This is a genomic window from Herbaspirillum sp. 3R11 (assembly GCF_004563925.1).
Classification (GTDB): Bacteria; Pseudomonadota; Gammaproteobacteria; order Burkholderiales; family Burkholderiaceae_D; genus Herbaspirillum.
Genome location: NZ_SPNJ01000006.1, coordinates 170,469 through 228,139, shown reverse-complemented (window position 1 = coordinate 228,139; position 57,671 = coordinate 170,469). Strand labels below are relative to the sequence as shown.

Genomic DNA, 57,671 nt, shown 5'->3' with positions numbered 1-57,671 from the left:
TAACAACCAAACAATGAACCAGGCAATGAACCCGGCAACGCCCCGCGTAATCTCCTTGCGAGATTACGCGCTCACGCCTCCCACACTGCCCATGATTGCCAGCGCCACCGCTTCGGCCACCTTGATGCCGTCGATGGACGCCGACATGATCCCGCCCGCATAACCGGCGCCTTCGCCGGCCGGATACAGACCCTTGGTATTGAGACTTTGCAGCGTGTCGTCGTTGCGGCGGATGCGCACCGGCGACGAGGTGCGCGTCTCGACGCCGGTCAGCATCGCATCGTGCATCGCGTAGCCGCGGATCTGCTTGTCGAAGAACGGCAGCGCTTCACGGATGGCGTCGATGGCGTAGTCGGGCAGCGATTGATCGAGCTCGCCCAGCAGCACGCCGGGCTTGTACGACGGCGTCACGCTGCCGAGCTGGGTGGATGGCTTCTTCGCCAGGAAGTCGCCGACCAGCTGGCCCGGCGCGTCGTAGTTGCGGCCGCCCAGTTCATAGGCGCGCGACTCCCACTTGCGCTGGAATTCGATGCCGGCCAGCGGATGGCCGGGATAGTCGGCCGGTGAAATGCCGACCACGATGCCGCTGTTGGCGTTGCGCTCATTGCGTGAGTATTGGCTCATGCCGTTGGTGACCACGCGCTCCGGCTCCGAGCTCGCCGCCACCACGGTGCCGCCCGGGCACATGCAGAAGCTGTAGACCGACCGGCCGTTGGAGGCGTGATGCACGAGCTTGTAGTCGGCCGCGCCGAGAATCGGATGACCGGCGCTGGGGCCGAAGCGGCACTTGTCGATCAGCGACTGCGGATGTTCGGCGCGGAAGCCGATCGAGAACGGCTTGGCTTCCATGTAGACGCCGCGGTCGTACAGCATCTGGAAAGTGTCGCGCGCGCTGTGGCCGATCGCCAGAACGACGTGATCGGCTGCGATATGTTCGCCGCCGGCCAGCGTCACGCCACGCACCTGGCCGTCTTCGATGACGAGGTCGTCGACGCGTTGCTCGAAGCGGAACTCACCGCCCAGCGCGACGATTTTTTCGCGCATCAGCTGCACCATCTTCACCAGGCGGAAAGTGCCGATGTGCGGCTTGCTGACGTACATGATTTCCGGCGGCGCATCGGCGGCGACGAACTCGGTCAGCACCTTGCGGCCGTAGTGCTTGGGGTCCTTGACCTGGCTGTAGAGCTTGCCGTCGGAGAAAGTACCGGCGCCACCTTCGCCGTATTGCACGTTCGATTCCGGCTTCAGTTCGCGCTGGCGCCACAGACCCCAGGTGTCCTTGGTGCGTTCGCGCACGGTCTTGCCGCGTTCCAGGATCAGCGGATTGAAGCCCATCTCGGCCAGGATCAGGCCGGCGAAAATCCCGCACGGGCCGGTGCCAATGACGATGGGACGCTTGCTCAGTCCGGCCGGGGCTTTGGCGACGAAATGGTAATTGGTGTCGGGCGTCGGCACGATCGGCGACTTGTCCTTGAGGCTTTGCTTTTGCAACACGGCCGCTTCGTCGCGCACTTCGACGTCGACGGTGTAATTCAGGGTGACGGCGGATTTTTTGCGGGCATCGTAGCTGCGGCGAAACAGGCTCACGCTCAACAGGTCCGCATCGGCAACGCCGAGGCGCGCGAGGATGGCGGCGCGCAGGTCGGCTTCGGGATGGTCGAGGGGGAGTTGTATTTCGCTTATTCGCAGCATATGCAGTCTTTCAGTTGAGAAACGCTGCATGGCCGTTTCGGGTGTTTTTTTGCAGCAGCCGGCATTTTACTCCAAGGGGCCTTGCCAAACCCTGCCCACCCTTGCCTGCCGGCGTCGCGCGACGCCATGGTATCGCCGCAAACTGACATTTTTGTCATGTAAATGTCATCAGAATGGCAGATCGCTTGCCTACTATGACAATACCTCAACCCACCGGTCCCACTCCACTCTATGAATGCCTCCCTCCAGCAGCGCCTTCGCGGCGCGGTAGCATCCGTCATTTTGCCAGTCCTTGCAGCCGGCCTCATCGCCCCCGCTGCCTTCGCGCAGACACCGGCGCCTGCGCCGACCGGCGTGCGCGGCGCGATCACCTCGGTCAGCGGCGACAACCTGGTCGTCAAGACCAACCGCGGCGCCGAACAGGCCATCAAGCTCGACAAGGACACCCGCGTCGCGGCGATTTCCCTGGCCAACATCAATGACATCAAACCCGGCAGCTACATCGGCGCGGCCGCCATTCCGCAGCCGGACGGTTCGCAAAAGGCGCTGGAAGTACACGTGTTCCCGCCTGCCCTGGCCGGTACCGGCGACGGCCACCGCCCGTTCGACCTGGCGCCCAACAGCACCATGACCAACGGCACCGTCGGCGATGTGGTCGCCAGCAACGGCCGCACGCTTACGCTCAAGTACAAGGGCGGCGAAAAGAAAATCATCGTTCCTGAAGACGTGCCTATCGTCAACATCGAAGCCGGCGACCGCTCCCTGCTGGTGGTGGGCGCCAAGGTGGTCGTGCGCGCGCGCAAGAATCCGGACGGCAGCCTGACCGCCGCGTCGATCAGCGCCGGCAAGAACGGCGTCGCGCCGCCAATGTAAGAAGGCCTCCGATGCGCAAGAACGTGCTGCTTCACCCGCTGGCCGTGCGCATCGCGCACTGGCTCAACGCCTTTGCCATCGGCTGCATGCTGATGAGCGGCTGGGCCATCTACAACGCCTCGCCGCTCTTCGGCTTCAAGTTTCCACTGTGGGCCACCCTGGGCGGCTGGCTGGGCGGCGCGATTGCCTGGCATTTCTCGGCGATGTGGCTACTGTTCGCCAACGGCGTGTTCTATGTCGTGTATGGCGTGGCCAGCGGGCACTTCCGCCGGCATTTGCTGCCGCTACATGCGCGCGACGTGGTCGGCGATGCCAGCCAGGCGCTTCGCTTCAAATTGCCGCACCGGCCGGGCGTCTATAACGCCGTCCAGAAGTTGCTGTATTGGGGCGTGATCGCGCTGGGCCTGCTGGCCGTGCTGTCGGGGCTGTCCATCTGGAAGCCGGTGCAACTGGATGCCTTGTGTGACCTGCTTGGTGGCTTCGACTTCGCACGCAAGGTGCATTTTGCCGCCATGGCGGGCATCGCGGCGTTCGTCGTGATCCACTTGCTGCTGGTGGCGCTGGTCCCCAAGACCCTGCTGCCCATGATCACGGGTCGGGGACGTGTCAACGAGCACGCGGAGAATATGCCATGAGCCAACAGGATGACAAACCGCCGCGCAAGCCCGCCGGCATTCGCCTGGCGGACCACCGCACGGCGCTGGTGAAACTGGAACGGCGTCTGTTTTTACGATCATCCCTGCGGACGACCTTGCGGGCGTCCTTGTCCGTGGGCGCGCTGTCGATGCTGTCCGGCTGCGATCTGCAGGACAACGATCAGGTGGACAAGGTTTTGTGGGCCATGTCGCGCTGGAACGACCGGGTGCAGGCTGCGCTCTTCCGCGGCGACAAGCTGGCGCCGACGTATGCCGCGAGCCAGATCACCAATCCCTTCCCCTTCAACGCTTTCTATGACGAGGTCAACGCTCCCGACATCGACGTCGCCGACTGGCGCCTCGAAGTCTCGGGCATGGTGAGCGACAAGCAGCCGTGGACGATAGAACGTCTGCGCACGCTGCCGCAGGCGGCCCAGATCACCCGGCACATCTGCATCGAAGGCTGGAGCGCCATCGGCCAGTGGTCGGGCATTCCGCTGCGGACCTTCCTGCAAGCCATCGGCGCCGACATGACCGCGAAATACGTCGGCTTCAAATGTGCCGACCGCTATTACTCCAGCCTGGACATGCCGACGGCCCTGCATCCGCAGACGATCCTGGCGCTCGACTTCGGCAACGAAGCCCTGCCCACGTCGTACGGATTTCCACTCAAGGTGCGGGTGCCGACCAAGCTCGGCTTCAAGAACCCGAAGCATGTCGTCGCCCTCTACGTGACCAACCAGAACCCGGGCGGCTACTGGGAAGACCAGGGCTACAACTGGTTCAGCGGCGTCTGACGCCGGTACATCAGCAGATCACCACTGCGAGGCGTGCTCGTCCTGATACGCCGGCGCCGTCTTGCGACGCGAGCAACTTTCCCAGGCGGCGGTCAGGATCAGGATCGCCGCCGCGAGACCGCCTACCATCAGCAGGTCGGTGACGTAGCCGAACGCCGCCAGCAAGGCCAGCAGCACCAGCCCGGCCAGATGCGACAGCGGCAGGCGGCGGTACACCACCTTCTTGTAGACCGCGTTGCCCAACAGGTACAAGGCCGGTCCGGCGACCAGCACCAGCAGTGAGGTCGGTGCGATGCGCTGGTCGGGATGGGCGATCACCAGTTCGGCGCCGACCGCCGAGACGATCACGCCGGCCACGATGATCACGTGGACATAATGGAAGTACGCGCCGATGCGGCCCGGATCGCTGGAATGCACGATGGCGTCGCTGCCGTCCTTGCTGCTGGTGTCGAAGTACAGCCACCACATCGCCAGCGCACTGGCGAAGGTCACCGCGAACGCCACCATCACCGGCGCTTCCCATTGCGTCGCGTGGGCCACGGTGGCGCCGGTCACCAGCAGCGCTTCGCCCAGCGCGACGATGACGAACAGCTGGCAGCGCTCGGCCAGGTGGCCGCCTTCGATGGTCCATTCACGCGTGTCCGAACGTCCCAGCCCGGGCAGCGCAAAGCCGATCATCGGCGAGAAATATTCACAGGCGACGGCGACGATCCACAGCGCCAGCCGGTGTTCCTGCGACAGGCCGCCGGCGATCCAGAACACCGCCGAGATGAACAGCCAGCCGAACATGCGGCGGAAGTTGGGCGTCAGCGCGTGGTCCTTACCGAGGCAGCACAGCACGAACAGCGTGCGCCCGACCTGGATCGCGGCATAGGCGATGGCGAACACCAGGCCGCGCCCGGCGAAGGCTTCGGGAATCGCCGCCGCCATCAGCAGGCCGACCAGCATGATGGCGAACAAGAGCACGCGGATCTGCAGCGTCTCCGGATCGAACCAGTTGGTGACCCAGGAGGTGTATTGCCACGCCAGCCAGACCGCGAACCACAGCACCAGCGTTTCGACGGCGCCGGCGACGGTGAGGTTTTCCAGCAGCCGGTGCGACAGCTGGGTCACCGCGAAGACGTAGATCAGGTCGAAGAACAACTCCACGAAGGAGACGCGCGCCTCATGTCCGTCGCGTACGCGCAGCAGGCCGGTGAGCGGCTTTTTTGCCGATGACTTGTTCATGTTCCCTCCCTGGATCAGATGCATCTATCGTCGCACACGCACTCGGCTATGGACAAGGCGCACGGCCTCCGAAACGCCGTAACGACCTCCGACAGTTGCTTATATCTGACAGACCACTGACGATGAATTTGTTTCGAGGCGTTTCCATTTCGTGGTTTCGCGCCTGCGGCGAAACACAAAATTACAGTTGTCGCGTGCCGCCTGATCTACATTGAAGTCACCGCGACATGCGTTCATACCGTCGCCTCACAAGGGAGCACATCATGCGTTACAAGAACATCATCCTCGCCGTCGTCATCGCCGCCGGCGCAGCCTCATCGGTCCTGGTGGCGCCGGTCGCACAAGCACAATCGCGTACCTCGGTCGACATCCGCATCGGCACGCCGCCACCGCCGCCGCGTTATGAACGCATGCCGCCCCCACGCGGCGGCTACGTCTGGGCGCCGGGCTACTGGGCCTGGAACGGTCATCGCCACGTCTGGGTCGGCGGTCATTGGGAACGCGTACGTCGCGGTCGCCATTACGCACCGCCCGGCTGGCATCAGGAACCGGACGGCTGGCGCTTCAACCGCGGCGGCTGGGGCCGTTAAGTCGGCATCGCCCATGAAGAAAGAAGAAGGCCTGCTTCTACAGCAGGCCTTTTTTTATTTTGCAGGACGTATTCAGAAGATCAATTTCAGACGATTAATACAAGGTCGTGCGCACCCGCTCCGGAAGCGCACTGTCATAAGCGGCGCCGTCGATGGCGGTCTTGCTGGCCTGTTCGAGAATTTGCCCCGGCGTCGGCAGGCTGCCCTTTTCGACGTGACGCGATGCATCCCACAAACCGGCGCGCGCCACCGCCCGCGAGCATTGGAAGAACACGGTTTCCACCGTCACCACCAGCGCCACGCGCGGCGATTTACCGTCCACCGCATAGCGCGCCAGCAGGGCCGGATCGCTGCTGATGCGGGCGCGGCCGTTGATGCGCAGCGTCTCGCCCTGGCCCGGGATCAGGAACAGCAGCGCCACGCGCGGATCGGCCACCAGGTTGCGCAGGCTGTCGATACGGTTGTTGCCGCGCCGGTCCGGAATCACCACGGTATGCGCATCGACGACGTCGACGAAACCGCGCGGATCACCGCGCGGCGAACAATCGAGACCGGCCTCGCCCACCGTCGCCAGCGCCAGGAACGGCGAAGCTGCGATCCAGCGGCGGTAGTGCTCGTCGATGTGATCCAGCTCCTTGGCCAGCGAAGCCTGGGCCGGCTGGCCGAACAGCGCTTCCAGCGCGGCCACGGAAGTGATGTCGAATTGCGCGTCTGCCAACATGATGCGGTTCTCCCTGAGTTTGGTTCTTCCCGTACTTAATTCTTCCTGTGCGCCCTGAGCGCAAATCGCGCCGGATCCAGCAAGGCCAGCAAGTCCTTGCCGAGCGGCGCCGGTTCGTCCTCCAGCGCGCATGCCACGATCTCCGCCGCCAGCGGCGCCCAGATCAGTCCGCGCGAGGCGTAGGCCAGCAAGCCGTACAGCTGCGGCCAGCGCGGTGCATCGCGCAGCTGGACTTCTCCGCCCGCGGCTAGCGCCGCCTGATCGGGCAAGGCGCCGACCAGCGGCAGCCGGTCGGCCGAGACGCAGCGGAAACCGACGCGTCCCGGCAACGTATCGGAATCGATAGCGGGCGACACGCCCGGCAGCAATTGCAGCAGCTTGTCGAGATTGCCGGCGTGGCTGTCGGCGCGCAAGGCCGTGTCGCGGTCATCGCGATCGTAACTTGCACCGACGCTGATCAACCCATTGACTGCGCCGGTCAGGTAACCGTCGCCGCACAGCACGAACGGCAGATCCGGCAACGACCCTGCCGGCAAGTGACTGACCTGTCCGCGTATCGTCTGCAGCGGCAACGCAGCCGCCTGCGCCAGTCCAGTCGACTGCATGCCGTTGGCGAGGATGACGACCGGTGCTGCGGCAATGATTTCGCCGGCGGCGTCGAGTGCCTGCCAGAGTCCATCGACGCGGAGCAAGGTGTTAACTTCGCTGGCGAAGCGACGTTGCAGGCGCTCGCCGCAAGCACGCAGCATGGCTTCGCACACCGCCACCGGACGCAGCCAGCCGCCGCGCGGAAAGAACCAGCCGCTGCCGGTCGGCATGCCCAATCGCGCGCTCGCCTCTTGCACCGACCACCACTGCGCATAGTCATGCGGATAATTCCAATGCTGTGCGGCCTGCTCGAATGCGTCGGCCTGCTCGGCGTCGCGCGCCACTTGCAGCACGCCGCAGGCGTTGCCGTTGTTTTGCTCACCATCAAAAACACCGGCGCGCGCCCATGCTTGCTGCGCAAACAGGAAGGCTGCTCGCGTCAGGCGCGCGGTCGGATTGTCGTCACGTGAAATCGCCGGCATGACAACACCGGCCAGATTGCCGGAGGCCTCCTGCGCAGCGTGCGCATGCCGCTCGATCAGCGTCACCTGCCAGCCGCGTGCGGCGAGCGCTTCGCAGGCGGCGCTGCCGGCCAGGCCGGCGCCGATCACGAGCGCGCGGCGGTCTTGCGGAACGGCGCGTTCGGTGACCGTCCAGCGCGGCGTGAAATGCGCGGTCAGCTTGTCGTCTTCATCTGCCGTGAAACCTGCGGCTGCCAACTCGATGGACGTCGCATGCCATGCACCCACGCGCAATTGCGCGCGCGGCGCCGCCAGCCGCGCCAGTCGTTTCAACTGCTGCGCATTCCAAATGGCATCGTCATGCAACAGGAACAGATCGACCCGCGCATCGACCTGCGCCAGGCTCGCGGCGATGTCACCGATAATCAGCGTCAGCACGACGCGGCCCTGCTCCAGCAACAAACGATGATAGCCGGGCGTCAACGGCGGCCAGGCGTTGGCAAGCTCACTGGCAAGCGCATCGGTCGGCGCCATCGCACGCAATTGCTGCGCCGTCGGCGGTGCAGTATCGATCAGCAAGTAATGCAGGTGCTGCGGCGTATCGATATCGCCGGCCTGCTCGCGCAATGCCGCCCAGGCTTGCAGGAAAGCATTGCTGTAACCGGTCTGCAAAATTGTATAAATCGCATGCTCGCGCCAATGCCCACGCAAAGCGTCATCGGTAAAACCGGCGGAAGGAAAAGCGACTGGAGTCATGCAGGCATTCACGGTTCGGGAGCGGCCATCGGCCGCAGCAGCAATATGATACGCTGTCCCTCCATCACGTTGCGGCAGGCGCCGGCCGGGTCTATCACCTTCGCCTCCGCCAGACCGCCGTTGGGGACACCTGTCATGCCGCTTCGCCTGCCACCGCTTTCTTCCCTGCGCTTCTTTGAAGCCGCCGGCCGCCACCAGAGTTTCAAGCTCGCCGCTGCCGAACTCAACGTCACTCCCAGCGCCGTCAGCCACGGCATCGTCAGCCTCGAACAAACCCTGGGCGTGGAATTATTCATCCGTGCGCCGCGCCGCCTGACGCTGACCCCGGCCGGCGCCGACTATCTGCGCTACATCTCCAAGGCCTTCGAGCTGATCGCCACCGGCACCCAACGCCTGCCCGACCGCCACGGCCGCAGCATCTCGGTGAGCTGTGCGCCGACGCTGGCGTCGCGCTGGCTGCTGCCGCGCCTGCAGGATTTCCGCACGCTGTGGCCGGACACCAACGTCACCGTCGACACCTCGCCGCGCCAGGTCAATCTGCCGACCGACGGCTTCGATTTCGCCATCCGCATGAGCCGCGCGCCGGTCGCCGATCCGTCCTGGCGCAAACTGTTCGGCGAGCAACTGGCGCCGGTCTGCAGTCCGGCTTGTCGCGACAGCCTGCGCGGACGCGACGGCAAGGTCGACCTGCGCCGCGCCACCCTGATCCATGTCACCCAGGCCAGCGAAGACTGGCAGACCTGGCTCGCACGGACCGACACACCTACCGGCACCGGCGGCGTCGATGCGCGTCGCGGCTTGCATCTCGACACCATCCAGTTGGCCTTCGAAGCGGCCATCGGCGGTCTCGGCGTGGCGCTAGGGCGACGTCCGCTGGTCGATCGCGATCTCGCCAGCGGCGTGCTGGTCGAACTGAGCGAAGAGCTGCACACCGAGTTGGTCGACGCCGAAACCGCCTACTGGCTGGTCAGCACCGAAGACGCCGGCGAGCGCGCCGACGTCGCCGGATTCAGGAGCTGGCTGCTGGCCGAAGCGCAGGAGTCGGTGCACGCGGATTCGCCTCACTGAGCGATGGCGCAGGACATGAGTGAGCCAGCCTCACTCATCGTCAAAATCCTTTCCTTTGTCGCCGGATTGCGCCGCTGCTACTGTGCGGTTCTGTGATCGCAACGGAGACATCCATCATGTCCGCAACCATCGAGCCAATCGAGCCAACCTCGGCTCACCTTTCCCGCGCCGGCAATCCCGCGCTGTGGGTCGTCATCGCCGCCGCACTGGTGCTCAGCGTCGTCATGGGCACGCGCCAGACCTTCGGCCTGTACATCAATCCGTTTTCCTATGACCGCGGCTTGCCGGTGACGGTGATCGCCTTCGCCATCGCTTTGCACAATCTGGTGTGGGGCTTTGCCCAGCCCTTCGCTGGCGCCGCTGCCGACCGTTACGGCGCCACGCCGGTGGTGGCGTTCGGCGCCGTCACTTTCGCCGCCGGTCTGGCGCTGGCGGCAGTAGCGCCGTCCGGCCTGCTGCTGATCATCGGGCTGGGACTGCTGGTCGGCATCGGCATCAGCTGCACCAGCTTCGGTGTGGTGCTGGCCTCGGTCGGCCGCGTCGCCACGCCGCAGCAGCGCAGCATGGCAATGGGCATCGCCAGCGCCGGCGGTTCGCTCGGCCAGGTGTTGCTGGTGCCGCTGGCGCAGACGGTGCGGGAAAGCGCAAGCGTCTCGGTTTCGCTGTTCGTGCTGGCCGCCATCGCGCTGGCGATCGCGCCGGCCGGACTGATCCTGGACCGGGGGCGCAAGAAATCCTCTGCATCTGCACCTGCGTCTGCAGCGCACACCGCCGCCGAGCCGGCCACGTCGTCGCTGAAAGAAGTGCTGGCCCTGGCCGGTCGCCACCGCGGCTATCGCCTGCTGACCATCGGCTTCTTCACCTGCGGTTTCCAGCTGGCCTTCATCGGCACCCACCTGCCCGGCTACCTGACCTTGTGCCACATGCCGCTCGGTCTGGGCGCAACCGCGCTGGCGCTGATCGGCCTGTTCAACATGGCCGGCAGCTGGGGTTGCGGCTGGCTGGGCGGACACTTCCGCCAGCAGTATGTATTGGGCTGGCTGTACCTGATCCGCAGCGGCGCCATCGCCACGTTCCTGGCGTTGCCCAAGACCAGCGCCTCGGTCATGGTGTTCGCGGCAGTGATGGGCCTGACCTGGCTCGGCACGGTGCCGCTGACCAGCGGACTGGTGGCGAAAGTGTTCGGCACGCGCCATCTCGGCACGCTCTTCGGCGTGTGCTTCCTGAGCCACCAGATCGGTTCTTTCCTGGGCGCCTGGCTGGGCGGCTACATGTTCGACCTGACCGGTTCGTACACCATGGTGTGGGGCGCGACGGTGGCGGCCGGTGTGCTGGCGGCGCTGCTGCATTTCGCCATCACAGACAAACCGGCTGACAGCAGCCCGGGCATGCTGACGGCGGCGCTGAGCTGAAAACAGACATGTAGAACGCAGCGCATGCAACGCTTGCGCGGCCGTGGAAAAACCGGGGGCGGCAAAACCCTTTAAAATCGTCCGCACCCGTCATCCATGCAGCCAGCCGCCCTGCGTTCACTTCATGCTCGCCATCTTCAATGTCGTCTTCCCGATCTTTGCGCTGATCTTCCTCGGCTTCCTGTGCCGCAAGCGCAATATCCTCAGCGTCAACGCCGCCAGCGAGCTGAACCGTTTCGTCATCTACCTGGGCTTGCCGGCGCTGCTGTTCGATTCGATTGCGCGACTCACCCCGGCCGACTTCAGCAATCTGCGCTTTATCGCGGTGTTCGCCATCGGCATCGCGGTGGTGTTCCTGCTGACGGCATGGATCAAGTATCGCCAGGGCGCGGCGGCCGGCGACATCATCATCGACAGCCTCGGCACCTCGTACGCCAACGTCGGCTTCATCGGCATCCCGCTGTGCCTGCTGGCCTTCGGCCGCGACGGCATGCCGCCGGCCGTGATCGCCATGGTGATGACCGCCTGCCTGCTGTTCGCCATCGCCATCGTGTTGCTGGAAATCTGCCTGCACGCGGAAAAGCACATCGGCCGCAGCCTGCTGAAGACCGGCAACTCGCTGATCCGCAATCCCATCCTGATCGCACCGATCCTCGGCAGCCTGGTGGCCGCCAGCGGTTATGTGTTGCCGACCGGCGTACAGCAATTGTTCAAGCTGCTCGGCGCCGCCGCCAGTCCCTGCGCGCTGGTCTCGCTGGGCCTGTTCCTGGCGCAGCCGATCGAAAACAAACAGAGCGGTTCGGTGGGCCTGCTGGTCGGCTTCAAGTTGCTGCTGCATCCGGCCATCACGGCGCTGTTCGCCTACTGGATCCTGCCGCTGCCGAAGATGTGGGCCGACACCGCACTGCTGTTGTCGGCCATGCCGATCGGCACCGGCCCGTTCATGCTGGCTGAACTGTATCGGCGCGAAGCGGCATTGATGTCGCGCGCCATCCTGATTTCCACCACGACGTCGCTGGTCACGATCTCGCTGATCCTGGCGTGGATCGCGCACTAAGGAAACCATCCGCATGAAAATCCAGATCGCCTCCGACCTGCATCTTGAACGCATGACGCGGTCCTTCCCCGGCTACCGCGCGATCGAGCCGACCGATGCCGACCTGCTCATTATCGCCGGCGACATCCACAACGGTGACGCAGCGATCGCCGCCTTTGCCGACTGGCCGGTGCCGGTGCTGTACGTGCATGGCAACCACGAGGCCTATGACGCACAGTATCCGCAAGTGGTCGATGACATCGGCCGCAGCGCCCAGGCCTCGGGCGAGCGCGTGCGGCATCTGGAGAATTCGATTGTGATCGAAAGCGGCGTACGCTTCCTCGGCTGCTGCCTGTGGACCGACTACGCGCTGCAACAAGAAGGAACGCCATCGCTGACGCTGGACGCGGCGATGGAACAGGCCGGCAACATCCTGTTCGACCATCGCGTGATCACCATGCCGGGCGGCGCACTGTTCACGCCGCAGGATGCGCTGCAATTGCATCGAGCTTCGCGCGCCTGGCTGGAGCAGCAACTGGCGCAGCCCTTCGACGGCAAGACCGTGGTGATCACGCACCACGGTCCGCATCCGCAATCCATCCATGAACGCTTCGCCGGCTCGCCGCTGAACCCCGGCTTCATCAGCGACCTCACGCCCTTGCTGGCGCAGGCGGACCTGTGGGTGCACGGCCATGTGCATGACAGTTTCGATTACACGGTGGCGGGCTGCCGCGTCGTGACCAATCCACGCGGCTATGCGCTCAACCTGAAGCAGGCGGCAACGCTGGAAGATATTGAGTGGGAGAATCCCGCCTTCAATCCGCGACTGGTGGTCGAGATCTAGGCGAGGAAAAAGCGGATGGCCGGACTCAGCGCGCGCTGAACTCCAGCGTAGTGACGAGCGTGTCGTTTTTTTCCTGCAGCAGTTCGGCGAAACGCTCGGCCGGCACCGGCGGGCTGAAAAGATAACCCTGCATTTCATCGCAGCCGTGCTGGCGCAGGTAGGACAACTGCTCCTCGGTCTCCACGCCTTCGGCGATCACGTGCAGCTTGAGGCTGTGCGCCAGCGAAATGATGGACACCGTGATTGCCGCATCGTCGGCGTCGAGCGTGATGTCGCGCACGAAGGACTTGTCGATCTTGAGCACGTCGATCGGGAATTTCTTCAGGTAAGACAGGCTTGAATAGCCGGTGCCGAAGTCGTCGATCGACAGATGCACGCCGAGGTCCTTGAGTTCGCGCAGGATGCCGATGGCGTGCTCGACGTCGGTCATCACCAGGCTTTCGGTTAACTCCAGTTCGAGGAAGTCGGCGGCCAGCCCGGTCTCCTGCAGCACCTTGGCGATCGACGAGACCAGGTCTTTCTGCACGAACTGGCGCACCGACAAATTGACCGAGACGCGCAGATTTCCCAGCCCGGCTTCCTGCCAGGCGCGCGCCTGTGCGCACGCGGTGCGGATCACCCATGAACCGATCGGCAGGATCAGGCCGGTCTCTTCGGCCAGGCTGATGAAGCGCGCCGGCGACACCATGCCCAGCTCCGGATGATTCCAGCGAATCAGCGCTTCCATGCCGACGATGCGGCCGCTGCGCAGATTGATCTTGGGCTGGTAATGCAACAGGAATTCATTGCGCTCCAGCGCGATGCGCAGATCGCCTTCGATGCGCAAGCGTTCCAGCGCCTGCGCGTTCATGGCCGGCGTGTAGAACTGATAGTTGTCGCGGCCGCTTTGCTTGGCGCGGTACATGGCGATGTCGGCGTGCTTGACCAGCACTTCGGCTTCGCGGCCGTCATCGGGATAGGCCGCCACGCCGATGCTGCAGGTCGGGAAGAAGGTATGGCCCTCGATCGTCATCGGCGCCGCCACGGCCTCCTGGATGCGATGCAGGTGGCGCGTGTCGAGGCCGATGCCGGTGTATTCGGACATGACGATGACGAACTCGTCGCTGCCCAGCCGTGCAATCGTGTCGGTGTCGCGCACCGCGGCACGCAGGCGGCCGGCGATGGTTTTCAGCAGCAGGTCGCCGGCCTTGTGGCCGAGTGTGTCGTTGACGAACTTGAAGCGGTCGAGGTCGACGAACACCACCCATAGCGAACGCTGGTAGCGCTCGGCGTAGGCCATCGCTTCTTCCAGCACCTTGCGCAGCATGTTGCGATTGACCAGCCCGGTCAGCACGTCACGATTGGCCTGGAATTCCAGTTCCGCTTCATAGCGCTTCATCGAGGTGATGTCGTACAGCGCCGCGACAAAATGCGTGACCGTGCCCTGCTCGCTCTTCACCGGCGCGATGTACAGATCGTTCCACACCTCGGCGCCGCTCTTGTTGTGGTTGCGCAGCACGACGTTGCCTTCGCGCTGCTCGCGCATGGCGCTCCAGATTTCCTCGAAACCGTGGGCATGTCCATCGGCGTTGTCGCTTTCCAGCATGCGGATGCTGTGCCCGATCACTTCGCCGGCGCTGTAGCCGGTGATGCGCTCGAACGCCGGATTGACGTATTCGATCGGGTAATCCGGCGCCGTCGCCTGCATGATGATGATGGCGTTGGCGCTCGCTTCGATGGCGCGCTGGCGCAGCTGCAGGGCTTGCTCGGCCTGCTGACGCGCCTGGATGTCTTCTTTGAGCAGCACGTTGGTCAGGCGCAGCTCGGCAGTGCGTTCGTCGACGGTGCGCTGGATGCGCCGCGAGCGCATCGACAGCGTGTACAGATAGGCCGCCGCCAGCAGCGTGAGCAAGGTGCCGGCGCCGAGGATCAGCAGCGAGTTGGAATGATTGGCGGTCAGCGGAATCGGCGCCGACTTGGCTTCCAGATGCCAGGGCTGGCCGGCGATGTTGAAGGTACGGCGGATGCGCACCGGCTTGCGATAACCGAGCCACGACGGCAGCAGTGTTTTGGCGGCGCTGCTGTCGCTGCGATAGACCAGGTCGACCGGATCGGCATGCTCGCCGATGAACACGCTGACGTCGACGTCTTCGCGCCGCAGCGGGCCGACCGCGCTGAAGATCCGTTGCAGCAACACGCGTGCATGGAACACCGCCGTGGTGTCGCCGATCACCGCCGCCTGGCGCTGCGCCAGGGTGTCGAGCGGCATGCCGGCGCGGTACACCGGCATCAGCACCAGCAGGCCACGTTCATTGGTGGACGCCTGGGCCAGGCGAAACGCGCCGGTCGACACCGGCTTGCCGCTGTCGATGGCTTGCTGCAGCGCCTGCATGACGGTGGCGTTGGCCGACATGTCAAGGCCGAGCGCGGGACGGTTGCCTTGCAGCGGTTCAAGATAGTCGACCACCAGGTAGCGCTCGCGGATCGGCGAAGGCACAGTCTTGCCTTCCACCAGCGCGCTGATGCCGAACCCGGGATAGCGCGCCTGCATGGCGTTCTCGAAACCGGCGCGTTCGCCGCGTGTGACGAAGCGCTGGAAACTGAAGGCCTGCACGTGCGAGTACTTCTCGATCAACGGCGCGGTGAAAGTCTGGAATTGCTCGCGGGTGGGATTGTCGACGGTAGCGAACAGGCGGTTGATGACGGTCAGCACCTGCACCGCTTCTTCCAGTCCGCGCTGCAGCGTGGTCACGCGCAGCAGCGCGCGCCGTTCGAAGTCGAGATTGAAGGCGTCATCTTCCAGCTTGCACGTCGCGAGGAACAGCAAAGCGGTCGCGCCAAAGCCGATGATCAGCGTCAGCGACACCGAGATCGAGGCTCCTACGCGTTTGATCGCTTTGTACATGCGGGGGTGACATTTTCGTGACCGGTATGAGGCCATCATAAACGCGCCACCCTGCGCGCAGACGCATTATTGATTAATTTTTTTCCAACTTTATTGGGGGAAAGTGTTGCTGGTCGCGAGCGCCGGCAGGCTTCACTAAAACTGCGCAGGGCTGTCCTACAGAGAAAACTGTGGCCCGGCGCAGCACCTCACCAGAACAGGGCGCGCCGCAATGCAAAACGCGCCACAAAATGCGGCGCGTCGTTGTGTCCTGCAGGAAAGTTTACTGACAGGCGCGATGCTGCAACTGCGGCATTTTTACCACGCAGCGTCCTTGCCCGGCGCCTGACGTTGCTCTTGCTCAATCGCCTGGGCCTGCATGAATGCCGTGAAGGAACGTTCGATGGTGGCGCGCTCGATGTCCTTGGTGATGAACACGATGCGCGTGCGGCGATCTTCCGACGGCCAGGCCGGCAGCGTCACGGTCGGGTGGAAGATGTGCTGCACGCCGTGGATCACGGTCGGCTTGTCTTCACCGGCAAGATTGATGATGCCCTTGATACGCAGGATGTTCTGGCCCTTGAAACCGACCAGCAGGCTCAGCCATTCATCGAAGAGATGCGGCTCGATCGGCTGGTCGAAGCTGAAGCAGAAAGCACGGATGTGATCGTCGTGGCGGTTGATGTCGTGGCCGTGGTCTTCATGGCCATGCTTGTGACCATGATCGTGACCATGGTGATGATGGCCGTGCGCATGATCGTGGTCGTGCGCATGCGGCGGTTCATATGCTTCTTCGCTGAGCCAGCGTTCGACGTCGGGCGTCTTGTCGGCTGCGCGGAACAGGCCGGCGTCGAGCAATTGTTGCGGCGCCACCCGGCCTTGCTGCGACAGGATTTGTTGCGCGCCCGGATTGATCTGCTTCAGGCGCGCCTGCAGATCTTGCAACGTGGCTGCATTGGCCAAATCGCTCTTGGTCAGCAGCAAGCGGTCGGCGACGGCAGCCTGTTGCACCGCTTCGATGTGGTTGTCCAGCGTGGCGTTGCCGTTGACTGCATCGACGGTAGTGATGACGCCATCGAGCCGGTATTTCGACGCAATGAAATTGTCGGTCATCAACGTGTGCAGGATCGGGATCGGCGAGGCCAGTCCGGTGGTCTCGATGATGACGCGGTTGAACTTGCGCTTGCCGCCTTCGGCAAAACGCCAGGTGATGTCCTTGAGGGTTTTCTTGAGGTCGCCGCGGATGGTGCAGCACAGGCAGCCGCTGCTCATCTCGACCACGACTTCATCCTGGCTGTGCGCGACCAGCAAATGGTCGAGGCCGATTTCGCCGAACTCGTTGATGATGACCAGCGTGTCCTTCAACTCGGGCTGGGCCACGAGGTAGTTCAGCAGCGTGGTCTTGCCGCTGCCGAGGAAACCGGTCAGCAGCGAGATCGGGATCAGTGCGGGGATGTCTTGTGTGGCGTGTGTGGCGTGTGTGTCTTGTATGTCTTGTGTCATGGCTGGCCCGCTTCAATCATTATCGTGCGACGGCAGCAGATGGCCGAGCTTGGTGGCCTTGGTGCGCAGGTAGCGGATGTTGAACGGATTGCGGTTTTCCACCAGCGGCACGCGCTCCAGCACTTCGATGCCGTTTTCCACCAGGGCGTTGACCTTGCGCGGATTGTTGGTCATCAGGCGCAGGCCTTTGACGCCGAGATGTTCGGCCATCGGCACCACCATGGTGTAGCGCCGCATGTCGGCCGGGAAGCCCAGTTGCAGGTTGGCCTCGACCGTGTCGGCGCCGCCGTCCTGCAGATGGTAGGCGCGCACCTTGTTGAGCAGGCCGATACCGCGGCCTTCCTGGCGCAGGTAAAACACCACGCCGCGTTTTTCCCTGGCGATGCGGCGCAGGGCGGCTTCGAGTTGCGCGCCGCAATCGCAGCGTTGGCTGAACAAGGCGTCGCCGGTCAGGCATTCGGAATGCACACGCGCCAGCACCGGCTCGCCGTTGCCGACGTCGCCCAGCACCAGGGCCAGGTGTTCCTTGCCGGAAACGTGATCGACGAAGGCGTGCAGTTGGAAAGTGGCCCACGGCATCGGTAATGCGCAGGAGCTGACGAATTCCAGGTTTTCTTCCGGAATGACGACGTCTGTTTCGATGTTTTCTGGTGACGACATGATGAACCTATGTAATTGCCTGGCGCCGTAACTTGGCGCAACCGCCTATCTTACAACGGGGCTCCGATTATTTCAGGCTGGGCCCGCGGTTCTTCAAGCCCGGACGGGCGTTTTTTGTTGTAAACACAAGCGCGGCCCGAAGGCCGCGCTTGCTTCACCACTGTATCGAATCGCTCAACGATCGCGATTCTTGCCCGGCAGCAAGCGCACCAGCAAGGCGCCCAGCGATGCCACCGTTGCCAGACCGACCACGCCGATCCAGCCCCATTGCGCCAGCAGCAGGCTGCCCAGCGCCGCACCGGCGGCCATGCCGACGAACATGCCGACGAACAACACGGCATTGAGACGGCTGCGGGCGCCCGGTTCGATGCTGTAGACGATGGTCTGGTGCGCCACCAGTGTGGCCTGCACGCCAAGGTCAAAGCCGATCGCCGCCAACGCCAGCAACCACAGCTGACCGCTGGTCGAGAAGGCCGGTCCGAACGCCATCGCCACGAAGGACAGGATCGCCAGGCCGATGCCAAGGCGGGTCACCAGCTCCGGACCTTTCTTGTCCGAGATGCGGCCAGCCAGCGGCGCGGCCAGCGCACCGGCCGCCCCTGCCAGGCCGAAGGCGCCGGCGGCGGCGCTGCCCAGATGGAATGGCGCGGCATGCAGCATCACTGCCAGCGTCGACCAGAACGCGCTGAAACCGACCGACAGCAAACCCTGGGCCAATGCAGCGCGGCGCAGCGCCGGATGCTTTTGCACCAGCTTGCCCAGCGAACCCAGCAAGGCACCGTAGGACAGATGCGTGGTTGCCTTGAAGCGCGGCAGGCCGCGCCATGCGGCGACGCCGATCAGGGCGATGCTGACCGAGGCGGCCACGAACATGCTGCGCCAGCCGAAATGCTCGGCGACAAAGCCGCTCAGCACGCGTGACAGCAAGATGCCCAGCAGCAAACCCGTCATCACGGTGCCGACCACCTTGCCGCGGTTCTGCTCGGAAGCCAGCGTGGCGGCGGCCGGGACGATGTCCTGCGCCAGCGTCGCCGATAAGCCGATTGCCAGACTGGCGACCAGCAGCACCGCGATGCCCGACGAGGCGCCTGCCAGCAGCAAGGCGCCGGTCAGCACGGCGGCCTTGATCAGGATGATGCGGCGGCGATCGTAGCGGTCGCCCAGCGGCGCCAGCAGCAGGATGCCGAGCGCGTACCCGAGCTGGGTCAGCATCGGCACCATGCCGATGGCGCGGTCGGAGGCGCCGATGTCGGCGCCGAGGATGCCCAGCATCGGCTGCGAGTAATACAGCGAGGCCACCGCCAGGCCGGCGCCGGACGACAGCAGCAGCATCAGCGAGGCCGGCAATTGATTGGCCGGTGGAACTGCAGGTGTTACAGCCGCGCCGTGACTTGTATGCGTATTCTGAATGGAAGACATGATGGCTACCCCTTTTAATGTTTGACGGGGTGGAGTTTGCGCGCCGTTGCTGCGCTGCGGTAGTGGCACGCCACGCAGAATTGTTATACGCTGCACGTATGAGCAAAGCGACCATTTCGGCTCCCGCCGCCCTTCCTCCCTCTTCCAGCGCCGCCGACCGCATCGAGCTGATCCAGACCTTCGTGCGCATCGTCCAGGCCGGCAGCCTGTCGGCCGCTGCCAGCCAGCTCGGCACCACGCAACCGACCATCAGCCGCCGCCTGCAGTTGCTGGAGCGCTCGCTGGGCGTACGGCTGTTGCAACGCTCCACCCACGCCATGAAGCTGACCGAAGACGGCGAGCGTTGCTATGAGCGCGCGCTCGACCTGCTGGCCGGCTGGGAATCCTTCCAGTTCGATGTGCGTGGTGCCGGCGTCGAGGCCGAGGGTTCGCTGCGCGTGGTCGTGCCGAACGCCTTCGGGCAACGGCAGTTGATCGCGCCGCTGGCCGAATTCATGCGGCGCCACCCCGGTATCACGGTGGAATGGCTACTGTACGACCGCATCGCCGATTTCATCGCGCACGGCATCGACTGCGCGATCCAGGTCGGCGAAGTCAGCGATCCTTCGGTGGTGGCGATCAGATTGGCCGAGGTGCCGCGCATGATGGCGATCGCACCGGCCTTGCTGGCGCAGTATCCGGCGCCGGCCCATCCGCGTGACCTGGCGGCGATGCCGTGGCTGGCGATCCCGCAGTTTTACCGGCGCGACGTCACGCTGAAAAATACCGTCACCGGCGAAGTCGCCGAGGTGGCGTTCCAGCCGCGCCTCAGTTCCGACAGTCTGTACGCGCTGACCAACGCGGCGGTGGAAGGCGTCGGCCTGATCCTCGGTTCGGCCTGGCTGCTGGAGGACCACATGCAGCACGGCCGGCTGGTGCCGCTGTTGCCCGAGTGGGAAGCCGCACCGCTGCCGGTGTCGATCATCTATCCGTATGCGCGCTTTTATCCGGCGCGGCTGCGCTACTTCGTCGACACCATGCGCGAGGCCATGCCGGCGGCAGTGGGTAGCGCGGCGCGCTGGCCGGCACGCTGATTATTTTGCTGCCGGCGCAGTATCAGGAATGCCGGGAATGCCCGGAATGCCGACGCGAATCAATTCCGAAAACCGCGCATCGTTCCCCGCCGCCAGCGCACGTTCGGTAATGCGGCCGCGCGCCTGCAGCGTGGCGTAGTCGAATCCCGGTGTCAGGCCGCCGACGTCATGGGCGTATTCCGCCAGATAACCCGAAGCCAGCAGGCGATAGTCGAACGGCAATTGCGGATTGATCGCGCGCGCCAGATCGAACACGATGGTCGTGCAATTGCTGGTCAGGGTGTTGTAGAAGGCCGGTTCGCGTTCGAGTTTGGCGGCTTCGCCGGCATAGCCGACGAACAGCTTGCGCAAGGTGGCCGGTTCCACCTGCAAGCGATAGAAATACACGTCTTCCCCGCGCACATTGCTGCGCACGCGCACGATGTCACGCTCGTCGCTGGCCACCAGCACGGTTTCGAACTTGCGGAAGAAACCGCCCAGCGCCGAAAAACTCTCGCCCTTTTCCTTGCGGATCTCCACCGAAAACGTCAGATAGCGGCCGTCGTCGAAACCGAATGACACCAGCATGTGCGCAATCGCCGGTCCCATCCAGTACGACAGCACCAGGTCGGCCGTGACCAGGTGATCGAGATCGTAATCGCGGGTTTCCCAGCGCACGGTGTAATCGGTCTCGCTGCGCCAGTCGAAGTTGCGCACGTTGGTCAGGCGCGCGTGGTTGCCGTCGATGTCGATATGCAAAAGGCGCGCGACATCATCGGCCCAGACGCGGTCATGCGAGGGCTTGAGGGTGCTCCACCAGCCCAGCATGCCCGCGAACAGCACGGCAAACCCGAGCAGCGGCCGCCAGCGGCGTCGCCACAAGCCGTTGAGCGCAGCCAGCACGGCAAACGCCAGCACCACAACCGCCACCGTGCGGATCTGCGCCGGCGCCTGCAACTGGTACCACAGGGCGAAGCCGGCCCACACGCCGGCCAATGTGGTCAGCACGCTGAGCAAGACACACAGCGCGATAAAGAAAAATGTGCGGACGCGGCCGCCCTGCCCGTTCATGCGATTCACTGCCGCCGCATCACCATCTGCACCGAGCCCTGGCCGTGGCATTCGAAAGCCAGCGACACGTCGGTCAGCAGCTTGGCCGAGCACGTGGTCTGCTGATCGAGCCAGCTCAGCGTACTGCCGCTGACGGTGCCGCTGGCGCTGATCGGCACCGTCGGGAAGTTGCCTTCCATGGTGCCGGTGATGGCGGCCTTGCCGGCTGCGGTGGTGGCGAAGCTCAAGGTCCAGCGCTGCGCCGAGCCGAAGGAATTGTTGCCGGCGCCGGCCCACTGGCCGTCAAACAAGGTCGGCTTGAGTTCGGTGTTCTCGGGTTTCTTTTCCACCGGCACCGGTGTCATCGCGACTTGCTTGCAGACCTGGCACGTGATCTCGGTGATGTTGGTACGGCTGATCTGCTTCTGTCCCCAGATCGTATCGGCGCCGGTATTGCCGTTGACCAGCACGTTGAAATAGGGCGTGCCGTCGACGTAATAGTTGACCTTCGAACAAGCCGGTGCGGAAGAGGTGAAGCGCAACTCGGATGCATACGAACCGAGGGTGGTCGCCTCCACCGGCTTGACCGCAATTGAGGCCGAGCACGTGCCCACGCTCTGCTGGCAATCGCAGCTGGGTTCGGCGGCGCGTGCGGCGTGCGGCGCCGAGGACATGGCGATGACTGCCGCCAGCATCAGGGCTGTTCGACAAGCACTATGAGATCGCTTGATCCGATAAAACAATTCCATCATCATTGACTCCCCCTTTTTGGATGCCGGCCCTCCGAGGCTGACACTTTTGCTTGCGACACCATCGAGCCATGGTACACCGCCGTGTCGCGGATACCGTACGCCGCGTGGGCGGCTGCGGCGGATCGCATGATTCCGGACGGCATCCCCAAGCTGAACACATGCTGAGAAAAACCTGACGCCCGCATGACCGGATTGTCATATGTTCGTCATGCTTCTGTCCGACAGCGCGGCGCAGAATGTGTTCCACGATGACCGCAGCCCCCCTTCAGCTTTACTCCCTAGCCATGCAGTCTGCATGGCTGACTGCGGTCGTCGTCTGACTTTTTTGGAGAACACACCATGCGTAAATTATCCCTCGCCTTCGCCGCCCTGGCCCTCACTACCGCTGCCGGCGCCTACGCCGAAGCCCCTTATCCGGTCGACCAGCCATTCGTGTCCAGCGTCAGCCGCGCCGAAGTCAAACAGGAACTGATCCAGGCCGAGCAGCAAGGCCAGATCGCGGACGGCGACAACTATCCTGCCGCCATGCCGGCAGCGTCGCGCCTGAGCCGCCAGGACGTGCGCCAGGATTTGCAGCACGCCCACAACATGCATGACGACGCCACGTACGCCGGCGCCTGATGCCGCTCGGTAATCCGTAGTGGAAATACCGGTTTCGCTGCTCTCGCTGCGAAACCGGCAAAGGCAACACCAGCGGCTGCGGCGCGCGTGACGGATCCACATCCGCGCGCGCCGGCCGCATCGCCCCTCCTTCCCGGCACTACAAAAACGCCTCCCGATCGACCCGGATTCCACCAACCTATACTTTGGTTTAGGCCGCCTATCGCGGGCGAATTGCTTGCTTTATACTGGCCCGCAATCATGACCGCCTGCAGACTCCGGATGCGTTTTCCCCGGTGACAGCGGCGCATCCGCAAGCATGCGGACAACAATAAATCCAAGAGAGTCTTCTCCATGTCGGAACCGGAACGTATGTCGCTGCTGCAGCTGATGGCCGGTGTGCTCGCGCTGGCGATCTTCCTGGTCGACGCGCTGACGCCGCTCGACATCGCTATCGCCGTACTGTACGTCGCCGTCATGCTGATCGCCGTGACCGCCTGGCCGCGCCGCGGCACGCTGGTGGTGATGGCCGGATGCATGTTGCTGACGGTGGCGGCCTATGTCATTTCCTACGGCTTCGCCGTTGTCGGCGGTTCCTTCGCGCGCATGCTGGTGAGCATCATCGCCATCGCCGTCACGACTTTCCTCGCGCTCAAGGGCCAGGCCGCCACCAGCCGCCTGTTGCTGCGCGAAGAAGCACTCAGCCGCGCGCAAGCGCAATTGACCCACGTCACGCGCGTGACCATGCTGGGCGAACTGGCGGCTTCGATCGCCCATGAAGTCAATCAACCACTGGCCGCCATCAACGCCAACGGCGAAGCCTGCCTGCGCTGGATCGACCGGCCGCAGCCGGAACTCCAGGAAGTGCGCGCCTCGGTGGTCGGCATGCTGGAAGACGCCACCCGCGCCAGCGAAGTGATCCGCCGCGTGCGGCTGCTGTCGCGCAAGAGCGAGCCGAGTTACGCGCCGCTGGCGATCAACGCCATCGTCGCCGAAAGCGCGACGCTGGTGCAGCGCGAACTTGCACGCCACGACGTGCGCCTGACGCAGCGCCTGACCCATGGTCTGCCGCTGGTACATGCTGATCGTGTGCAATTGCAGCAAGTCATCATCAATCTCATGATGAACGGCATGCAGGCCATGGAAGACATCCCCGCGCCTCAGCGCGAACTGGTGCTGGAAACCTCGCTGATCGGCGACGACCGCGTCGCCGTGACGGTGCTCGACTGCGGCCACGGCATCGCGCCGGCGCACCGCGACAAGCTGTTCGATCCGTTCTTCTCGACCAAGGCCGAAGGCATGGGCATGGGCCTGCCGATCTGCCGCTCGATCATCGAATCGCACGGCGGCCGCATCAAGGTGATCGACGGCGTCGACCACGGCGCAGCGCTGCAGTTTTCGCTGCCGTCCATCTGATTTCATTGTTAACCTGACCGCCATGACCGCCGTGACTACCTCCGACAAGCTTGCCGACAGCGCCATGGTGTTCGTGGTCGATGACGATGCATCGATGTGCAAGGCGGTCAGCAACTTGCTGCGCTCTTCCGGCCTGCAAGCCGAAACCTTTTCTTCCGCGGCAGATTTCCTGCAACGCCAGCCCCACTCTTACCCCGGCCCGGCCTGCCTGGTGCTCGACGTGCGCCTGCAAGGCGTCAGCGGGCTCGACTTCCAGGTGGAATTGCAGCGCAGCGGCAACGCCCTGCCGATCATCTTCATGACCGGCCACGGCGACATCCCGATGAGCGTCAAGGCGATGAAGGCCGGCGCCGTCGACTTTCTGTCCAAGCCCTTCCGCGACCAGGACCTGCTCGACGCGGTGAACCATGCGCTTGAACGCAACCGCGCCAGCCTGGCTGAAGACAAGAGCAGCGCCGAGCTGCGTGCGCGCTTCGCCACGCTCACCGCGCGCGAACGTGAAATCATGGGCCTGGCCGCCTCCGGCCTGATGAACAAGCAGATCGCCGGCCAGCTCGGCACCAGCGAAATCACGGTCAAGATCCATCGCGGCAATGCGATGAAGAAGATGCAGGCCAAGAGCTTCGCCGAGCTGGTCAGGATGGCGCAGGCGCTGGGGTTGTCGGCCTGACCCGCCGCTCCGGCCGCAAAGCCTTTCAGCACAAGGCATTGCGGCCCTAATACCATCGTATGATTTCGCCGTTCCGGCAAACCCCCTATTCTGGCTGCAAGCGATGGACTTCTTCCGTTCCGTCCATGCAACCGGATGCTTCAATTGACGACACCAAACCTACGTACTATCGGCATAGTGGATGACGATCCCTTTGTGCGCACCGCCGTTTCGCGCCTGGTGCGCTCGCTCGGCATGCAGCCCCAGGCGTTCGCCTCCGCCGAAGAATTCCTGCAGCAGCGCGGCTTCGAGATCGTCGACTGCGCCATCACCGATGTCCAGATGGGCGGCATGAGCGGGCTCGACATGCAGGACCAGCTGCTGGCCGACGGCTGCCGGCTGCCGCTGATTTTCATTACCGCCTTTCCCGAAGAGAGCATTCGCCGGCGCGCGATGGCGGCCGGCGCCAGCGGATTTTTCAGCAAACCCTTCAACGCCGGCGAACTGGTCAGTTGCATAGAACGTGCACTGGCCGCCGCTACCGTTGCAGAAACAGTTGCAGATGCCGTTGCAGATACCGTTGCGCCGGACCGGCAACATGACAAGGATCCATCATGACTTTCGACGTCCAGGCGCGCAGTTTCCTGTCCACCTCTCTGGCGCCGCGACGCCTGCCCGGCCGCCGCTTGCAGGCGGCCACCGCCGGACTGTCGTGGCAATTCCTGCGACGCCATTCACGCTGGTCGATTTACGCGTTGCTGTTGCTGGTGATCGGCGCCAGCATCGCCTTGTCGGTGGTGATGGAAAGCACCGTCGGCGACATCCGCCACCGCACCGAGCAGTTCGCCGCAAACAATGCGCCGGACGGCGCCAGCCTGGAAGACAACAGCGTCGGCGCCCAGATGATGGATGCCGCCAATGACGTCGTGCGCATCACGCGCCTGGTGCATCTGTTCGACCTGCTGGCGGTGCTGACCGCCGGCTTCATGATTTATCACATCCGCGCGCGCCTGCGCACCGAGTCGCAGCTGGCGCACCAGGCCGATCACGATCCGCTCACCGGCCTCGCCCACCGGCGCTCGTTCGAACGCCGCCTGCGCCAGTTGCCGGCGCATGCGCACACCGTGGTGCTGGGCACCATCGACCGTTTCGAACGCGTGGTCGGCGGCTTCGGCCATGCCTTCGGCGACCGCATGATGCAGGACGTGGCAGAACGCATCCGCGTGTGCGCCGAAAGCTTCGGCGCCGAAGTCTATCGGCTCGACGGCGCCAATATCGCGATCCTGTTCCGCACCGCGCAGAGTCATCCTTCTTTCGAAGAAGCGCTGAACGCCTTGCAGATGCAGATGCGCACACCCTTCATCAGCGAGCGCCATGAGGTGGTGTCGAGCCTGAGCTTGGGCTACGCCGAATATCCGCGCCACGGCGCCGAAGCCGCACGCCTGCTGAAGAATGCCGACGCTGCATTACAGGCGGCGCGCCAATCCGGCGGCGATGCGCTGGTCGGCTATTCGGAAGACCTCAACGCCCAGGCTGACCTGCGCCTTGACCTCGAAGCGCACCTGCGCCACGCGGTGGAACGCGGCGAACTGGAACTGCATTACCAGCCGCAGCAATCGCTGAGCAGCAACCGCCTGGTCGGCTTCGAGGCGCTGGTCCGCTGGCGCCGCAACGGCGAGCTGATCCCGCCGGACAAGTTCATCCCGCTGGCCGAAGAGACCGGCCTGATCATCGGCATCGGCGAATGGATTCTTTACGAAGCCTGCCTGCAGGGGCAGTTGTGGAAGCGCATCACCGGCAACGACCTGACCATGGCGGTGAACATTTCGCCACGCCAGTTCAATCATCCCGGCTTCTTCGACATGGTGCAGCGCGCGCTGTCCGACACCGGCATCGCGCCGCACAACCTGGAACTGGAAATCACCGAAGGCGTCATGATGGACAACGTCCAGCGCTCCATCGAACTGCTGTGCAAGCTGCGCGGACTCGGCCTGAAACTGTCGATCGACGATTTCGGCACCGGCTATTCCAGCCTGGCGTATCTGAAGCGATTCCCCATCACCAAGCTCAAGATCGACCAGTCCTTCATCCGCGAGCTGCGCCCGCAGTCGGAAGACGCCGCCATCGTCCAGGCCGTGATCGGCCTCGGCCACAACCTCGGCGTCGAAGTGATCGCCGAAGGCGTGGAAACGCCCGAGCAACGTGAATGGCTGCGCCAGTGGTCATGCGATGAAGTGCAGGGTTATTTGTACGGGCGCCCGCGGCCTGCCAATGCGACGCCGCAGGAGTTGTTCGCCCTCGCGGCATGAGCAAGCCGGCGCAGCGAATAACGCAGAGAGAATAAAAAAGCGGACCTGCCGTACTGCGCAGATCCGCTTTTTTCGCCTTGCATCAGCCCGGCTTCGGGCTGATGTCAGACTTGCTTCAAACGTGTTTACTTCACCGAAGCCAGTGCCGCGTTGAGCGTGGCGCTCGGACGCATGACTTCGCTGACCTTCTTCGGATCGGCCAGGAAATAACCGCCGATGTCGACCGGATTGCCTTGCACCGCCTTGAGTTCAGCCGTGATCTTGGCTTCGTTCTCGGTCAGTGTCTTGGCCAGCGGCGCAAACTTCGCCGCCAGTTCGGCGTCGTCCTTTTGCGCTGCCAGTTCCTGCGCCCAGTACATGGCCAGGTAGAAATGGCTGCCGCGGTTGTCCAGCTCGCCGGTCTTCGGCGATGGCGACTTGTTGTTGTCCAGCAGCTTGCCGGTCGCATCGTCGAGCGCCTTGCCCAGCACTTGCGCCTTCTTGTTGCCGGTCTTGATGCCCATGTCTTCCAGCGACACCGCCAGGGCCAGGAACTCGCCCAGCGAATCCCAGCGCAGATGGTTTTCTTCCACCAGCTGCTTGACGTGCTTCGGCGCCGAACCGCCTGCGCCGGTTTCGTACATGCCGCCACCGGCCATCAGAGGCACGATCGACAGCATCTTGGCGCTGGTGCCCAGTTCCATGATCGGGAACAGGTCGGTCAGGTAGTCGCGCAGGATGTTGCCGGTCACCGAGATGGTGTCCAGACCGCGGATGACGCGTTCCAGGGTGTAACGCATGGCGCGCACTTGCGACATGATCTGGATGTCCAGGCCCTTGGTGTCGTGATCCTTCAGGTAAGTCTCGACCTTCTTGATCAGTTCAGCTTCGTGCGGACGGTACGGGTCGAGCCAGAACACGGCAGGCATGCCGGAGTTGCGGGCGCGGGTGACGGCCAGCTTGACCCAGTCGCGGATCGGGTCGTCCTTGACCTGGCACATGCGCCAGATGTCGCCTTGCTCGACGTTTTGCGTCAGCAGCACTTCGCCTGTTGCCAGGTCGACGATGTTGGCGACGCCGTCTTCGGCGATTTCAAATGTCTTGTCGTGCGAACCGTATTCTTCCGCCTTTTGCGCCATCAAGCCGACGTTAGGCACGGTGCCCATGGTGGTCGGATCGAAGTTGCCGTTGGTTTTGCAGAAGTTGATGACTTCCTGATAGATACGGGCAAAGGTGCTTTCCGGGATCACTGCCTTGGTGTCTTGCGGCTTGCCGTTGGCGTCCCACATCTTGCCGCCGATACGGATCATGGCCGGCATCGATGCATCGACGATCACGTCGTTCGGTGCGTGCAGGTTGGAGATGCCCTTGGCCGAGTCGACCATCGCCAGCGACGGACGGTGTTCGTGACAGGCGTGCAGGTCACGGATGATTTCTTCCTTCTTCGACGAAGGCAGTGTTTCGATTTTTTCGTACAGGTTGACCAGGCCGTTGTTGACGTTCACGCCCAGTTCGTCGAACAGCTTGCCGTGCTTGGCAAACGCTTCCTTGTAGAAGATCTTGACAGCATGGCCGAACACGATCGGGTGCGAGACCTTCATCATGGTCGCCTTGACGTGCAGCGACAGCATCACGCCGGTCTTGCGCGCATCTTCGAACTGCTCTTCGTAGAACTCGCACAGCGCCTTCTTGCTCATGAACATGCTGTCGATGATTTCGCCGGCTTTCAGGGCAACCTTGGCCTTCAGGACCGTGGTCTTGCCGCTCTTGCCGATCAGTTCCATCTTGACGTCGCGCGCGGCGCCGATGGTCAGGGACTTTTCACCGTGATAGAAGTCGCCGTGGGTCATGTGCGCCACGTGCGAACGCGATGCCATGCTCCATTCGCCCATGCTGTGCGGGTGCTTGCGGGCGAAGCGCTTGATCGATGCCGGTGCGCGGCGATCGGAATTGCCTTCGCGCAGGACCGGGTTGACGGCGCTGCCGAGCACTTTGGAGTAGCTCTTCAGGATTTCTTTTTCTTCGTCGGTCTTCGGATCTTCCGGCACATCAGGGATGGCGTAACCGCGCGATTGCAGTTCGCGCACGGCGGCTTGCAGCTGCGGCACCGAGGCGCTGATGTTCGGCAGCTTGATGATGTTGGCGCTTGGATCCTGGGTCAGCTTGCCCAGTGCGGCGAGGTTGTCGGGAACGCGTTGTTCAGGTGTCAGACGGTCCGGGAATTCGGCCAGAATCCGCGTGGCCACCGAGATATCGCTTTCAACAACGTTGACGCCGGCCGGCGCGGTGAACGTCCTGATGATGGGCAGCAGAGAGTAGGTCGCCAGCAGTGGCGCCTCATCAGTCAGCGTATAGATGATGGTGGAATTATCAGTAGTCACGGTGATGTCCTTGCGGGGTTGGTGTTTGATGAGCCGTCTCGGAGGCTGCCGCACCATCAAGGGGGCCGGACAAGGCGAAGCGGACGATACTGGTGGTACCTGGCTTGCCTGCCCGACGGCGCAATGCGTCGGATTGATGTTGCAACAACTTCGTATTGTATTGGCACTTCCTTTCATGAACCTGTAAGGAAGCAGAGGCCGTTTCTTGCTGCCACCGCCTGAGCACCAACACAAAAACAACCAGTATTTTAGCTCGAAACCGTCGAAAACCGTTGAAGACCGGGCCTGAAGGCTTCGAAGAACACCTTGCCGGGCTGCATCTTTGCCGCCCGGTTGCCCGACGAAGCCGACAACGGCGTCCAAATCCTGCCAAACCACCATTATTTCCGGCCAGCCCGCCCTCTCCAAAAAGCTTGCCGCAGCCCCTGTCCGTATAGCACGCCAGAATGGCAGCAATCCGCGCCAGGCCTTGCTTGAGCGGGCGCGGCGCAGCGCCCAGAATGAAATCTCCGCAGCCCACCTGATTCCACTCGACCTTTCAACCCGACTTTTCAAACGGAATACATCATGACCCTCAACATCGGCGACGTCGCCATTCCCGACAGCAAGCTGGCCCGCGAAATTACCGAAGCCGTGCGCGACACCGTGTCGCCGCTGCTGTTCCACCATTCCAGCCGCGTGTTCTATTTCGCCGCCCTGGCCGGACGCCGGCGCGGCCTCAAGTTCGACCCCGAATTGCTGTACTGCAGCTGCATGTTCCATGACATGGGCCTGAGCCACAAGCACAGCAGCGCCTGCGAGCGCTTCGAAGTCGATGGCGCCAACGCCGCGCGCGACTTCCTCGACAGCCGCGGCATCGGGCAAGGCGACATAGACACCGTGTGGAACGCCATCGCCCTGCACACCACGCCGGGCATCCCGCAGCACATGCACCCGGTGGTGGCGCTGGTGACGGCCGGCGTGGAAATGGACGTGCTGGGCATGAAGTACGAGGAATACAGCGACGCCGAACGCGAAGCGGTGGTGCTGGCGCACCCTCGCGGCGGCAATTTCAAGGAAGACATCATCCAGACCTTCTACAACGGCATCCGCCACAAACCCGACACCACCTTCGGCAACGTCAAGGGCGACGTGATCGCCGACAAGGAGCCGGCGTTTACGCCCGGCAACTTCTGCAGCGTGATACGCGGTTCAGCCTGGGCGGCCTGAACTCGTTTAATCGCTGGTCAGCAGCGCCGCGACGATGCTGCGGAAGGCCGCCACCGTCAGCGCCTCGTCCTGCTCGTTGCCGTGGTCGCTGAGCTTGACGATGACGGTGTCGCTGACCGGATCGATGTAGACGTACTGGCCGTGAATGCCGATCGCGGTGTAGTCGGTCGGCGCGCGGCCGTCGTCGCGGGCGGCAGATTGACGCGGCAGCCACCAGCCGCGGCCGTAGGCGAAATCGGCATCGGCCGTGCCGACTTCCGGCGGACGTTGCATCCACGCCGCCGGCAACACCTGGACGCCACCGGCACGGCCCTGGCGCAAATGCAGCAGGCCGTAGCGGGCGAAATCGACGGCGCGCGCATTGACGCAGCAAAAGCTTTTTTCCACGCCATGCTTCTTGTTGTCGACGCTCCAGCTGGCGCCGTAGGCCGCGCCCATCGGCTGCCACAATTTGCGTTCAAGATAGCGCGTGACCGGCTCGCCGGTGGCCGCCGACAGCACCATGCCGAGCAGCAGGTAATCGACGCTGCGATAGGTGAATCCCTGTCCCGGCGTGAACGCAGTCTTGTCCAGCCCGCGCACGAAGCGCTTCAGGTCAGTGGTGATGTACATGAAGGCGATCTGCGAAAACGCGCTGTCGTACTTCTCTTCGACGCGCACGCCGGAACGCATGTTGAGCAGGTCGTCGACGGTGAGCGTCGCGAATTTCTCCGGCAGGTCCGGCACATACTTGCGCACCGGATCCGACAGCGCCGTGATCTTGCCTTCGGCCAGCGCCACGCCGACCAGGTCCGACAGCATCGACTTGGCCACCGAATACGACGGAAACACCGTGGCGCGCTGCGCGCCCAGCGGATAGTGCTCGTAGACCAGGCGACCGTGCTGCACCACCAGCAAGGCGTTGGTGTGGGTCTCGCGGAGGAAGCCGGCAAAGTCGATGCGGCCGCCGTCGCGCCACGCCACCTCGGGCGCAAGATCGATCTTGCGCTCGTCAAAGACGGCCGGCACGGCGGCCGCGGCCAGCGGCGCGCCGTCGAAATATTCCCAGCTGCGCGAAGGCGGCTGCCAGTCCAGCGCCAGCCCGATCAGCGCCGGCGGCGACGGCAAGCGCGCCACACCCGTGGCGGCATAGGACAAGGCGATCAGGACCAGGGCCGCGCCGATGGCCCGGGTGGTTCTGGTTACGCCGGTGGTGGTTTTCTTGTGCGTCGACACGTGATGCGTTCCTTGATCTGATTGCTTTTCGGCGCTATTGAAACACGATATGCGCGGTCAGCGCGAAATCAGGCGATGGCCAGCATCTTCAGCGCCAGTCCCATGACCGCGCACACGGCGATCACCTGAATCACGTTACGCTTGTAGCGCAGCAAGGCCACCGCTGCGGCCAGCGCAATTGCTGCCGCAACCCAGTCGAAGCCGGCGCCGAAGCCCTGCGGCCATAGCACGTGATAACCGAAGAAAGCCGCCAGGTTGACGATCACGCCGACCACCGCGGCCGTCACCGCCATCAGTGGCGCCGTGAATTTGAGATCTTCGTGTGTGGCTTCCACCAGCGGGCCGCCGGCCAGGATGAACAGGAACGACGGCAGGAAGGTAAACCACGTCACCAGCGTCGCCGCGAGCGCTCCCGCCAGGAACAGATGCTCGGGTCCCAATACCGCCCGGACGTAGCCGCCGACAAAGCCGACGAACGCCACCACCATGATCAGCGGCCCCGGGGTGGTTTCGCCAAGCGCGAGGCCGTCAATCATCTGTACCGGCGTCAGCCAGTGGTAATGGTCCACCGCGCCCTGATAGACATAAGGCAGGACGGCATACGCGCCGCCGAAGGTCATCAGCGCCGCCTTGGTGAAGAACCAGCCCATCTGCGTGTAGGCGTGCTCCCAGCCGCACGTCGTCGCCAGCAGTCCCATCGAGATCGCCCACAGCAACACCCCGATGGCGAGCACGCGGCCCAGGCGAAACCAGCTGAACTTCGCGTGCGGCGGAGTAGGCGTATCGTCATCGATCACCGCCCTGCCGTACGACGCGTCCCCTTTGGCATGACCTCCGCCCACCGCAAACTTGTCCGGCGCCAGTTTGCTGCCGACATAACCGGCTAGCGCCGCGGCCGCGACGATTGCAGGAAACGGTACCGCCAGCGCAAAAATCGCCACAAACGACACCGCCGCGATCGTCCACAGCACGCTGTTCTTGAGGGTGCGGCTGCCGATGCGATGGGCAGCTTGCAGCACGATGGCGGTCACGGCCGGCTTGATGCCGTAAAAGAGGCCGGCCACCAGCGGCTGATCCCCGAAGGCCAGGTAGAGCCACGACAACAGCACGAGGATCGCCAGCGACGGCAAGACGAACAGCAGGCCCGCGACGAGGCCGCCGCGCGTCTTGTGCAGCAGCCAGCCGATGTAGGTCGCCAGTTGCTGCGCCTCCGGCCCGGGCAACAACATGCAGTAATTCAGCGCGTGCAAAAAGCGCCGCTCGGAAATCCAGCGCCGATTTTCCACCAGCTCCTGATGCATGATTGAAATTTGCCCGGCGGGTCCGCCGAAGCTGATGAAGCCGAGCTTGAGCCAGAACAGGAGCGCTTGGCCGAAGGTCGGCGGCGGGGGCGACGGCGTGGGAGAGGGCTGCATCTCTTCGGATGCGGGTGATGCCGGATTATTCATGCGCCGATTCCGTAGAAGAAAAGAGTTGCCAGATACGACCGACCACGTGCGCGGCGCAAGGGGCCGGGCGAGCGGTACGGGACGTCACCGCTGCGGCCCTGCTTGCCGCGACCAGACTTCGCTCATTGCCAATCGCTCATTGCCAATCGCTAATTTCCAGTCGTCAATTGCGCATGTCCGCGCGACGCCATCCGGAACGAAAACGTCGTGTATTCCGGCGTCGATTCGACGTCCAGCGTGCCGCCGTGGGCACGTGCGATTTCGGCGACGATGTACAAGCCGAGACCGAGGCCGAGGCTGTTCTTTTCGGTGCGGTCGCTGCCACGCACGAAGGGCAGGAACAGGCGACGCTGGATATCCGGCGCGATCGGCACACCCTGGTTGCGCACGCTCAGCGCGAACTCGCCGTCGCGGCTGGTCGCCGTCACCATGACCGCGCCGTTGCGCGCGCCGTGGGTGAGCGCGTTGGACATCAGGTTGGACAGCAGCTGGCAGATGCGCGCGCTGTCGCAGCAAACCGGTTCGTTCAATTCAATGTCGGCATGGATGGCGCGCTCGGGCCAGACTTGGCGCATTTCGGTGAGGATTTCTTCAAGACTCTTTTGCAGCGTGTTGTCGGCGGTCTGGTCCAGCACGAAACCGCCGCCCAGCCGTGCACGCGAAAAATCGAGCATGTTGTCGACCAGACCGGAAATACGCGTGGCGCTGCGTTCGATCTGGCCCACGGTCTTGAGCCCGTGCTCGTCGGCCTGGGAGCGCAGCAGACGCGTCGCCAGCAGGATCGCCGACAATGGGTTGCGCAGGTCGTGGCCGAGGATGGCGATGAATTGCTCACGCAGGTCGGCGGTTTCCTGCGAACTGAGCAAGGCGGCTTCGCTGGCGGCAGCGCGTTCGTGGTTGTCGAGATGCGTGCCGATCAGCTGCGCGAACAGCTTGAACATGTCGATCACTTCGGGCGTCTTCACGCTGGCCGGCTTGGGATCGATGGCGCACAGCGTGCCGAAGAATTCGCCGCCACGCCAGTAGATCGGCACCGAGATGTAGCTTTGCAGGCCGTACATGCGGGGCGTATGGTGATTGCAAAAACGTTCGTCTTCGGAGACATGATCGATCGCCACCAGCTCGCCGCTGTCGCGGATTTCGTCGCAAATGGTGGTGTCGACCTGCAGCTCGCCGCCGACCGGCAAACCGAAGGCGACCTTATCGAGCACGCCGGCGGCGATCCAGCGATCCTTGGTGACGCGTGCGACGGCGGCGTAGCCCATGCCGGTGGTGCGGCAGATGACGTCGAGGATCATCGGCACCGCGTCGATTTTGGCAACGACGGCAATGTCGGCAAGTAATATTTTGTCTTCAATGGCGGACAAGACACATCCCTTTCTCTTCCGGATTCAACACGGCAGTCCGGACTCTGCGCGTGCGCGTCAGCTTAACCGAATCGGGACGCCAATGCAGGCGCAGCGACGTTCGTGCAACAAAAAAGGGCCTCAGGCCGTCCCCGTATAACTGTCGATGGCGCGCCGGGCGATCGTCAGGGCCGCATCCAGTTCGGCCGCCTTGACGGTGCAATCGGAAGCCGACGCGGCGCCCGACAGCAGGCCTTCCAGTTCGCCGGCCAGGCGATGCACGTCAATCACCGCCAGCGTGCCGGCGCTGCCGCGCAACTTGTGCGCCAGGGTTTTGGCCTGCGGCAGTTCATCGGCCTGGATATGCGCCAAAATCTCGCTGCCGGTCTTGCCGTATTGCTCGGCGAACTTGCCGAGGAACTTGCGGTAGATGTCTTCGCTGCCCCACGCCTCCAGGCCGACGGCAACGTCGATGCCGGACAGGTCTTGCGCCGATACAGCGGCGGAGCCGCCAGTTTCCACGCCGACGGTGGCGCTTGGGAACACGGTCGAGACCGTCGCTGATGGATACGCTGCCGGCGCAGTGCGGCGGCGTTCGAGTTCAGTTGCCGACAGATGCGCGATGTGCTGGCGCACCACCGAGATGATCTGCTCGACGTTGTAAGGCTTGGACAGGAAACCGTTCATGCCGGCCGCCATCGCCGCTTCCTGCTGCGCCTTGAAGGCGCCGGCGGTCAGCGCGATCACGGGCAACTCGCGCAGTTGCAGCGTGTCGCGGATTTCATGCGTGGCGGTGTAACCGTCCATGACCGGCATCTGGATGTCCATCAACACCAGATCCACGCCCTGCGGACGTTCGCGCAGCCAGTCGACCGCTTCCTGGCCGTCGGCGGCGGCGAACACTTCGGCGCCGTCGGCTTCGAGGATGCGCTTGGCGACTTCACGGTTGATTTCGCTGTCGTCGACCACCAGCACGCGCACGCCGGTGATGCGGTCTTCACGGTTGTCGCGGCCGCCGGACGCTTGCGGCGCAGCTTCGCCATTGCCACTGCCATCGCCGCGGAGCCTGGTTTCGTCGCGGTGCTGGCGCACGTGGATGATGGTGTTGTACAAGGTCGACGGCGTCACCGGCTTGGTGATCACGGCGTCGACCAGTTCGGCGTCGGGCGCGTTGAGCACCTCGTCGCGCGCATGCGCCGTGACCATGATCACGATCGGCGGCCGGGCTTGCGGCGAAGAGGCTTCACGGATTGCCTTGGCCGCCGCCAGTCCATCCATGCCCGGCATCTTCCAGTCAAGCAGGTAGATGTCGTAGTAGAGATTGTGGCGCAGCCGCGTCATGGTCTTGGATACCGCATCCTGGCCCGACTCCACTACATCAACCTGCCAGCCCATCGACTTGATGGTGTCCGACAGCATGGCGCGTGCAGTGGCGTTGTCATCGGCCACCAGCACACAGAGCGGCCCGTCCGCCGGCAACTGGACGGCAGCGGGCGGCATCGCCTGGAACGGCAGCATGAACCAGAACTGGCTGCCCTTGCCAGGCTCGCTGGTGACGCCGATCTCGCCATTCATCAGTTGCACCAGATGACGGCAAATGGTCAGGCCGAGTCCGGTGCCGCCGTAGCGGCGCGTGGTCGAGGTGTCTTCCTGGGTGAAGGCCTGGAAGATGTCTTGCTGGCGTTCCGGCGGGATGCCGATGCCGCTGTCGGTGACGGCGAAGCGCAGCATCACCTTGTCGCCGATTTCGCTGATGACGGCGACGTGGATGCTGATCTCGCCGCGCGCGGTGAACTTGATGGCATTGCTGGTCAGGTTGGTGAGGATCTGTTCCAGCCGCAGCGCGTCGCCGTACAAATGTTCGACGCCGACGTCGTTGAAGCCGACCACCAGCTCGACATCCTTGTCGCCGATGGCGGGCGCGGTGACGTTGACGACGTTTTCCAATACCGCGCTGAGGCGGAACGGCACATGCTCGACTTCCAGCCGGCCGGCCTCGATCTTGGAGACATCGAGGATGTCGTTGATGATGCCCAGCAGCGAATGGCCGGCGGCGATGATCTTGCGCACCAGGTCGCGCTGGTCGGATTGCAGCACGGTCTTTTCGAGCAGGTAGGTGAGTCCGAGCACGGCGTTCATCGGCGTGCGGATCTCGTGGCTCATGTTGGACAGGAAGCTGCTCTTGGCGCGCGTGGCCGACTCCGATTTGGTCAGTGCCAGCTCGAGGTTGCTGTTGGTGTCGCGCAGGGTCCTGGTCTGCTGCTCGACCAGGCCTTCGAGATGCTGGCGGTATTGGCTGAGTTCTTTTTCGAGGCGCTTGTGGTTGGTGATGTCGCGCGCGATGTAGGAGATGCCGGCGATCTTCTTGTCGCCGTCGAGGATGGGCGACACCGTCACCGAAATGTCGAGCAGGCGGCCATCCTTGTGCCAGCGCACGGTTTCAAAATTGCTGACGGTCTTGCCTTCCATCAGCTGGTCGGTGATGCGGCGCGCTTCGCCGGTGCGTTCCGGCGGCACCAAAATGTAGGCCGACTGGTTGAGCACTTCGCGCGACAGGTAGCCGAACAGTTTTTCGGCGGCCGGGTTCCAGCTGTTGATGACGTCGTCGAGGCCGGTGCCGATGATGGCGTCTTCCGACGACGCCACGATCGAGGCCAGGATGGAGCGGGTTTCCTGATGTTGCAGCAAGTCGGCGACGCGCTTTTCGCTGGCGCTCAGTTCTGCCTCGGCCTTGAAACGCTCATGCACTGCGGCTTCGCGGCGACGACGATTGCTGGCCAACTGCCAGCTCAGCAGGGCCAGCGCCAACAGGATCAGGCCGACGAACATGCACAGGCGCAACAGGATGTTGTAGTTGTCGACCTGCATGCGCTTCTCGGGCAGGTACAACACCACGGTCCAGGGCGACTGCTGGTGCAGGCCGTAGCGACCGGTGCTGGCGTCGAGGTCGACGCGCTGCCACGACCAGATGCCGTCTTCGGTGATGGTGCCGGCGGCCTGCGCCGCCATGGCTTTCCAGACCTTGGGATGGCGTTTGGCCAGGGTTTCTTCGCGCTTGAACATGAAGGCCCATTCGTCGGCCGAACTGGTGCTGTAGAGCCAGTAGCCGTCGCCGTTAAGGAGCATGGCGCGGTTGGTCCCGCGTTCCACCTGATTGGAAAAACGATCCAGCAGCGGCGCCATCAGCACGTTGATGATGATGATGCCGCCCGGCTTGCCGTCCGCAGAGGCGACCGCCACGGCGAGCCGCACCGTCGGCTTGTGCGGCACTTCGATCTTGCCGTTCTCGACGTTCAGATCCATCGGCGACACCAGCATCTCGCCGCGCGGCAAGGCCATCGTGTCGGAGAAATACGGGCGGTCCCTCTTGTTCTGCAGCGACGCTATGAATGCCGGCGCCGGTCCCATGCTGGTCATGTTGACGCGCACTTTTTCCATGCCGTCCTGATCGATCCAGCGCACCTGGTCATAGTAAGGATTGCGCAGCATCAGCGTGGAAAAATTCTCCGCCATCTGCGCCAGGTTTTCCGGCGTGGGCTGATTGATGGCGTGCGCGATCGGCGCTTCGCTGGTGAGGATGCTGAGGTGACGCAGCGGTGCATCAAGGTCGTTGGTCAGCGAGGCGGCGCCGAGCGACACGCGTTCGCGCTGCTCGAGCTGCAGCCGGCGCATTTCGGCGTCGATGCGGTTGTGATAGAGGAAACCGGCGGCCACCAGCACCAGTACGGCCAGGGGCAGGAACTGCGCCAGAAAGTAATGCGGATTTCCCTTCGCCCTGCGCATGCATTCTCCTGTCGACGATCCTGTGGCGGGGTGCGGCTGCGGCGGCAGATGCCTTGAATTTCTTGCAACGCGGTGGTGCTTGTGCCGAGACGCTGCCGACGTTGCTCCGGACCATTATGCCCATGAACTTTCGGCATGGCAATTTGATGTGCTGACCAGGCGTGCAGATGCTCAGATGCGCAAATGCTGGCTCAGGTGATCGATGAAGACGCGCAGCTTGGGCGAGGCATAGCGGCTGGCCGGCCACAGCATCCAGAACGTCACGGTGCGCTCAAGGTAATCGTCCAGCACCGTACGCAATTGCCCGGTGCTGAGCGCCTCGCGTACCAGGAAGGTCGGCAGGAAGGCGATGCCGCGTCCTTGCATCACCGAGTAGGCCAACGGCTCGATGGTGTTGACCGTGATGGTCTCCGGCAGGACAAGTTCGGGTTCGGAGTCTTCGCGCCGCAGCGGCCAGCGTTCCAGTTTGCCGGTGGCGGGAAAGCGATGTTGCAGGCAGGCATGACGTGCGAGATCACTCGGATGCGCGGGTTCGCCGTGACGCGTCAGATAACCGGGCGTCGCCACCAGCACGTGCGGACAGGCGCCGATGCGGCGCGCAACCAGGCGCGAGTCGTGTTGCTCGCCGGTACGGATGACGATGTCGAAACCTTCTTCGATCACGTCCACCATGCGATCCGACATGTCGATGTCGAGGTCGATGTCGGGATAGCGTTGCATGAAGCTGTCGAACACCGGCATCAGCAAACCGGTCAGTTGCGGCGCGCCGACCTTGAGACGACCGCGCGGACTGCCGGCGGCGTCGGACAGTTCGGCCTCGGCGGCGTCGACTTCGCTGAGGATGCGACGGCAACGCTCAAGGAACAGCGAGCCCTCCGCCGTCAGCGTGATGCTGCGCGTGCTGCGGTGGAACAGCCGCACGCGCAAGCGCTCTTCCATGCGGGCAATACTTTTGCCGACCGCCGACGACGACACCCCGAGCAGGCGTGCCGCCTCGGTGAAACTGCGCGTTTCCGCGACCTGCACGAACATTGCGATGCCGTTGAGGCTATCCATGATTCCCCGTCGTTTTAAATGATTTACCTGCCCTGAGCGCACCTTAGCCGATTTATCGCCGGCTCACAATTTCACTGCATTGCAATTTCACTGCACATTCCGATCGACACCTATCGATTGCGGAATGCTTGTCCGATATGTTGCGAACTGCGGGCTATTTTTCTTGTGAGGGCAAAGACCTATATTGGCTACACCGGCGAAACACACTGCTTCGCCACCTGTAAGCCAACCTCATCACGGAAAACATCATGTCCACCTTGCACACCCCGCTCGTCATCGGTCCGCTTCATCTGTCCCATCGCGTCGTCATGGCGCCGCTCACCCGCATGCGCGCCGAAGCCGGCGCCATCCCCGGCCCGCTGATGGCCGACTACTATGCGCAGCGCGCCTCGGCCGGCGGCCTGATCATCGGCGAAGCCACCATCGCCGCCGCCAACGGCAACGGTTACCTGGGCGCGCCCGGCCTGTATGACGACAATCAGATCGCCGGCTGGAAGCTGGTCACCGACGCCGTGCATGCCAAGGGCGGCCGCATCTTTTTACAGCTCTACCATGCCGGACGCCAGTCCAACAGCCAGTTGCAACCCGATGGCGGCCAACCGGTCGCGCCGTCGGCGGTCGAACACGGCGGCGTCGCCTACACCGAATCGGGATGGGTGCCGAATACGCCGCCGCGCGCATTGCGGATTGAAGAAATCGCCGGTCTGGTGGAAGACTTCCGCAACGCGGCCGTACGCGGCGTCGCCGCCGGTTTCGACGGCGTTGAAATCCATGCCGCCAACGGCTACCTGTTCGACCAGTTCCTGCAAGACGGCAGCAACAAGCGCACCGACCAGTACGGCGGCTCCTATGAAAACCGCAGCCGCTTCCTGCTTGAGGTCACGCGTGCGCTGATCGATGTGTGGGGCCACAAGCGCGTGGCGGTGCGACTCGGCCCGAGCGGCACCTGGGGCGACATGTCCGACAGCAATCCGCAGGAACTGTTTTCCTACGTTGCCCGCCAACTGGCGCCGCTCGACCTCGCCTACCTGCACCTGATCGAGCCGCGCGTGCTGGGCAACGTCGACGACGACAGCAAGGATCCGGCGCCGGTGGCCGCGCAACTGATGCGCCGTCACTATCCCGGCCTCATCATCGCCGCCGGCGGTTTCAAGCGCGACAGCGCCGCAGCGATCCTGCAAGCCGGCGACGCCGACCTGGTGGCTTTCGGCCGCGACTTCATCGCCAATCCGGATCTGCCGGAACGCCTGCGCAACGGCTGGCCGCTCAACGCCTACGACCGCCCTTCGTTCTTCGGCGGCACGGAAGTCGGCTACACCGACTATCCGTTCCACGAGCAGGCGCTGGCAGCGTAAGCACACACATACGCATCAAGGAAAACACCATGTCCAGCTACAACAGCTTCCTGATCGGTGGCGAAACCGAAGTGCACCGCCTCGGCTACGGCGCCATGCGCATCACCGGCCCCGGCATCTGGGGCGAACCGGCCGACCGCGCCGAGGCCATCCGCACGTTGCGGATGTTGCCCGACGTCGGCGTCAACTTCATCGACACGGCCGACTCCTATGGGCCGAACGTGTCGGAAGAACTGATCCGCACCGCGCTGCATCCTTACGGCGGCATCCTGGTGGCGACCAAGGCCGGGCTGGCGCGCACCGGACCCGATCGCTGGACGCCGCTGGGACGGCCCGAGTACCTGATCCAGCAGGCCCACGCCAGCGCACGCCGGCTCGGCGTCGAGCAGATCGGCCTGTGGCAGTTGCATCGCATCGATCCCACCGTGCCGGCGCGTGAACAGTTCGACGCCGTGCGCCACCTGATCGACATCGGCCTGGTGCGGCATGCCGGACTGAGCGAAGTCGGCGTCGACGAGATCCGCGAAGCCTCGCGTTACTTCAAAGTGGCGACCGTGCAGAACCGCTACAACCTGAGCGATCGCAGCAGCGAAGCAGTGCTGGATTACTGCACGCAACACGGCATCGGCTTTATCCCCTGGTATCCGCTGGCGGCCGGCAGCCTGGCGCAAACGGCGGTGCTCGACGCCATCGCCACACGTCACGCGGCCACGCCGGCACAGATCGCGCTGGCATGGCTACTCAAGCGCAGCCCGGTGATGTTGCCGATTCCCGGCACCTCGCGCACGCAGCATCTGGAGCAGAACGTCGCTGCGGTGCGCATCTGTTTGTCGGATCAGGAATGCGCGGCGATTAGTGAGATTGGTGAGATTGGTGAGATTGGTGCTGCGGCCTCGGCGGAGGGCGTATGACTGAGATCAAATCGCAAGGTACGAACAATTACACGCCGCTGTTCTGGCTCGCCCTCGGCACCTTCGCCGTCGGCACCGAGAGCTTCATGATCGCCGGCCTGTTGCCGGATATCGCCGCCGACTTGCACATCAGCGTGGTGGCGGCCGGCCAATTGGTGACGGTGTTTGCGCTGGCCTACGCATTGAGTTCGCCAGTGCTGACCGCGCTGACCGGCGCCGTCAAGCGGCGCAGCCTGATGATCGCCGCGATGGTGGTGTTTGCGCTGGCCAATGTGCTGGCCTGGGCGGCACGCGACTACTGGATGCTGATGGCGGCGCGCATCCTGCTGGCGGCGTCGGCCGGGATCTTCGTACCCGGCGCCAATGCCTTGGCCGGCGCCAGCGTCGCGCCGGAACGACGCGGCACCGCACTGGCGATCGTCAACGGCGGCATCTCGATCGCGGTGGCTTTCGGCGTGCCGCTGGGCGCGCTGATCGGCGACCGGCTCGGCTGGCGCATGACCTTCGCCGGGGTGGCCGCGCTGTCGGTGGCGGCGGCCATCGGCGTGGTGTTCGGTCTGCCGCGCGGCATCGGCGCCAACCTGCCGGTGGCGAGCCTGCGCGAACGCCTCGCCACGGCGAAGGATCCGGTGATCCTCGGCACCTTGCTGACGACCACGCTGTGGGCCACCGGCGCGTACACCATCTACACCTACCTGGCGATCTTCGTGACGCAGGCGACACCCTTGCGCGGCGCCGAAATCGGCTACGTGCTGTTCATGTGGGGCGCAGCTGCTGCCCTTGGTGTGGCCATCGGCGGCAAGTCGGTGGATCGTTACGGCGCGCGCCGCGTCATCGTGCCGGCGCTACTGGTCACGGTGGCGGCGTTCATGCTGTTGTCGGGCAGCGCGCAGTGGATTGCACCATCGCATGCGCTGATCCCGGTGCTGATCGGCGTGGCGGCATGGGGTGTGGCGCACTGGGCGTTCTATCCGGCGCAACAGGCCAGCCTGATTGAGGCGGCCGGACTCAAGGGCGCCTCGGTGGTGCTCTCGCTCAATGCGTCGTTCATGTACCTGGGGTTTTCGCTGGGTGCGGCGCTCGGTGCGCTGACGCTGAACAGCGTGGGTGTCATTGACCTGGGATGGGTGGCGGCTGTGTGCGAACTGGCCGCGCTCGGGCTGACTGTGGCGCTGGGTGGTTGGCGGTTGCGGCGCGTGATATTTCCAGCGATATAGCGTCGCCTTTAACTTGTCATTAGGCGCTCTTCGAGGGGGCGGCGCAGTCAGACAAAACAGCATCTTGACGTCAGCGCAATGCGCTATCGCGCTGCATCGTTTTTTGCGTGGGTTTTGTTGAACTTTCGTTGCAAGCACGCGGCCAAACTGGTCTGCTTCCAGCCAATTTTCAATGAGCCCATCATGAATGAAAACCAGCAAGAAGAACGCCGCCCTTCCCCGCCTTCGTCCGGGCAAGACAATTCCGGACTTGTCGAATCCGCAAGTCCGCCCGCAGAAGAGAGCGATGCGGAAAGCGGCGCACCGCAACTGACACGCCGCTCCTTCCTGATGTGGGTCGGTTCCAGCGGCGCGCTGGGGGCCTTGCCGACGGCCGCGCTGGCAGCCCCGGTTGCGGCCTCGGCCCCGGTCGGCGCAGTGGACGACTCACTTGTCACGGTGCGACTGACCGTCAACGACGTTGCGCAGGAAGCCAAAGTCGACGTGCGCACCAGCCTGCTCGACTACCTGCGCGAAAACCTCCAGCTCACCGGCACCAAGAAAGGCTGCGACCACGGCCAGTGCGGCGCCTGTACGGTGCACGTCAACGGCCGCCGCGTGAATTCCTGCCTGAGCCTGGTGGCGATGCACGAGGGCGACAGCGTCACCACGATTGAAGGACTCGGCACACCGGATCGCCTGCATCCGCTGCAGGCCGCCTTCGTCGCCCATGACGGTCTGCAATGCGGCTATTGCACCTCCGGCCAGATCATGTCGGCGGCGGCGCTGCTGACCGAACCGTGCGGACGCGCCGATGCCGACGTCAAGGAAGCCATGAGCGGCAACATCTGCCGCTGCGGCGCGTATTCCAACATCCTCGCCGCCATTCGCCAGGTGCGCGACGCCGGCTGATTCCCGCTCATCCTTCTCTTCACATCTTTCAGGAGCCGCCATGCACACCTTCCAGATGCTGCGCGCACAGAGTCCCGACGAGGCCGTGCGCCTCGCTGCCGCGTCGATGGACGTTGCACCGCAACCGGTCCGCTTCCTCGCCGGCGGCACCACGCTGATTGACCTCATGAAACTCGACGTCGAGCAGCCGCAACAAGTCATCGACATCAATCGCCTGCCGTTCAATCAGATCGAACAGACCGCCGACGGCGGCCTTAAAATCGGCGCGCTGGTGCGCAACAGCGACCTCGCCAATCATCCGTTGATCGTGCAGCGTTATCCGATGCTGAGCATGGCGTTGCTGTCGGGCGCGTCGGCGCAGCTGCGCAACATGGCCACCACCGGCGGCAACCTGTTGCAGCGTACGCGTTGCGTCTACTTCCGCGACACCGCCACGGCTTGCAACAAGCGCCAGCCCGGCAGCGGCTGTGCGGCGCAGGAAGGCTTCCATCGCAACCTGGCGATCCTCGGCACCAGCGCGCAGTGCATTGCCTCCAATCCGTCCGACATGAACGTCGCGCTGGTGGCTTTGGAGGCCATCATCCACGTGCAGGGCGCGAACGGCGCGCGCATCGTGCCGATCAATGAATTCCATCTGCTGCCGGGCAGCACGCCGCAACGCGAGACCGTGCTGGCGCCGGGAGAACTGGTGACGCATGTGACGCTGCGGCCGCCGCTTGCGAATGCCGGATCGACTTATCTCAAGCTGCGCGATCGCGCGTCGTATGAATTTGCGCTGGCCTCGGCGGCGGTGCAAGTGAGTATCGACAGCAATCGGATTTCACGTGCGCGCGTCGCGCTCGGCGGCGTCGGCGCCAAACCCTGGCGTTCTCTTGAAGCCGAAGCCGTGCTGCAGGATGCGGCGCCCACGGTGGACGTGTTCGCCCGCGCCGCCGCCGCTGCGGTGCGCGATGCACGGCCCTTGCGCGACAACGTGTTCAAGGTCGACCTGATTCAGCGCTGCCTGGTGCAAGCCTTGCGCACCGCCGCTACTCAAGACGCTGCTAAAAGGAGCGCATGATGCCCTCACCCGTCCAGTCCCAGAATCCGTCCCTGCAGACCGGCGTCGGCGCCGCCGTGCCGCGCATCGACGGTCCGCTCAAGGTCACCGGTCGCGCGCGCTACACCTCGGACCATCGCTATCCCGACATGCTGATCGCGGTGCCGGTATGCGCCACCATCGCCCACGGCGATATCCGCAGCATCGACACGGCAACGGCGGCGAAGATGCCCGGCGTGCGCATGATTTACACGCACGACAACATCGGCCGCTTCTTCCACATCAATCCGTCTTCGGGCGTCAAGACCGACGAGAAGCGTCCGCCACTGGAAGACACAACGGTGCGCTACTACGGCCAATACATTGCACTGGTGCTGGCCGATACCTTCGAACAAGCCACGGCAGCGGCATCCGCGGTGCGCGTCGACTACCGCAAGGAAGCGCATGACGTGCGCAAGGAGCTGGCGGCCGACGGCAAACCCAAGGTCGACAGCGAACGCGGCAGTCCCGATGCGGCCTTTGCCAATGCGGCAGTGCGCATCGACCAGACCTACACCACGCCGGTGGAGACGCACAACCCGATCGAGCTGCACGCCTCGGTGGCGCTGTACGACAGCCTGTCGCAATCGTTCACGCTGTACGAAACCTCGCAGGCCATCGTCAACCATCGCGGCGTCATGAGCCAGATGCTGGGCGTACCGCCGGAGAACATGCGCATCATCACCGAATACCTCGGCTCCGGTTTCGGCGGCAAGCTGTGGCCATGGGGGCACAGCCTGCTGGCGGCGCAGGCGGCGCGCAACCTGCGCCGGCCGGTCAAGCTGGTGGTGTCGCGCGACATGATGTTCCACAACGTCGGCCATCGCACCAACACCCAGCAGCGCGTGCGCCTGTCGGCCACGGCGGGCGGCAAGCTGACGTCGGTGCAGCAGGATTACCTGTTCCACGTGGCGCAGGTGGAAGCGAGCGTCGAACACTGCGGCGAAGCCACCGCCTATCTGTACGGCACCGACAACCTGCGCGTCACCGGTGCGCCGGTCAAGCGCCACATCGCGCCCAATACCTCGATGCGCGGCCCGGGCGCGGTGCCCGGCCTGTTCGCCACCGAATCGGCGATGGATGAGCTGGCGATTGCGCTCAACATTGATCCGGTGCAGCTGCGCCTGCTCAATGAACCGGCCACCGACCAGAGCATCAACGCGCCGTTTTCTTCACGCCATCTGCGCGAAGCGCTGCAGACCGGCGCCGAACGCTTTGGCTGGGAGCGCCGCAATCCGGCCGTGGGCAGTATGCAGCAGGACGGTGAAATCGTCGGCTGGGGCGTGGCGGCGTGTTCGTGGATGGCCAAGCGGCTCGGCGCGGAAGTGGCGGTGACGCTGGGCAGCGACGGCAACGCGCGCGTGTCGTCGGCGGTGCAGGACATCGGCACCGGCACCTATACCGTGGTGTCGCAGATGGTGGCTGAAACCACCGGCATCCCGATGTCCAACATCATCGTCGCCATCGGCGACACCAAGCTGCCGCCGGGACCGATGTCGGGCGGTTCGATGGCCACCGCGTCGATGGTGCCGGCCGTGGCGCAGGCCGCACGCGCCGCCATGCAGCAGGCGGTCGCGGTAGCGGCTGAGCATCCGTCTTCACCGCTGCGCGGGACCCGCGCCGAAGAACTGACCTTCTCCGGCGGCCGCATCCACCGGCGCGGGCAATCGCCGCAAAGCGGCGTGGCATTCGCCGAGGTGCTGCGCGCGGCGCAACTAAGCGGCGTCGAAGGCAAGGGCAAGTCCGGCGCCAGCAGCAGCGATCCGGGCGCGGACAAGATCTCCATCCATTCCTACGGCGCGCATTTCGTCGAGGTGCGCTGGCAACCGGACATCGCGCGCCTGCGCGTGAGCCGCGTGGTGACCGTGATCGACGCCGGCCGCATCATCAATCCGCGCACCGGGCGCAACCAGATCGAGGGCGCGGTGGTGATGGGACTGGGCATGGCGCTGTTTGAAGAAACCCACTACGACCAGCGCAACGGCAAGCCGGTGAACAACAACCTGGCCGATTACGTGATGGTGACCAATGCCGATTCGCCGGACATGGACGTGGTGTTCCTCGACTATCCGGACAAGGCGCTGGACGAGCTCGGCGCGCGCGGCATCGGCGAGATCGGCATCGCAGGACTGGCCCCGGCCGTAACGGCGGCGGTGTATCACGCCACCGGCGTGCGCGTGCGCGATTTGCCGGTAAAGATCGAGGATTTGCTGAAGGCGCCGTTCCGCTATCGCGCCTGAGGAAGGAATGCCGCAGCGTTAAAAACTGCGCTACATTTGGCGTTCCCCCAATTCATTGCAAGGAACGTCCATGTCCATCCAGATCAAGCGCGACCAGTCGCTCGCCATGCGCCACATCGTCCACGTGCGCAACCACGTGATTTCGGTTGACGGCGCGGTGGACGAAGGCGGCGTCGATGCAGGCCCCAATCCGCATGACCTGTACGACGCTGCGCTCGGCGCCTGCAAGGCGCTGACGATGGTGTGGTACGCCAAGCGCAAGAACATTCCGGTGGAAGACATCCAGATCAGCATCGATCGCGACAACAGCGAAGAACGCCAGGGCGTCTATCGCCTGTCCGCGTCCATCAGCCTGAGCGGCGATCTCACGGAAGCGCAGCGTCAGGAGCTGCTGGCGGTGGCGGAGAAATGCCCGGTGCAAAAACTGATGACCAGCGTCAAGACGGAAGTCACCACCACGCTGGCCTGAACGATCCGGTCAGGCGATCAGATACCGTCGCTGCACAATTCCCGCACCAGCCCGCGCAGCCACTTGTGCACCGGGTCGGTGTGGCGGCGCGGATGCCAGCTCTGCGAGACTTCCACTTCCGGCGTCGCCAGCGGCAGGCGAAAAATATGCAGGCGCAGATGCTGCATGGCCCAGCGCGCGAACAGTTCGGGCGCGGCGGCGACCATGTCTGACGAAGCCGCCATCACCATGGCAGATTGAAATCCCGGCGCCACCAATCTAACCTTGCGTTGCAGGCCGCGCGCTTCCAGCGCATCGTCGATCGGACCGCTGTTATGGCCGTGGCGCGAGGCCGAGATGTGCGGCCATGCGGTGAAATTGGCGAGGCTGATTTTCTTGCTTGCCAGCGGATGACCGGCGCGCACCACGCCGACGAACGGCGTGCGGAACAACAGTTGCGTGTGCAGCTCATCCGAGGTGTCGTCGCCCTCATGCAGCGCCCCCACTTCCAGATCGATGAGACCGTCGCGCAGGCCGGCTACGTGCTTGTCGGTGCGTGGCGAAAAGCGCAGTGAAATGCCGGGCGCTTCCTGCGCCACGCGCTGCGCCAGCTTGGCCGCCCAGGCGCCGGCAAAGCCGTCATTGGTGCGCAACACCATCGTGCGTTCCACCGTCGACAGATCGACCTGATCGGTCATGAAGACCTTGCGCATTTCCTGCGCCAGGGCGTCCACTTTGTCGCGCAATTCCAGCGCGCGCTGGGTCGGCACCAGACCGCGCCCGGCAGGAACGAACAAGGGATCGCCGACGGCATTGCGCAGGTTGGCCAGGCGGCGGCTCATGGCCGGTGCGCTTAAATGCAGTCGCTTGGCCGCGCCGACCACGCTGCCTTCGCGCAGCAGAGCCTCAAGGTCGAGCACCATGTTGAAGTCGAGATCGCGCATGCGGATTGCTCCTGCAAAAAGTGAATGTTGCTGAATTAAATGCTGCATCAGTTGCACTGATGAACTGCAACAATATCACTTTATGCACGCATGGAAAACGCGCACGATGGTGCAACACTTCCAAGGAGCCATCATGTCGAATCGCACTTCCGCGCTGGCCGCGCCTGCGCAAAGCACCTCCGCCGCTGCATCCGTTGCACTCTCAAAGACTGGCGGCAAGTTCTACCTGCTGCCGCTGCTGGCTGTCTGCATCTGGTCCGGCAACACCATCGTCACCAAGGCCGCGTCGACCGCGATCGAGCCGGCGGCCATCGCCTTCTATCGCTGGGTGCTGGCGGTGCTGGTGATGACGCCCTTCCTCGGCCTTGCCGCATGGCGGCAGCGCGCAGCGATTGCGGCCGACTGGAACTGGGCGCGCCTGCTGCTGCTCGGCGCGCTGGGCATGGCGATGTACCAGGGGCTGGCGTATGAGGCGGCGCACAGCACCTCGGCCGTCAACATGGGTGTGACGGTAGCGTTGATGCCGCTAATCTCGGCCTGCCTGAGCAGCATACTGTCCGGCGAACCGCTGTCGACCGCGCGCGTCGCGGGCGGCCTGGTGTCGCTGCTGGGATTGATCGTGCTGAGCACGCACGGCGCCCCGGGCAAACTGTTCAGCGGCGGCCTGCACACCGGCGACGCGCTGATGCTGATCGCGGTGGCCTCCAATGCGCTCTACGGCGTATTGCTGAAACGCTGGTCGCTGCCGTTGACGACGTGGACGCAGCTGTATGTGCAGGCCATCTTCGGCAGCCTGATCCTGTTGCCGTTCTGGCTGGCGGCGCCGGCCTCGCCGCTGACCGCGCAGAACCTGCCGATGGTGATGTACGCCGGCCTGCTGGCGTCGATCGGCGCGCCATTCCTGTGGATGAACGCCATCAAGCATCTGGGCGCACCGCGCAGCGCCTTGTTCGCCAACCTGCTGCCCTTGCTGGTAGCGCTGGCGGCATGGGCGCTGCTGGGTGAGCAACTGCACGCCTATCATGCGCTGGCCGGTGCGCTGGTGCTGACTGGCGTGATCTGGGGCCAGCGCAGCGCGCGCTGACCTCAAGTCAAGAGCCGGTCAGCCTGCGCGGGCGATCAGCTCGCGCAGCACGGTGTCCAGTTCCACCTCGCCCTTGCGCGAACGGGTGCGGCCGCCTTCGAACTCGATCCAGCCTTCGTTGAAACCGTCCAGCATCTGCATGCGCGGCAAGGGATTGCCCATGCCCTGCTTGCGGAACAGGTCGGCCCAGGTGAAGCGCGGCACGATCTGCGCTTCGACCTCGCGGCCCAGCAATTTACCGAAGCCTGCCGCGAGTTGCAGCGGCGTGATGCGCTTCGGTCCTTCCAGTTCGACGATGCGCTTGCCTTGCCACTCTTCCAGCAGCAACTCCGCCGCAACGCGACCGACATCGGCGGTGGCGACCATCGGCACCGGCTTGTCGAGCGGCTGCAGATAACTCGGCATGGCGCCTTCGCGCGCCGCGGCGACATCCCACAGCGCATTCTCGATGAACCAGCCGGCGCGCAGGAAGGCCACCGGCATCGGCAAATCGCTCAGCGCTTCTTCCAGCAGGCCGAGCTGGTTGAGCAGGTTTTCCTGGCTGGCCTGAGCGCCGACGGTCGAAAGGCAAACCACCTTCTTCGGCTGCGCCGCCAGCAGGGCCTGGCGAATCGCGGCGATGCAGTTGCGCGCCTCCGGGAAGCCCGGCGTCGGATCGAAGGTCGGCGGCAGCAGGATGAACACGCCCTGCGCGCCGTGGAAAGCGCGCTCCAATGCCGCCGCATCGTTCATGTCGGCCAGCGCCAGGCCGCAGCCCTGCGCCGCCCATTGCGCACCCTTGGCGGCGTCGCGTACGACTGCGCGCACGCCCTTGTGCTGCGCCAGCAATTGGCGCGCGACGACGCCGCCGACCTGGCCTGTGATTCCGGTAATTGCGTACATGGTTTCTCCGTTGTTCCGTTGATGAATTGGTTGATTGACGGAGTGGATTGTGGCGCTTCGGCGCCCGCTTTAAAACAGCATCAATATCATTTCATCCATGACTTCAAAGCATGAATAAGCAAATGCGTGTTCCGGCCGCCACGGGCGTCGCCACGCGCGCGGGAATTTGCCCTACACTCATCTCAAAGCGGAGCAGCTCCAGACAACAACAGCGGGGAGAGCGGCCTTGAAACGATCGCGCGTCATCCTTATCACCATGGTGCTGACCATCCTGTGCGCCGTGCTGCCGCTGGCCTGCATGCTGTACCTGTCGTGGACGCGCGCGGTCAACGAAGAACAGACCCGCCTGACCCAATACGCTGAGCGCGCCATTGCGCGCGCCAACATTTCCTTCACTGAAATCCGCTCGGCGCTGCACGCGATCGAGCCGCTCAACGTACCGCCCTGCTCCGACGCGCACATCGCGCGCATGCGCCAGCTGACCGTCAACACGCGCTCGGTGGAAGAGATCGGCTATTTCCGCAACGGCTTCCTGCAATGCACCTCATGGGGCCGCACCACTGTGCGCGTGGCGGTGACGCCGCCAGACTTCGTCACCCTGGACGGCCTGCAGGTGACATTGCGCATGCTGCCCGTGGTTACCCAGAGCAATCCGATGATGTCGGTGCAATACGGTTCGCACAATGTGCTGACGGTGCCGTCGCGCTTCGCCGACGTGATCGTCGATCCGGGCATCCAGCTGGCTACCGCGACCGACCAGGGCTTCGTGCTGGGCGAGCAGAATTCCCCCGATCCGATGCTGGTGCGCGACATCATCGCCAACCCGGTCAACAGCGTTGACGACAGCTACCTGGTGGCGACCGCCCATTCCGCCGGCCTGATCGCCATCGCCATCGAGCCGCGCAATTTTCTGTTCAAGCGCCTGCGCCAGGAGCAATTGCTGCTGGTGCCGGTCGGCATCCTGGTGGCGGCGCTGCTGGTCGGCGCGCTGATCTGGGGTGTGCGCCGGCGCCTGTCGCCGCTGGGTGAACTAAGCATCGCGGTCAAGCGCGCCGAGTTCGTGGTGCATTACCAGCCCATCATTGAACTCGCCAGCGGCCGCTGCATCGGCGCCGAAGCGCTGGTGCGCTGGCGCCGTCCGGACGGCACCATGGTGCGGCCCGACCTGTTCATCCCGCTGGCGGAAGAAAGCGGCCTGATCCTGCCGATCACCGACCAGGTGATCCGGAGCGTGGTCAGCGAACTCAATGCGTTGCTGGTGGCAGACCGCGGCCTGCACATCGCCGTCAATTTGAGCGCTGACGACATCAAGAGCGGACGCGCACTGGACTCGGTCGCCGCCGCGCTCAGACACACCGGTATCGAGCCGCGGCAGATCTGGCTGGAAGCCACCGAGCGCGGCTTCATGGACGTCAACTCGGCGCGCGTCACGCTGACCAATGCGCGCAACACCGGCTACGCGGTCGCCATCGACGACTTCGGCACCGGCTATTCCAGCCTGTCGTATCTGCAAAGCCTGCCGCTGGACGCACTCAAGATCGACAAGTCCTTCGTCGACACCATCGGCACCGATTCCGCCACCAGCAGCGTGACGCCGCACATCATCGGCATGGCCAAGACGCTGGGCCTGCGCATCGTCGCCGAAGGCGTCGAAACGCAGGAACAAGCCGACTACCTGCGCAAGCACCGGGTCGAATACGTGCAAGGCTGGCTGTATGCCAAGGCGATGCCGGCGGCGGACTTCATCGCCTATTACCGGCTCAACCGCGCCCAGGTGCCAGAAGTCGTGGACGACGAGGACGACGGCCTGGCGCGGCCCTGATAGCGCTGACAGGCTGCTCTGTCGGTTGTTTAGCAACACACCGATGTTGCCAACAAGACAACTCCCGGGATTTGTGCCTACACTGGAAGACAGCAGGACATTTGCCCCTGCCATGTCCATGGAAGGAGCTCATCTTGGACCGTTCCCGCGCCATCGTCATCGCCACCGTGCTGGTCATCGTTTCCATCGCCGCGCCGCTGGGCAGCATGATGTACCTGGCCTGGACCCGCGCCGTCAACGAGGAACAAGGCCGTCTCGAATTGTTCGCCCGACGCGCCATCCAGCGCGCCAACATTTCGCTGCGCGAAATCCGTTCCGCGCTCTACGCGGTCGAGCCGCTCAACCTGCTGCCCTGCTCGCCCGATCACATCGCGCGCATGCGCCGCCTGACCATCAACACGCGCTCAGTCGATGAAATCGGCTACTTCGAAAACGGCCTGCTTAAATGCACTTCCTGGGGCCTGGTGAACGAGCGCGTCCAGCAGACGCCGGCCGACTTCGTCACCGAAGACGGCCTTGAAGTCACGCTGCGCATGCAGCCGCTGATCACCCAGGGCAACGCCATGATGGCGCTGCAATACCGCTCGCACAATGTGCTCACCGTACCGTCGCGGTTCTCCGACGTGATCGTCGACCCCGGCATGCGCCTGGCGGTCGCCACCGGCAGCGGCCACATCCTGGGCGACCTCAATGCGCCAGACCCCGAGGTGGTGCGCCGCGTGGTCGCCAACCCGGTCAACGGCATCGACGACGAGCGCCTGATTGCAGTGGCGCGCGGCGATAGCCTGGTCGCGGTGGCGATGGAGCCGCGCAGTTTCCTGTTCGAGCGCATGCGCGAAGAGGAGCTGCGGCTGGTGCCCATCGGCGTCGTGCTCAGCGTGCTGATGGTCGGCCTGGTGATGTGGAGCCTGCGGCGACGCTTGTCGCCATTGGGCGAACTGGAAATCGCCGTGAAGAAACGTGAATTCATCGTCCACTACCAGCCCATCATCGAACTGGCCAGCGGCAACTGCGTCGGCGCCGAAGCGCTGGTGCGCTGGCTGCGTCCGGACGGCAGCCTGGTGCAGCCCGATCTGTTCATTCCGCTGGCCGAAGACAGCGGCCTCATCATGGCCATCACCGACCAGGTCATCGACCACGTGATGGAAGACCTCGGCGAACTGTTGATCAACGACCGCAGCGTGCACATCGCCATCAACCTTGGCGCCGACGACATCCGCACCGGCCGCGTCATCGACGTGCTGCAGCACGCGCTCGCGCGCAGCGGCGTCGAAGCGCAGCAGATCTGGCTGGAAGCCACCGAGCGCGGCTTCATCAACGTGCTGCCCGCGCGCCTCACGCTGGGCAACGCGCGCGCCCTCGGCCACGCCGTGGTGATCGACGATTTCGGCACCGGCTACTCCAGCCTGTCGCACCTGCAAAGCCTGCCGCTGGACGCGCTCAAGATCGACAAATCCTTCATCGACACCATCGGCACCGACTCCGCCATCAGCAGCGTGACGCCGCACATCATCGGCATGGCGCGCACGCTGTTCCTGAAGATCGTCGCTGAAGGCGTGGAGACCGAAGAACAGGCCGAGTATTTACGGAGGCAGAAAGTCGACTATGCGCAAGGCTGGCTGTATGCGATGCCGATGCCGGCGGATGCATTCATCGCCTTTTACAAACAGAACCGCAGCGCGCAACAAGCCATCTCCCATGCAGCGCATGACGGCAGCATCATTTCAACCGATCAGGGCTAAATCGCGCCTGTCGCGGACGACCTCGCCATCTTGCGGCTGTAATCGACGCTTTCGCGTTCCAGCTCGGGCGCCATGCGTCGCACGGCGCGCAAGAAGTGTTGCGCCAGCGGCGTCAGCGTGACGCCGCGCCGGCGCACTAGGCCAATGGTGCGCGATACCGTAGGGCTGATCAGTGGCCTGACGGCGATGCGCGATGACATCTCGCCAGGCAGCGCCGATTGCGGTACCACCGAAATGCCCAATCCCGCTTCTACCAACCCCAGCGACGTCGTCAGGTGCTCGATCTCGACCGGCCGTTCGGGTTGCCAGTTCACCGCGCGCAGCGCCTGGTCGAGGATGATGCGGTTACCGCTGCCGGAACCGGAAATGATCAGCTGGTAGGGCTTGAGGTCGGTCCATCGCACTTCGGGCAGCGCCGCCAGCGGATGATCGATCGGGCAGACCAGGCAATACGGATCGGTCAGCAGCGCGTCGAACACGAAATCGGGATCCGGCAGCGTGGGAAAAGTCAGTCCGAGATCGGCCGTACCGTCGCGCACATTACGCGCCACCACCTCGACGGTGCCGTCGATCATGCGGATGCGCACGTCGGGGCGGCTCAGGCGATAGTCGCGGATGATGCGTGGCAGCAGTTGCTTGGCGACCGTCGGGATGCAGGCGACCACGATCTGGCCCGTGCGCGTGTCGCCGGCGTCGTCGACCAGCCGCAATGCCGCCGTCAGTTCCTGCAAACTGCGTTGCGCGCCAGGCAGGAACAATTGCCCGGCCGGCGTGAGCGCCACGCGCCGCGTGGTGCGTTCCAGCAGCGGCGTGCCGATCGCCGTTTCCAGCCGTTGGATGCGACGCGTCAGCGCCGATGCCGAAATATTGAGCGATAGAGCGGCGTCGGCGAAAGTCTGACGTTCGGCGACAGCGACAAAACCGCGCACGCCATCCAGATCGACACCAGAAAAATGCTTTTGACTCATCAATATCGCCTTTGCTCTTTCTCTCAATTATTTCCTGAAGCGCAATAATAAACACGAAACCTGCAATTTACAAACGAATACCTAGCGACCAATACTTGGCTCACCAAAAACTGATACTGATGAGCCAACTGATGAGTCACACCGACCAACTCCAGAACCCCTACACCCGCGGCATCGCCGACTTCGTCAGCACGCTGCGCTACGACGACATTCCCGCGCCGGTGATCGAGCGCATCAAGCTGCTGATGCTGGATTCGCTCGGCTGCGCGATCTACGGCACGCAACTGCCGTGGAGCCGCATCCTGATGGAGACCGTGGACCAGCTCGACGCCACAAAAACCTGCGCCGTCTGGGGCACCGGCCAGCGCGTGTCGGCGCCGCATGCGGCGCTGATCAACGGCACGCTGGTGCAGAGTTTCGAACTCGACGACGTGCATCGTGTCGGCGTGCTGCACGTCGGCGCAGTGACGCTGCCGGCCCTGTTCGCGGCAACGGAACTGAGCCCACGCATGGATGGACGCGACTTCCTGACAGCCTGTGTGGCGGGCTATGAAATCGGCCCGCGCGTAGGCATGTGCATGGGCCAGGAACATATCGCCCAGGGTTGGCATTCGGGCGCGACCGTCGGCGTGTTTTCGGCGGCGGCGGCGGCATCTGCCGCGCTGAAACTGACACCCGAACAGACCGTGCACGCGCTGGGCATCGCCGGCACGCAAGCCTCGGGGCTGATGGCGGCGCAATTCGGCGCCATGGTCAAGCGCCTGCATGCCGGACGCGCAGCGCAAAGCGGCCTGTACGGCGCGCTGCTGGCGCGCAACGGCTTCACCGGCATCATGGACGTATTTGAGAATCCTTACGGCGGATTCTGCAGCACCTTCTCGCGCTCGACCGACCGCTTCGACATGACCAAGCTGACCGCCGGCCTGGGCGAGCGCTTCGAAACCACGCAGATCGCGCTGAAGTTCTACTCCTGCGTCGGCAGCAACCACACCACGCTCGACGCCATCCGCAACATGCAGGCACGCCATCCGTTCGGCGCGGCCGACGTCGCGAAGATCCAGGTGTTCGGCTCGCGCGTGACCGTCGATCACGTGGGCTGGCCCTACGCGCCGCAAGGGCTGACCTCGGCGCAACTCAACCTGCCGTATTGCGTGGCGACGCTGCTGCTGGAAGGCGACGCCTTCGTCGAGCAATTCACCGAAGAGAAGGTGACCGATCCGGAACGCATCCGCGTCTCGCGCCTGGTCGAGGTGACTGAAGACCCGGCCATCACGGCGCGCGGTTCGGTGTATCGCCACATGGTCCACGTCAAGGTCACGCTGCGCGACGGCACCGTGCTCGACGAGACCGTGGAAACACCGCGCGGCAGCGAATATTCGTTCGCCTCGGCGGAACAAGTCATCGCCAAATTCCGCAAACTCACTTCGCACCGGCTGACGGCAGTGCAAAGCGAATGCATCATTGAACAAGTCATGCAGGCAGAAAAGATGAGCAGCGCAAACGATCTGGTGAAGTTGCTGGCGACTTCACATTAAGAAGCCTAAGCGCGACGACCAAGCTCACACAGGACGGCAAGATATAGATGCGTGCATCTTGCCGTCCACCCGCAGCAATCAGGAGACAACATGAACAACACGCAAGTCCCATCCGGCCCGGGCCGTCTGCGTTCGATCATCGGCGGCAGCGCCGGCAATGTGATCGAATGGTATGACTTCCTCGCCTATTCGATTTTTTCCATCTACTTCAGCAAGGCGTTTTTCCCCGGCGGGAACCTGACCGTGCAATTGCTCAACGCCGCGGCGATCGCCTCGGTCGGCTACGTAGTGCGCCCGCTCGGCAGCTGGCTGATCGGCACGCTGGCCGACCGCTACGGTCGCCGCCTGGCGCTGAGCCTGTCGGTGGCGATGATGAGCGCCGGTTCGCTGATCATTGCGCTCACGCCGACTTACGCCAGCATCGGCATCGCCGCGCCGGCGATCCTGGTGTTTGCGCGCCTGCTGCAGGGTTTCAGCATGGGCGGCGAAGCCGGCACCAGCGCCACCTATTTGAGTGAAATGGCGCCGCCGGGCCGACGCGGTTTTTTCGTCGGCTTCGTGCAGGTGACCGTGGTGATGGGCCAACTGCTGGCGCTGGGCCTGATGCTGTTGTTGCAGCGCGCACTGCTGACGGCGGAACAGCTCGATGCCTGGGGCTGGCGCATTCCGTTTTTCATCGGCGGCCTGCTGGCGATCTTTGCGATGTTCCTGCGACGCGGCATTGCCGAGACCGATGCGTTCGTCAAGCATGGCGGCGCACAGAGCAAAAACAATCGCGAGAGCCTGTTGTCGGTGCTGCTGCGCTACCGGCGCGAAGTAATCTGGAGCGTCGGCATCAGTATCGGCGGCACCGTGGCGTTTTACACGTTCACGATCTACCTGCAGAAATACATGGTCAACACCAGCGGCTTCAGCCGCGACCAGGCGACCCTGATCACCACCATCGCGCTGCTGATCTACATGGTGTTCCAGCCGCTGTACGGTTTGCTGTCGGACATGATCGGACGACGCAAGGTGATGATGATCTTCGGCATCGGCGGCACCTTCCTGACGATTCCCATCATGCATACGCTGGGCACGACCAGCAGCACCAGCACGGCATTCCTGTTGAACCTGGCGGCGCTCGGCATTCTCAGCGGCTTCAGCTCAATCCATTGGCTGGTC

Annotated in this window: 47 protein-coding genes (2 of these 47 cut by a window edge); 28 read left to right on the top strand and 19 right to left on the bottom strand. The window is 64.0% G+C overall.

Going from position 1 to position 57,671, the window contains the following annotated elements; genetic code table 11:
- A protein-coding gene (locus E4P32_RS23090) for a DsbA family protein (RefSeq protein ID WP_116436246.1) crosses the window boundary here: on the top strand, positions 1–3 show its end. 642 nt of this gene lie to the left of the window's left edge; 3 of the gene's 645 nt are visible here — the last part of the coding sequence; the start codon falls outside the window, past its left edge; it ends in the stop codon at positions 1–3.
- A 60-nt stretch (positions 4–63) separates the two neighbouring features.
- Here the strand turns inward: E4P32_RS23090 and E4P32_RS23085 are convergent, their stop codons facing one another.
- On the bottom strand, positions 64–1,692 hold the full coding sequence (locus E4P32_RS23085; RefSeq protein WP_116436245.1) for an NAD(P)/FAD-dependent oxidoreductase: 1,629 nt from the start codon (positions 1,690–1,692) through the stop codon (positions 64–66).
- A gap of 231 nt (positions 1,693–1,923) precedes the next feature.
- Here E4P32_RS23085 and E4P32_RS23080 point away from each other — a divergent pair, with 231 nt between their 5' ends.
- The 3 genes from E4P32_RS23080 to E4P32_RS23070 are packed head-to-tail and all read left to right on the top strand — an operon-like array spanning position 1,924 to position 3,997.
- Positions 1,924–2,565, top strand: a complete 642-nt coding sequence (locus tag E4P32_RS23080; protein WP_116436244.1) for a DUF5666 domain-containing protein — start codon at positions 1,924–1,926, stop codon at positions 2,563–2,565.
- Positions 2,566–2,576: 11 nt separating this feature from the next.
- Positions 2,577–3,200, top strand: coding sequence for a cytochrome b/b6 domain-containing protein (locus E4P32_RS23075; protein ID WP_116436243.1), 624 nt, complete (start codon positions 2,577–2,579; stop codon positions 3,198–3,200).
- Positions 3,197–3,997, top strand: coding sequence for a molybdopterin-dependent oxidoreductase (locus E4P32_RS23070; RefSeq protein ID WP_116436242.1), 801 nt, complete (start codon positions 3,197–3,199; stop codon positions 3,995–3,997). Before E4P32_RS23075 ends, E4P32_RS23070 begins: the two co-directional genes overlap by 4 nt.
- Positions 3,998–4,015: 18 nt before the next feature.
- Here E4P32_RS23070 and E4P32_RS23065 read toward each other — a convergent pair whose 3' ends face one another.
- Positions 4,016–5,224 (bottom strand): low temperature requirement protein A, encoded by a 1,209-nt coding sequence (locus E4P32_RS23065; RefSeq protein WP_116436241.1) that lies wholly within the window; start codon positions 5,222–5,224, stop codon positions 4,016–4,018.
- A 263-nt stretch (positions 5,225–5,487) separates the two neighbouring features.
- Between E4P32_RS23065 and E4P32_RS23060 the strand changes: the two genes are divergently transcribed.
- A complete protein-coding gene (locus tag E4P32_RS23060; RefSeq protein ID WP_116436240.1) occupies positions 5,488–5,814 on the top strand; it encodes a YXWGXW repeat-containing protein in 327 nt (108 codons plus the stop codon).
- A 94-nt stretch (positions 5,815–5,908) separates the two neighbouring features.
- On the opposite strand, the gene E4P32_RS23055 is transcribed toward E4P32_RS23060, so the two are convergent.
- Complete coding sequence (locus E4P32_RS23055; protein WP_116436239.1) at positions 5,909–6,535, bottom strand: pyridoxamine 5'-phosphate oxidase family protein; 627 nt, start codon at positions 6,533–6,535, stop codon at positions 5,909–5,911.
- A gap of 35 nt (positions 6,536–6,570) precedes the next feature.
- Positions 6,571–8,340: an FAD-dependent 5-carboxymethylaminomethyl-2-thiouridine(34) oxidoreductase MnmC gene (gene mnmC, locus E4P32_RS23050; RefSeq protein WP_116436238.1), complete on the bottom strand. Its 1,770-nt coding sequence runs from the start codon at positions 8,338–8,340 to the stop codon at positions 6,571–6,573.
- Between the two features lie 135 nt (positions 8,341–8,475).
- Here mnmC and E4P32_RS23045 point away from each other — a divergent pair, with 135 nt between their 5' ends.
- The 4 genes from E4P32_RS23045 (at position 8,476) to E4P32_RS23030 (ending at position 12,700) form a co-directional block, all read left to right on the top strand.
- Entirely contained in the window at positions 8,476–9,408 is a 933-nt protein-coding gene (locus tag E4P32_RS23045) for a LysR substrate-binding domain-containing protein (RefSeq protein WP_116436237.1), read from the top strand.
- A 116-nt stretch (positions 9,409–9,524) separates the two neighbouring features.
- Positions 9,525–10,820 (top strand): MFS transporter, encoded by a 1,296-nt coding sequence (locus E4P32_RS23040; RefSeq protein WP_233526754.1) that lies wholly within the window; start codon positions 9,525–9,527, stop codon positions 10,818–10,820.
- A 124-nt stretch (positions 10,821–10,944) separates the two neighbouring features.
- Complete coding sequence (locus E4P32_RS23035) at positions 10,945–11,877, top strand: AEC family transporter (RefSeq protein ID WP_116436235.1); 933 nt, start codon at positions 10,945–10,947, stop codon at positions 11,875–11,877.
- A gap of 13 nt (positions 11,878–11,890) precedes the next feature.
- Positions 11,891–12,700 carry a metallophosphoesterase gene (locus E4P32_RS23030; RefSeq protein ID WP_116436234.1) on the top strand — a complete coding sequence of 270 codons (810 nt, stop codon included), beginning with the start codon at positions 11,891–11,893 and terminating at the stop codon, positions 12,698–12,700.
- 25 nt (positions 12,701–12,725) lie between these two features.
- On the opposite strand, the gene E4P32_RS23025 is transcribed toward E4P32_RS23030, so the two are convergent.
- From E4P32_RS23025 to E4P32_RS23010, 4 genes are all read right to left on the bottom strand, one after another.
- Positions 12,726–15,584: an EAL domain-containing protein gene (locus tag E4P32_RS23025; RefSeq protein ID WP_116436233.1), complete on the bottom strand. Its 2,859-nt coding sequence runs from the start codon at positions 15,582–15,584 to the stop codon at positions 12,726–12,728.
- A 297-nt stretch (positions 15,585–15,881) separates the two neighbouring features.
- Positions 15,882–17,066 carry a GTP-binding protein gene (locus tag E4P32_RS23020; protein ID WP_116436232.1) on the bottom strand — a complete coding sequence of 395 codons (1,185 nt, stop codon included), beginning with the start codon at positions 17,064–17,066 and terminating at the stop codon, positions 15,882–15,884.
- Between the two features lie 12 nt (positions 17,067–17,078).
- Complete coding sequence (gene ribA, locus E4P32_RS23015) at positions 17,079–17,726, bottom strand: GTP cyclohydrolase II (RefSeq protein WP_116436231.1); 648 nt, start codon at positions 17,724–17,726, stop codon at positions 17,079–17,081.
- 174 nt (positions 17,727–17,900) lie between these two features.
- Positions 17,901–19,145, bottom strand: a complete 1,245-nt coding sequence (locus E4P32_RS23010) for an MFS transporter (protein WP_116436230.1) — start codon at positions 19,143–19,145, stop codon at positions 17,901–17,903.
- A 98-nt stretch (positions 19,146–19,243) separates the two neighbouring features.
- On the opposite strand from E4P32_RS23010, the gene E4P32_RS23005 reads away from it, so the two are divergent.
- On the top strand, positions 19,244–20,218 hold the full coding sequence (locus E4P32_RS23005) for a LysR family transcriptional regulator (protein WP_199525686.1): 975 nt from the start codon (positions 19,244–19,246) through the stop codon (positions 20,216–20,218).
- Here the strand turns inward: E4P32_RS23005 and E4P32_RS23000 are convergent, their stop codons facing one another.
- Together E4P32_RS23000 and E4P32_RS22995 are read right to left on the bottom strand one after the other, a co-directional pair.
- Entirely contained in the window at positions 20,219–21,268 is a 1,050-nt protein-coding gene (locus E4P32_RS23000) for a DUF4105 domain-containing protein (RefSeq protein ID WP_116436229.1), read from the bottom strand.
- Between the two features lie 5 nt (positions 21,269–21,273).
- The gene (locus tag E4P32_RS22995; RefSeq protein WP_233526753.1) at positions 21,274–21,942 is read right to left on the bottom strand and encodes a hypothetical protein; all 669 of its coding nucleotides are present in this window, start codon (positions 21,940–21,942) and stop codon (positions 21,274–21,276) included.
- A gap of 396 nt (positions 21,943–22,338) precedes the next feature.
- Between E4P32_RS22995 and E4P32_RS22990 the strand changes: the two genes are divergently transcribed.
- From E4P32_RS22990 to E4P32_RS22970, 5 genes are all read left to right on the top strand, one after another.
- Complete coding sequence (locus E4P32_RS22990; protein ID WP_116436228.1) at positions 22,339–22,620, top strand: DUF4148 domain-containing protein; 282 nt, start codon at positions 22,339–22,341, stop codon at positions 22,618–22,620.
- A 333-nt stretch (positions 22,621–22,953) separates the two neighbouring features.
- Entirely contained in the window at positions 22,954–24,015 is a 1,062-nt protein-coding gene (locus tag E4P32_RS22985; RefSeq protein WP_116436227.1) for an ATP-binding protein, read from the top strand.
- 22 nt (positions 24,016–24,037) lie between these two features.
- A complete protein-coding gene (locus E4P32_RS22980; protein WP_116436226.1) occupies positions 24,038–24,685 on the top strand; it encodes a response regulator transcription factor in 648 nt (215 codons plus the stop codon).
- Between the two features lie 135 nt (positions 24,686–24,820).
- On the top strand, positions 24,821–25,282 hold the full coding sequence (locus E4P32_RS22975; protein WP_116436225.1) for a response regulator: 462 nt from the start codon (positions 24,821–24,823) through the stop codon (positions 25,280–25,282).
- Positions 25,279–26,973: a bifunctional diguanylate cyclase/phosphodiesterase gene (locus tag E4P32_RS22970; protein WP_116436224.1), complete on the top strand. Its 1,695-nt coding sequence runs from the start codon at positions 25,279–25,281 to the stop codon at positions 26,971–26,973. The genes E4P32_RS22975 and E4P32_RS22970 overlap by 4 nt, the downstream gene beginning before the upstream one ends.
- Before the next feature lie 125 nt (positions 26,974–27,098).
- On the opposite strand, the gene E4P32_RS22965 is transcribed toward E4P32_RS22970, so the two are convergent.
- Positions 27,099–29,333, bottom strand: a complete 2,235-nt coding sequence (locus tag E4P32_RS22965) for an NADP-dependent isocitrate dehydrogenase (RefSeq protein ID WP_116436223.1) — start codon at positions 29,331–29,333, stop codon at positions 27,099–27,101.
- A gap of 567 nt (positions 29,334–29,900) precedes the next feature.
- On the opposite strand from E4P32_RS22965, the gene E4P32_RS22960 reads away from it, so the two are divergent.
- The gene (locus E4P32_RS22960; protein ID WP_116436222.1) at positions 29,901–30,542 is read left to right on the top strand and encodes an HD domain-containing protein; all 642 of its coding nucleotides are present in this window, start codon (positions 29,901–29,903) and stop codon (positions 30,540–30,542) included.
- Between the two features lie 6 nt (positions 30,543–30,548).
- Here E4P32_RS22960 and E4P32_RS22955 read toward each other — a convergent pair whose 3' ends face one another.
- The 5 genes from E4P32_RS22955 to E4P32_RS22935 form a co-directional block, all read right to left on the bottom strand.
- A complete protein-coding gene (locus E4P32_RS22955) occupies positions 30,549–31,757 on the bottom strand; it encodes a serine hydrolase (protein WP_158559753.1) in 1,209 nt (402 codons plus the stop codon).
- A gap of 68 nt (positions 31,758–31,825) precedes the next feature.
- A complete protein-coding gene (chrA, locus tag E4P32_RS22950) occupies positions 31,826–33,172 on the bottom strand; it encodes a chromate efflux transporter (protein ID WP_147306549.1) in 1,347 nt (448 codons plus the stop codon).
- Positions 33,173–33,354: 182 nt separating this feature from the next.
- On the bottom strand, positions 33,355–34,572 hold the full coding sequence (locus tag E4P32_RS22945; RefSeq protein WP_199525685.1) for a GAF domain-containing sensor histidine kinase: 1,218 nt from the start codon (positions 34,570–34,572) through the stop codon (positions 33,355–33,357).
- A 120-nt stretch (positions 34,573–34,692) separates the two neighbouring features.
- The gene (locus tag E4P32_RS22940) at positions 34,693–38,334 is read right to left on the bottom strand and encodes a response regulator (protein ID WP_116436219.1); all 3,642 of its coding nucleotides are present in this window, start codon (positions 38,332–38,334) and stop codon (positions 34,693–34,695) included.
- Positions 38,335–38,505: 171 nt separating this feature from the next.
- Entirely contained in the window at positions 38,506–39,390 is an 885-nt protein-coding gene (locus E4P32_RS22935) for a LysR family transcriptional regulator (RefSeq protein ID WP_116436218.1), read from the bottom strand.
- A 248-nt stretch (positions 39,391–39,638) separates the two neighbouring features.
- On the opposite strand from E4P32_RS22935, the gene E4P32_RS22930 reads away from it, so the two are divergent.
- The 7 genes from E4P32_RS22930 (at position 39,639) to E4P32_RS22900 (ending at position 47,551) form a co-directional block, all read left to right on the top strand.
- Positions 39,639–40,745, top strand: coding sequence for an alkene reductase (locus E4P32_RS22930; RefSeq protein ID WP_116436217.1), 1,107 nt, complete (start codon positions 39,639–39,641; stop codon positions 40,743–40,745).
- A 29-nt stretch (positions 40,746–40,774) separates the two neighbouring features.
- Complete coding sequence (locus E4P32_RS22925; protein WP_116436216.1) at positions 40,775–41,656, top strand: aldo/keto reductase; 882 nt, start codon at positions 40,775–40,777, stop codon at positions 41,654–41,656.
- Positions 41,653–42,873, top strand: a complete 1,221-nt coding sequence (locus E4P32_RS22920) for an MFS transporter (RefSeq protein WP_116436215.1) — start codon at positions 41,653–41,655, stop codon at positions 42,871–42,873. The genes E4P32_RS22925 and E4P32_RS22920 overlap by 4 nt, the downstream gene beginning before the upstream one ends.
- A gap of 330 nt (positions 42,874–43,203) precedes the next feature.
- Positions 43,204–43,764: a 2Fe-2S iron-sulfur cluster-binding protein gene (locus E4P32_RS22915; protein ID WP_116436381.1), complete on the top strand. Its 561-nt coding sequence runs from the start codon at positions 43,204–43,206 to the stop codon at positions 43,762–43,764.
- A gap of 40 nt (positions 43,765–43,804) precedes the next feature.
- On the top strand, positions 43,805–44,824 hold the full coding sequence (locus tag E4P32_RS22910) for a xanthine dehydrogenase family protein subunit M (RefSeq protein ID WP_116436214.1): 1,020 nt from the start codon (positions 43,805–43,807) through the stop codon (positions 44,822–44,824).
- A complete protein-coding gene (locus E4P32_RS22905) occupies positions 44,824–47,082 on the top strand; it encodes a xanthine dehydrogenase family protein molybdopterin-binding subunit (RefSeq protein ID WP_116436213.1) in 2,259 nt (752 codons plus the stop codon). The genes E4P32_RS22910 and E4P32_RS22905 overlap by 1 nt, the downstream gene beginning before the upstream one ends.
- Positions 47,083–47,152: 70 nt before the next feature.
- Positions 47,153–47,551, top strand: a complete 399-nt coding sequence (locus tag E4P32_RS22900) for an OsmC family protein (protein WP_116436212.1) — start codon at positions 47,153–47,155, stop codon at positions 47,549–47,551.
- 17 nt (positions 47,552–47,568) lie between these two features.
- Here E4P32_RS22900 and E4P32_RS22895 read toward each other — a convergent pair whose 3' ends face one another.
- Entirely contained in the window at positions 47,569–48,474 is a 906-nt protein-coding gene (locus tag E4P32_RS22895) for a LysR family transcriptional regulator (RefSeq protein WP_116436211.1), read from the bottom strand.
- A gap of 133 nt (positions 48,475–48,607) precedes the next feature.
- Between E4P32_RS22895 and E4P32_RS22890 the strand changes: the two genes are divergently transcribed.
- The gene (locus tag E4P32_RS22890) at positions 48,608–49,558 is read left to right on the top strand and encodes a DMT family transporter (RefSeq protein WP_116436380.1); all 951 of its coding nucleotides are present in this window, start codon (positions 48,608–48,610) and stop codon (positions 49,556–49,558) included.
- 18 nt (positions 49,559–49,576) lie between these two features.
- On the opposite strand, the gene E4P32_RS22885 is transcribed toward E4P32_RS22890, so the two are convergent.
- On the bottom strand, positions 49,577–50,440 hold the full coding sequence (locus E4P32_RS22885; protein ID WP_116436210.1) for an NmrA family NAD(P)-binding protein: 864 nt from the start codon (positions 50,438–50,440) through the stop codon (positions 49,577–49,579).
- 226 nt (positions 50,441–50,666) lie between these two features.
- On the opposite strand from E4P32_RS22885, the gene E4P32_RS22880 reads away from it, so the two are divergent.
- Both E4P32_RS22880 and E4P32_RS22875 read left to right on the top strand, forming a co-directional pair.
- Positions 50,667–52,262 (top strand): EAL domain-containing protein, encoded by a 1,596-nt coding sequence (locus E4P32_RS22880; protein ID WP_116436209.1) that lies wholly within the window; start codon positions 50,667–50,669, stop codon positions 52,260–52,262.
- 134 nt (positions 52,263–52,396) lie between these two features.
- Positions 52,397–54,004 carry an EAL domain-containing protein gene (locus tag E4P32_RS22875; protein ID WP_116436208.1) on the top strand — a complete coding sequence of 536 codons (1,608 nt, stop codon included), beginning with the start codon at positions 52,397–52,399 and terminating at the stop codon, positions 54,002–54,004.
- Here E4P32_RS22875 and E4P32_RS22870 read toward each other — a convergent pair.
- Positions 54,001–54,972: a LysR family transcriptional regulator gene (locus tag E4P32_RS22870; protein WP_116436207.1), complete on the bottom strand. Its 972-nt coding sequence runs from the start codon at positions 54,970–54,972 to the stop codon at positions 54,001–54,003. The genes E4P32_RS22875 and E4P32_RS22870 overlap by 4 nt on opposite strands.
- A gap of 131 nt (positions 54,973–55,103) precedes the next feature.
- Between E4P32_RS22870 and E4P32_RS22865 the strand changes: the two genes are divergently transcribed.
- Positions 55,104–56,507: an MmgE/PrpD family protein gene (locus tag E4P32_RS22865; RefSeq protein WP_116436206.1), complete on the top strand. Its 1,404-nt coding sequence runs from the start codon at positions 55,104–55,106 to the stop codon at positions 56,505–56,507.
- A gap of 90 nt (positions 56,508–56,597) precedes the next feature.
- Positions 56,598–57,671, top strand: partial view of an MFS transporter gene (locus E4P32_RS22860; protein WP_116436205.1) — the 5' portion only. Its footprint extends 264 nt past the window's final position; only the first 1,074 of its 1,338 coding nucleotides appear in the window; the start codon lies at positions 56,598–56,600; its stop codon lies off the right edge, out of view.

Excerpts from the sequence above, each read along its gene's own strand:
- E4P32_RS22925 (WP_116436216.1), top strand. The coding sequence starts at position 40,775 with ATGTCCAGCTACAACAGCTTCCTGATCGGTGGCGAAACCGAAGTGCAC.
- E4P32_RS22970 (WP_116436224.1), top strand. The coding sequence starts at position 25,279 with ATGACTTTCGACGTCCAGGCGCGCAGTTTCCTGTCCACCTCTCTGGCG.
- E4P32_RS22930 (WP_116436217.1), top strand. The coding sequence starts at position 39,639 with ATGTCCACCTTGCACACCCCGCTCGTCATCGGTCCGCTTCATCTGTCC.
- ribA (WP_116436231.1), bottom strand. The coding sequence starts at position 17,726 with ATGTCGTCACCAGAAAACATCGAAACAGACGTCGTCATTCCGGAAGAA.
- E4P32_RS22905 (WP_116436213.1), top strand. The coding sequence starts at position 44,824 with ATGCCCTCACCCGTCCAGTCCCAGAATCCGTCCCTGCAGACCGGCGTC.
- E4P32_RS22890 (WP_116436380.1), top strand. The coding sequence starts at position 48,608 with ATGTCGAATCGCACTTCCGCGCTGGCCGCGCCTGCGCAAAGCACCTCC.
- E4P32_RS22935 (WP_116436218.1), bottom strand. The coding sequence starts at position 39,390 with ATGGATAGCCTCAACGGCATCGCAATGTTCGTGCAGGTCGCGGAAACG.
- E4P32_RS22885 (WP_116436210.1), bottom strand. The coding sequence starts at position 50,440 with ATGTACGCAATTACCGGAATCACAGGCCAGGTCGGCGGCGTCGTCGCG.
- E4P32_RS22920 (WP_116436215.1), top strand. The coding sequence starts at position 41,653 with ATGACTGAGATCAAATCGCAAGGTACGAACAATTACACGCCGCTGTTC.
- E4P32_RS23035 (WP_116436235.1), top strand. The coding sequence starts at position 10,945 with ATGCTCGCCATCTTCAATGTCGTCTTCCCGATCTTTGCGCTGATCTTC.
- E4P32_RS23075 (WP_116436243.1), top strand. The coding sequence starts at position 2,577 with ATGCGCAAGAACGTGCTGCTTCACCCGCTGGCCGTGCGCATCGCGCAC.
- chrA (WP_147306549.1), bottom strand. The coding sequence starts at position 33,172 with ATGCAGCCCTCTCCCACGCCGTCGCCCCCGCCGCCGACCTTCGGCCAA.
- E4P32_RS22910 (WP_116436214.1), top strand. The coding sequence starts at position 43,805 with ATGCACACCTTCCAGATGCTGCGCGCACAGAGTCCCGACGAGGCCGTG.
- E4P32_RS23065 (WP_116436241.1), bottom strand. The coding sequence starts at position 5,224 with ATGAACAAGTCATCGGCAAAAAAGCCGCTCACCGGCCTGCTGCGCGTA.
- E4P32_RS23055 (WP_116436239.1), bottom strand. The coding sequence starts at position 6,535 with ATGTTGGCAGACGCGCAATTCGACATCACTTCCGTGGCCGCGCTGGAA.
- E4P32_RS23040 (WP_233526754.1), top strand. The coding sequence starts at position 9,525 with ATGTCCGCAACCATCGAGCCAATCGAGCCAACCTCGGCTCACCTTTCC.
- E4P32_RS23000 (WP_116436229.1), bottom strand. The coding sequence starts at position 21,268 with ATGAACGGGCAGGGCGGCCGCGTCCGCACATTTTTCTTTATCGCGCTG.
- E4P32_RS22900 (WP_116436212.1), top strand. The coding sequence starts at position 47,153 with ATGTCCATCCAGATCAAGCGCGACCAGTCGCTCGCCATGCGCCACATC.
- E4P32_RS22870 (WP_116436207.1), bottom strand. The coding sequence starts at position 54,972 with ATGAGTCAAAAGCATTTTTCTGGTGTCGATCTGGATGGCGTGCGCGGT.
- E4P32_RS22985 (WP_116436227.1), top strand. The coding sequence starts at position 22,954 with ATGTCGGAACCGGAACGTATGTCGCTGCTGCAGCTGATGGCCGGTGTG.
- E4P32_RS23045 (WP_116436237.1), top strand. The coding sequence starts at position 8,476 with ATGCCGCTTCGCCTGCCACCGCTTTCTTCCCTGCGCTTCTTTGAAGCC.
- E4P32_RS22980 (WP_116436226.1), top strand. The coding sequence starts at position 24,038 with ATGACCGCCGTGACTACCTCCGACAAGCTTGCCGACAGCGCCATGGTG.
- E4P32_RS22990 (WP_116436228.1), top strand. The coding sequence starts at position 22,339 with ATGCGTAAATTATCCCTCGCCTTCGCCGCCCTGGCCCTCACTACCGCT.
- E4P32_RS22960 (WP_116436222.1), top strand. The coding sequence starts at position 29,901 with ATGACCCTCAACATCGGCGACGTCGCCATTCCCGACAGCAAGCTGGCC.
- E4P32_RS23020 (WP_116436232.1), bottom strand. The coding sequence starts at position 17,066 with ATGACACAAGACATACAAGACACACACGCCACACACGCCACACAAGAC.
- E4P32_RS22940 (WP_116436219.1), bottom strand. The coding sequence starts at position 38,334 with ATGCGCAGGGCGAAGGGAAATCCGCATTACTTTCTGGCGCAGTTCCTG.
- E4P32_RS22895 (WP_116436211.1), bottom strand. The coding sequence starts at position 48,474 with ATGCGCGATCTCGACTTCAACATGGTGCTCGACCTTGAGGCTCTGCTG.
- E4P32_RS23085 (WP_116436245.1), bottom strand. The coding sequence starts at position 1,692 with ATGCTGCGAATAAGCGAAATACAACTCCCCCTCGACCATCCCGAAGCC.
- mnmC (WP_116436238.1), bottom strand. The coding sequence starts at position 8,340 with ATGACTCCAGTCGCTTTTCCTTCCGCCGGTTTTACCGATGACGCTTTG.
- E4P32_RS23025 (WP_116436233.1), bottom strand. The coding sequence starts at position 15,584 with ATGTACAAAGCGATCAAACGCGTAGGAGCCTCGATCTCGGTGTCGCTG.
- E4P32_RS23060 (WP_116436240.1), top strand. The coding sequence starts at position 5,488 with ATGCGTTACAAGAACATCATCCTCGCCGTCGTCATCGCCGCCGGCGCA.
- E4P32_RS22915 (WP_116436381.1), top strand. The coding sequence starts at position 43,204 with ATGTGGGTCGGTTCCAGCGGCGCGCTGGGGGCCTTGCCGACGGCCGCG.
- E4P32_RS22995 (WP_233526753.1), bottom strand. The coding sequence starts at position 21,942 with ATGCTGGCGGCAGTCATCGCCATGTCCTCGGCGCCGCACGCCGCACGC.
- E4P32_RS22975 (WP_116436225.1), top strand. The coding sequence starts at position 24,821 with ATGCTTCAATTGACGACACCAAACCTACGTACTATCGGCATAGTGGAT.
- E4P32_RS23030 (WP_116436234.1), top strand. The coding sequence starts at position 11,891 with ATGAAAATCCAGATCGCCTCCGACCTGCATCTTGAACGCATGACGCGG.
- E4P32_RS23005 (WP_199525686.1), top strand. The coding sequence starts at position 19,244 with ATGAGCAAAGCGACCATTTCGGCTCCCGCCGCCCTTCCTCCCTCTTCC.
- E4P32_RS23010 (WP_116436230.1), bottom strand. The coding sequence starts at position 19,145 with ATGTCTTCCATTCAGAATACGCATACAAGTCACGGCGCGGCTGTAACA.
- E4P32_RS22865 (WP_116436206.1), top strand. The coding sequence starts at position 55,104 with ATGAGTCACACCGACCAACTCCAGAACCCCTACACCCGCGGCATCGCC.
- E4P32_RS23080 (WP_116436244.1), top strand. The coding sequence starts at position 1,924 with ATGAATGCCTCCCTCCAGCAGCGCCTTCGCGGCGCGGTAGCATCCGTC.
- E4P32_RS23070 (WP_116436242.1), top strand. The coding sequence starts at position 3,197 with ATGAGCCAACAGGATGACAAACCGCCGCGCAAGCCCGCCGGCATTCGC.